Source organism: Streptomyces sp. NRRL S-31 (genome assembly GCF_000718775.1).
Lineage (GTDB): Bacteria > Actinomycetota > Actinomycetes > Streptomycetales > Streptomycetaceae > Streptomyces.
Genome location: NZ_JOCB01000065.1, coordinates 1 through 47,345 on the forward strand (window position 1 = coordinate 1; position 47,345 = coordinate 47,345).

Sequence of the window (47,345 nt, forward strand, 5' to 3'; positions counted from 1 at the left end):
GGGGTGCGGGAGGGGGTGGCTGCGGGGGCGTGGCGCGGGGGCGTGGTGGGTATGCCTGCGGCGCCTGTGCGGGGGCGTCGTGGTCGCTGTCGCGCCTTGGGCGGGTCGTGGGGCGGTGCCGCGCCGGGCGGTGTCCGTCCTCGGGCCGGCGCCCTGTTTCCGGTGCGTTGCCGGAGTTGTCGCCGGCCGCTGCGGGCGGACACCGCCCGGCACGTCCCCTTCCCGCCGTACGCGAGTGCGGGACGTCGCCGGTTCCCGTCGGAGGGCGTGGGGGTCGTTCCCGGGTGCCGCCGGGTGCGGGGGTGTCCGTCTCCTGTTACGGCCGGTCGGGGTTTCGGGCGGGTTCGTTCAGCAGGGTGCGCATCGTTTCCGCCGCCCTGGGGGCCGCGTCGCCGCAGCAGTTGTTGAAGAGGAGGTGGATCTCGGCCGTGGTCGCCGCCAGGGCGCGGACTCGGGGCAGCCAGGCCGTGAGTTCCGGCTCGGTGTAGGTGTGGCGGAAGCGGTCCTCCTTGGTGCCGGTGCCCCAGTGGGGGCTGCGGCCGTGGAAGCGGACCAGTGCGAGGTCCGTGGTGGGCGGGGCGGTCGGCGGGTCCTGGACCGTGTCGACGGCCACCGCCGTGGCGTCCAGGTCCTTGAGGAAGGCGGTGGTGCGGGGGGCCCGGGCGGGGTGCCACCAGGCGGGGTCGCGGAACTCCACGGCGAACGGCCAGCCCCGGGCGCGTTCCCGGGCGGTGCGGACGAAGTGCTCGGCCTCCGGGCCGGGGGTGAGGGAGGGTGGGTACTGGAAGAGGAGGGTGCCCAGACGGCCGGAGTCGTGGAGGGGGGCCAGGGCTTCGGCGTAGCGGGTCCAGACCTCGGTGCGCAGGGCGTCGTCGCGGCGCGCGTCGCGCAGGTCCGCGGGGAGCGCCGCGGAGCGGGTGGGGTGGCCGGTGAGGAGGGAGAACGCCTTGACGTCGAAGCGGAAGCCGGGGGGCGTGCGTTCGGCCCAGAGGGTGGTGGTGCGGTGGCTGGGCAGGGCGTAGTACGGGGAGTCGGCTTCCACCACGGGGAAGCGCGTGGCGTAATGGCGCAGCCGTTTCTCGGGGTCCCGGTGGCCGGGCGGGTACCAGCCGCTCCTGAGGAGTGCCGGGTCGGTCCAGCCGCAGGTGCCGATGAGGATGTCCGCCATGGGGCCCCGGTACCCGGCGTTCACCCGGTCTTCACCCGTGGGGTTGGGCTTGGTGGGCTGCGGGAATGTTGGCGTGTGCATGCTCTGTCCGCACCGCCAGCCGTCCATCCACATCCGGAGGTTGATGTGTCCGGCAGTTCCGTGTACCGCCGTGCCCGTGCCGTCGTGGCGTCCGCGGCGGCCCTCGCCGCGGCCGCGGTCGGGCTGTGGACCGGGCTCGGCGAGGGCTCCGCGCACGCCGCGGGCGCCGTCCCCAGCCCGGACCACGTCGTCGTCGTGGTCTTCGAGAACCATGCCTACAGCCAGGTCATCGGCTCCTCCAGCGCGCCGTACATCAACTCGCTGAAGTCGGGGGGTGCCAACCTGACCCAGTCCTACGCCGAGACCCATCCGAGCCAGCCCAACTACTTCGCGCTGTTCTCCGGTTCGACGCAGGGCATCACCGACGACAGCTGCTACACCCCGGGCTTCTCGTCGGCGCCCAACCTCGCCTCCGAGCAGATCGCCGCCGGCCGCAGCTGGGCCAGCTACAACGAGACCCTGCCCAGCCAGGGCTCCACGACGTGCAGCAGCGGCACCTACGCGCGCAAGCACAACCCCTGGTTCGGGTTCGGCAACGTGCCGACGTCGAGCGCCAAGACGTTCGCGCAGTTCCCGTCCGACTACTCGACGCTGCCGCAGCTGTCGTTCGTGGTGCCGAACCTGTGCAGCGACATGCACGACTGCTCGGTGTCCAGCGGTGACACCTGGCTGAAGAACAACCTGGGCGCTTACGCGACCTGGGCCAAGACCCACAACAGCCTGCTCGTCGTCACCTTCGACGAGGACAACCGGCTCAGCGGCAACCGCATCCCGACCGTGTTCTACGGCCAGCCCGTCACCGCCGGGTCCAGCTCGGCGACCACGTACAACCACTACGACCTGCTGCGCACCCTGGAGGACACGCAGGGGCTGGGCACGCACGCGGGCAACGCGGCCTCCGCCAAGGACATCACCGGCATCTGGGCGTCCTGACGTGTACGTAGCGGACAGCCGTGCCAGTACGTCCGCTCATGGTGCCGTCCGGCCTTCCGCCGGGCGGCGCCGTGCGGCGCTCGCGCCGACCGTGCTCGCGCTGGGGACGGTCAGCCTGGTCACCGACGTCTCGTCGGAGATGGTGACGGCGGTGCTGCCGCTGTACCTGGTGACCGGGCTCGGCCTCTCCCCGCTGGGCTTCGGACTGCTGGACGGCGTCTACAACGGTTTCTCGGCCCTCGTCCGCCTCGTGGGCGGGCACTTCGCCGACCGGGGCGGCGGGCGGCACAAGTGGGTCGCCGGGCTCGGGTACGGCATCTCGGCCGTGTGCAAGCCACTGCTGCTGGTGGCCCACGCGCTGACGCCGATCGGGGTCGTGCTCGCCGCCGACCGGACCGGGAAGGGACTGTGGACGGCGCCGAGGGACGCGCTGATCTCGCTGTCCAGCACGCCCGAGACGCGCGGACGGGCCTTCGGGGTGCACCGGGCGATGGACACGGCCGGGGCGCTGCTCGGGCCGCTGGTGGCGTTCTGGATCCTGCGGGCCACCGTGGACGGCTACGACGCGGTGTTCACCGTCAGCTTCTGCGTCGCCGTGCTCGGCCTGCTGGTGCTGGTCCTCTTCGTGCCGGGCGGGCGGGGCGGGGCGGTCCCGGCCGAACGGCCGACGCTGCGGGCGGCCCTCGCCCTGCTGCGCCGCCGCGAGCTGCGCCGGATCACCGTCTGCGCGCTGCTGCTGGGCCTCGCCACGGTCAGCGACTCCTTCGTCTACCTGCTGCTCCAGCGCCGCCTCGGGGTCCCCGACCGCTGGTTCGCGCTGCTGCCCCTGGGCACGGCCGCCGCGTTCCTGCTGCTGGCGGTGGTGTTCGGCCGGCTCGCGGACCGGGTGGGCCGCTGGGCGGTGTTCCTGGGCGGGCACGGCGCCCTGCTCGTGGTGTACGCGCTGCTGCTCACCTCCTGGCGCGGATCGGGGCTGCCGTACCTGGTGCTCGCCCTGCACGGCGCCTTCTACGCGGCCACCGACGGGGTGCTGATGGCGACGGCCTCGGACAGCGTGCCGGAGGCGCTGCGCTCGTCGGGGCTGGCCGTCGTACAGACCGGGCAGGCGCTGACCCGGTTCGCCTGCTCGCTGCTGTTCGGCGCGGCCTGGACGGTGTGGGGCGACCGGGCGGCGCTGGCCGCGGCGGCGGTCGCGCTGGCCGTGTGCGCCGCGTCCTCCCTCACCCTGCGCCCGAAGGGGACGGTGACCGCATGACCGTACGCAACCGCGTCCTGATCCTGGCCGCGGCCGTCGCCGTGCTGGCGGCGGTCGGGCTGGCGTCCGTGCTGCACGCCTCCGCGCGGGCGGAGCGCCGGGACCGCACCCAGGCGGGCGGGCCGCCGGTCGCCTCCGGCACGGTGACGCTGACCGGGCCGGGGCGGCTGGTGTTCCGGAACATGGCGTGGGGGCCGCACCGGGACGAGCTGACGGCCGTCCCGGCGGACGACCCGGACGGGCCGCGCACCGCCGCCGGCCTCAAGTGCCTGCGGTTCCACGCCGCCTCGGGCACCGGGGTGTGCCTCCAGGCCGTCCACGGGCCGGTCTCGGACACCTACCGCGCGCTGGTCCTCGACGCGCGCCTGCGGATTCTCGACCGCTACGACGTGCCGGGCATCCCGTCGCGGGCGCGGGTCTCCCCCACCGGGCACTTCGCCGCCTGGACGGCGTTCGTGGGCGGCGACTCGTACGCCGGGACGGACTTCTCCACCCGCACGGCCGTGGTGGACACCCGCAGCGGGAAGCTGATCCCGTCGCTGGAGGACTTCCGGATCGTCAAGGACGGACGGCCCTACCGGGCGGCGGACGTCAACTTCTGGGGGGTGACGTTCGCGGCGGACGACCGCGCCTTCTACGCCACGCTGGCGACCCGGGGGCACACCTACCTGGTCCGGGGCGACCTGCGGGCCCGTACGGTCACCACCCTGCACACCGACGTCGAGTGCCCCTCGCTGTCGCCGGACGGCACCCGGGTCGCCTACAAGAAGCGGGTCGAGGGACTGCCGAAGGACGCGCCCTGGCGCCTGTACGTCCTCGACCTGCGGACGATGCGGGAGACCCCGCTCGCCGAGTCGCGGAGCGTGGACGACCAGCCGGTGTGGGAGGACGCGCGCACGGTCGTGTACGCGCTGCCCGGGGACTACGGCGCCGATCTGTACCAGGTGCCGGCGGACGGCTCGGGACGACCACATCGGATCAGCCCGGCCGCGGTGTCGCCCGCGTACCTCGGCTAGGGGGCGACCGGCTCCGTCGTCCCGGCGGGCACGCACCGCCAGGCCAGGGCGGCGGCGGCCAGGTAGGCGGCGGCGCCGACGGCCAGGGCGGCGCGCGGGCCGGTGCCGCCGGCCAGCAGGCTGCCGCCGAGGGCCACGCCGGTGGCGCTGCCGATCTGGCGGGCGGTGTTGAACAGCGCGGAGGCCGCGCCCGCGTAGGACGGGGGTACGGCGCCCATCACCGTGGCGGTCGAGCCGGTCAGGGCGAAGGACGTGCCGAAGCCGGCGGCCGCCATCGGGGCCACCAGCAGCGCGTAGGCCGGGTCGGTTCCGGCCGCGGCCCAGCCGCCGAGGCCGAGGGCGCCCAGCAGCATGCCGGAGACCACCAGCGGACGGTGACCGGTGCGGCGGGACAGCCGGCCGGACAGCACGGAGGCGAACATGGTCACCGCGACCGCCGGGAACAGCGCAAGCCCGGTGCGCAGGGCGCTGTAGCCGCGCTCGTGCTGGAAGTACAGGCTGGCGGTGAACACCATGCCGTAGAAGCCGAAGTTGAACAGCAGCCCCACGGCGGTGGCTCCGCCCAGCTCCCGGGAGCGCAGCAGCCGCGGCGGCAGCGCGGGCGTCCGGGCGAACCGCTCGCGCAGGACGAAGGCGGCCCCGGCCGCGAGGGCGAGGGCGAGCCCGGTGAGCACGGCGGGGTCGGACCAGCCGCGCCGGCCGGCCTCGTTCAGCGCGGCGGTCAGCAGGGCGACCGCCGCGACCACGGCGGCCTGCGCCGGCCGGTCCAGGGCGCGGTCGGTACGGCGGGGCGAGGGCGCGACGTACCGCGGTGTCAGCGCCAGGCAGGCCGCGCCGACCGGCAGATTGACGAGGAAGACCCAGCGCCACCCCAGGGTGGACACCAGCAGCCCGCCCAGCAGCGGCCCGGCGGAGGCGGCGATGCCCGCCATCGCCCCCCACAGCCCGAAGGCGCGCGAGCGCGCCGCCGGCTCCGGATATGCCTCCTGGAGCAAGGCGAGCGAGCCCGGCACGATCAGGGCCGCGCCGAAGCCTTCGGCCATCCGGGCCGCCACGAGGAAGGCGGCGCCCGGCGCGGCGGCGCACGCGGCAGAGGCGAGGGTGAACACGGTGACACCCGCGCAGAAGACCCGTCGGTTGCCCAGCCGGTCGCCCAGCGCGCCGCCCGTCATCAGGAACCCGGCGAGGACCAGGGTGTAGCCGTCGGTGATCCACTGGATGCCGGTGAGCGAGGCCGCCAGGTCCCGGCCCACCACGGGCACGGCCACGTTGATGATCGTGACGTCCAGGATGACCATGAAGTACCCGGCGCACACGACCGGCAGGGGCGCGAGGGACACGGAGCCGACTCCGTCCTGGTCGAGACCGACGGAGCAGCAGGTTAACGGCCCGGAACCACGGCCTGGCGGAGCGGCGGCACGCGCCGGGGCCGGCGGTTGCCGACCGCCGGCCCCGGCGTCCGCGGCGGACGGCCCTCGGTTACAGCACCGGCAGGTTCTTCCGCAGTTCGAAGGCCGTGACCTCCGAGCGGTACTCCTCCCACTCCTGGCGCTTGTTGCGGAGGAAGAAGTCGAAGACGTGTTCGCCGAGGGTGTCGGCGACCAGGTCGCTGTTCTCCATGAGGGTCAGGGCCTCGCCGAGGTTCTGCGGGAGGGGTTCGATGCCCATCGCGCGGCGCTCGGCGTTGGAGAGGGCCCAGACGTCGTCCTCGGCGCCGGGGGGCAGTTCGTAGCCCTCCTCGATGCCCTTGAGGCCGGCGGCGAGGAGGACGGCGTAGGTGAGGTACGGGTTGGCGCCGGAGTCGATGGAGCGGACCTCCACGCGCGCGGAGCCGGTCTTGCCGGGCTTGTACATCGGGACGCGAACCAGGGCGCTGCGGTTGTTGTGGCCCCAGCAGATGTACGAGGGGGCCTCGCCGCCGGCGCCGGCCGTGCGCTCGGAGCCGCCCCAGATGCGCTTGTAGGAGTTCACCCACTGGTTGGTGACGGCGGAGATCTCCGCGGCGTGCTTGAGCAGGCCCGCGATGAAGGAGCGGCCGACCTTGGAGAGCTGGTACTCCGCGCCGGACTCGTAGAAGGCGTTGCGGTCGCCCTCGAAGAGGGAGAGGTGGGTGTGCATGCCGGAGCCGGGGTGCTCGGAGAAGGGCTTCGGCATGAACGTCGCCTGGACGCCCTGTTCCAGCGCCACCTGCTTCATGACCAGGCGGAAGGTCATGATGTTGTCGGCCGTGGAGAGCGCGTCGGCGTAGCGCAGGTCGATCTCCTGCTGCCCGGGTGCGCCCTCGTGGTGGGAGAACTCCACCGAGATGCCCATCGACTCCAGCATGGTGATCGCCTGGCGGCGGAAGTCCATGCCGACGTTGGTCGGGGTGTGGTCGAAGTAGCCGGAGTTGTCGGCGGGGGTGGGGCGGGAGCCGTCGAGCGGGCGGTCCTTCAGCAGGAAGAACTCGATCTCCGGGTGGGTGTAGAAGGTGAAACCCAGGTCGGAGGTGCGGGCGAGGGTGCGCTTGAGGACGTAGCGCGGGTCGGCGAAGGACGGGGAGCCGTCCGGCATGAGGATGTCGCAGAACATGCGGGCAGTGCCGGGGGTCTCCGCGCGCCACGGCAGGACCTGGAAGGTGCCGGGGTCCGGCTTGGCGATCATGTCGGACTCGTAGACGCGGGCGAAGCCCTCGATGGCGGAGCCGTCGAAGCCGATGCCCTCGTCGAAGGCCTGTTCCAGCTCGGCGGGGGCCACGGCGACGGACTTGAGGAAGCCCAGCACGTCCGTGAACCACAGGCGTACGAACCGGATGTCACGCTCCTCCAACGTCCGGAGCACGAACTCCTGCTGCTTGTCCATCTTCCGCTTCCCCATCCTTGCTGGTCAGGCCGCCTGTCCCCCACACCGCGGGAGGCGGTCGGGCACCTGAGCATCCCACCACAACACCATTTCACGCGCGTTGCGGACCTTGATCGCCCGAGCATCCGCGTCCTGAACGCCTCCCGCACGGCGGGTGTACTGCGCTCCCGCCCATCTTGCCCGTTCGCACCGGTATCCGTAATGGCCGGTCCGCCCGGACCGTGAGCGACACCACTCCCGTTTAATTTGCATCCTCAATGCATATTTTCCTACCGTGACGATCAGCCGAGTTCCCCGAGGAGCCTTGATGCTGACCGAGCAGTCCGCAGCCACCGTCCGTGCCACCCTGCCCGCCGTCGGCGCGGCCATCGGGGAGATCACCGAGCGCTTCTACGCCCGGCTCTTCGACGCCCACCCCGAACTGCTGCGGAACCTGTTCAACCGCGGCAACCAGGCCGCCGGCACCCAGAAGCAGGCCCTGGCCGGCTCCATCGCCGCCTTCGCCACGCACCTGCTGGACCACCCGGAGCAGCGCCCCGACGCCATGCTCGGCCGGATCGCCCACAAGCACGCCTCCCTGGGTGTGACCCCCGAGCAGTACCGGGTCGTCCACGAGCACCTCTTCGCCGCGATCGCCGAGGTGCTCGGCGAGGCCGTGACGCCCGAGGTCGCCGCCGCCTGGGACGAGGTCTACTGGCTGATGGCGAACGCGCTCGTCGCGATCGAGCGGCGGCTGTACCAGGAGAGCGGCGGCCTCGGCCCGCGCGCGTGGGAGGTCGTCGAGCGGGTCGAGGAGACCGCGGACGTCGTCACCTTCCGGGTGCGGCCGGCGGACGGCTCCCCGGTGGCCGGCTTCCGCGCCGGGCAGTACGTCTCCGTCGGCGTCACCCTGCCCGACGGAGCCCGGCAGATACGCCAGTACAGCCTGTCCGGCGCGCCGGGCGGGAACGTGCGCCAGTTCAGCGTGAAGCGCGTGCACGGCGGCACCACGCCCGACGGCGAGGTCTCCCACCACCTGCACGCGCGCGTACGTCCCGGTGACGTGCTGGAGCTGTCCGAGCCGTTCGGCGACCTCGTCCTGGACGCCGCCCCGGGCGCCCCGGTGCTGCTCGCCTCGGCGGGCATCGGTGTCACGCCGATGATCGCGATGCTGGCCGACCTCGCCGCCACCGGCCACGGCGGCCCGGTCACCGTCGTGCACGGCGACCGCTCCCCCGCCGAGCACGCCCTGCGCGCCGACCACGAGACGTACGCCGGGAAGCTGCCCGGCGCCGCCGTGCACTTCTTCTACGAGCGGGACGCCGGACCGGACCACCGCACCGGCCTGGTCGACCTGGCGGACATCGCCGTACGGCCCGGCACGCGCGCGTACCTGTGCGGCCCGCTGCCCTTCATGCGCGCGGTCCGCGCCCAGCTGATCGGCAAGGGCGTGGCCCCGGCCGACATCCACTACGAGGTCTTCGGCCCCGACCTGTGGCTGGCGCGGGGCCGGTGAGGCACCGGCCGTCAGGGCCCCGTCCGGTCGTCCGGGCGGGGCCCCGCCGTGTGCCGGGCCCGGCTCAGTCCCGCGCCGCCGGGCCCCGGCCGATGCCGAGGAGCAGGGGGCCGGTCGGGGCGGTGACCAGCTCGTCGATGGTGAGGGGGTCCAGCGCGGCGTAGAAGGCCTCCTGGGCCCCGCGCAGGGCGCCGCGCAGGCGGCAGCCGGAGCGCAGCGGGCAGGGGGCGGTCGCGCTCGCGGTGCCGTCGCAGTCGACCACCTCGCCGTCGCCCTCGAAGGTGCGGACCACCGCGCCGACCGACGCCGTACGGCCCCGCTCCGTCAGCGCCAGACCGCCGCCCCGGCCGCGGCGGGCGTCGACCAGGCCCAGGTGCTGGAGTTCGGCGACGACCTTCGCCGCGTGCGTGTAGGGCACGTCCATGTCGGTGGCGACCTGGCGGGTCGTGGGGGTGGCGTCGGCGGTCACCGCCAGTCGCATCAGCACGCGCAGGGCCAGGTCGGTGGAGCGCAGCAGCCGCATGACACGAGCGTAGGTAATACGCATCGCCGCTTCAAATTATCCGGGCGCCGTGCCCCGTCTACGGCGGCGGGCGCCTTCCGCACTACGATCGGCACGCCCCACCATCCACGCTCGTTCCTCTCCAGAAGGACACGTCTCATGGGTTCCGGCAACAACAGCAGCACCGCGGCGCGCAAGGCGCGCATAGACGAGATGCGGCGCGCCGAGCGTGCCCGGGAGCGCCGCAACCGGATCCTCGTCGTCGCCGGCGCCGTGGTGGTCGTCGCGGCGCTCGCCGTCGGCGGTGTGGTCCTCGTGAACGCGCGGGGGGACGGCAAGGACTCCACCGCGAGCGGTGACGGCAAGGGCTCCGGCGACTCCGGGCACTTCACCGCCGGCGAGGACGGGGTGAAGACCTGGTCCGGCAAGCTGGCCCGGACGCACGTGACGACCAAGGTGTCGTACCCGATGCACCCGCCGGTCGGCGGCAACCACAACCCGGTCTGGCTGAACTGCAACGGCGAGGTCTACACCAAGGCGGTGCCGGAGGAGAACGCCGTGCACTCGCTGGAGCACGGCGCGGTCTGGGTGACGTACACCGGCAAGGCGCAGAAGGCGGACGTCGACGCGCTCGCCGCGAAGGTGCGGAAGACGCCGTACTCGCTGATGAGCCCGTACGAGAACCAGGACGCCCCGCTGCTGCTGTCGGCCTGGGGCCACCAGGTGGCGGTGAGGAGCGCGCAGGACCCGGAAGTGGACAAGTTCTTCGAGACCTATGTGCAGGGGCAGCAGACGCCCGAGCCGGGTGCCTCGTGCACCGGCGGGGTCATGAAGTGAGCCGGCGTCACGTCGGCTGGGTCGCCGGGACCGCGGCGGCGGTGCTCGTCGCGGCCGGCGCGATCACCTACGCGGTCGCCCAGGACTCCGGCGGGACGGGCCCGCGGACGCCGGGCGCGGAGTCGGCCGACGCCGGTTTCGCGCGGGACATGTCGGTCCATCACCAGCAGGCCGTCGAGATGTCGTACATCGTGCGGGACCGCACGAAGAACGAGGAGGTGCGGCGGCTCGCGTACGACATCGCGCAGACCCAGGCCAACCAGCGCGGGATGATGCTGGGCTGGCTGGACCTGTGGGGACTGCCGAAGGTGTCGGCCGAGGCGCCGATGACCTGGATGGGCATGGGCGACATGCCGCCGGGCAAGGACGGCGCGCTGATGCCGGGCATGGCGACCGACACCGAGCTGAGGAAGCTTCAGGCGCTGAACGGCAAGCAGGCGGAGATCCTCTACCTCCGGCTGATGACGGCCCATCACCAGGGCGGCATCCACATGGCGGAGGGCTGTGTCGCCAAGTGCTCCGTCGGCGTGGAGAAGCGGCTGGCCCAGGGCATGGTCGACGCGCAGCAGTCGGAGATCGAGCTGATGGCCGGGATGCTCAAGGAGCGGGGCGCGCAAGCCCGTCCGTAACACCGCCGTAAGGACAAAGGGCCCGAATCGCCCTCGATGACGGGTCCTTGAGCTTCTCTTGACCCCCGCGTTCCCCTGGCATGAACGGTTCATCGCAAGAGTGACCCCCATCGTGTGATCCATTCGCCGGCCGAACCGCCGCGGGCCGGCGCGCGCATCGCATGACGCACCAGCCACTACATGCATGCGAACCGCATCGCAGGGGGTTCTATGAGATCCAACCGTGCCACCGTGCGCGCCGGCGTGAGCATGGCGGCGACGCTGCCCATGATCGTCGGCGCGCTGGCGCTGGGCATACCCGCGGCACACGCCGCCGGCGGCCCCGCCCGTGACGTACTGAAGGGCAGCAAGCCGCTGTGGGCCACGGCCAAGGCGGACAGGGGCGCGACTTCGGACAGCGCCCGGGTCAAGGCCCGCGTCTACCTGGCCGGCCGGGACGCGGCCGGCCTCGCCGCCTACGCGAAGGCGGTGTCCGATCCCGGCTCGCCACTGTACGGCGAGTACCTGAGCGCCAAGAAGGCGCAGGCCCGCTTCGGCGCCACCAAGGCCCAGGTCGCCGCCGTCAGGTCCTGGCTGAAGTCGGCCGGTCTGACCGTCACCGCGGTCACCCCGCGCTACGTCGCCGTCTCCGGTGACGTGGCCGCCGCCGAGCGCGCGTTCGGCACCCAGCTGCACAACTTCGCCAAGGGCTCGAAGACTTACCGCGCGCCGGCGCGGACGGCCTCCGTCCCGGCCGCCCTCGACGGCGCCGTGCTGACCGTCACCGGTCTGGACAACGCCCCGCACAAGGCGCACCACGACGACCAGCTGCCGCCGCCGGACGCGGTGTTCCGGAACTCCGGGCCGTTCTCCTCGTACTACGGCTCGAACACCGCCACCACGCTGCCCGACGCGTACGGCGGGAAGATCCCGTACGCGGTCAGGGGCTACAACGGCGGGCAGCTGCGCGCGGCCTACGGCGCCGGCACGTACACCGGCAAGGGCGTCCGCATCGCGATCACGGACGCCTACGCCTCTCCGACCATCGCCCTCGACGCGGCCGCGTACGCGAGGAAGAACGGTGACGCGGCCTGGAAGAGCGGCCAGCTGCACCAGGTGCTGCCGAAGAACTACACCAAGACCGAGGAGTGCGGCGCGGCCGGCTGGTACGGCGAGGAGACCCTCGACGTCGAGGCCGCGCACGCGGTGGCCCCGGCCGCCGACATCACCTACGTCGGCGCGGCCTCCTGCTACGACGACGACCTGCTGGACTCGCTCGGCAGAATCGTCGACAACCACCTGGCCGACATCGTCTCCAACTCCTGGGGCGACATCGAGGCCAACCAGACGCCGGACCTCGCCGCCGCCTACGACCAGGTCTTCCAGCTGGGCGCGGTGCAGGGCATCGGCTTCTACTTCTCCTCCGGCGACGACGGCGACCAGGTCGCGGCCTCCGGCACCAAGCAGGTCGACACCCCGGCCAACTCGGCGTGGGTGACCGCGGTCGGCGGCACCTCGCTGGCCGTCGGCAAGGACGAGAAGTACCTGTGGGAGACCGGCTGGGGCACCCGGAAGGCCTCGCTGTCGGCCGACGGCAAGAGCTGGGAGAACTTCCCCGGCACGTTCACCTCGGGCGCGGGCGGCGGCACCAGCAGGACGGTTCCGCAGCCGTACTACCAGAAGGGCATCGTCCCGAAATCCCTGGCCACGGCCAACAACGCCGCCGGCAACCGCGTCGTGCCGGACATCGCGGCCATCGCCGACCCGAACACCGGCTTCCTCGTCGGACAGACCCAGACCTTCCCCGACGGCTCCGAGCGGTACAGCGAGTACCGCATCGGCGGCACCTCGCTGGCCGCCCCGGTGATCGCGGCGGTCCAGGCCCTGGCCCAGGAGGCGCGCGGCGGCAAGCCGCTCGGCTTCGCCAACCCGGCGATCTACGCCAAGTACGGGAAGAAGGGCGTCTTCCACGACGTCACGGACGACCCGACGGGCTCCGGCCTCGCGGTCGCCCGCGTCGACTTCGCCAACGGCTACGACGCGGCGGACGGTCTGCTCACCTCGGCCCGCGTCCTCGGCGAGGACAGCTCGCTGTCCGCGGTCAAGGGCTACGACGACGTGACGGGCGTCGGCTCACCGGCGAACGGATACGTGCAGTCGTTCCGGCGGTGACGCTCCGCTGAGTGGCAGGGGGTGTGGGGTCCTGGTGGCCTCACACCCCCTGCGCGTCGCGCGCTACGCGATCGGCAGCCCCAGGGAATGGAGCGTGCCCGGCGGCACATCGGCACCGTCGAGCGCGTCGGCGAGACGCAGGGCGCGGTCCGCGATGACGAGGTCACGGGGCTGTTCGGGCACGACGTGACCAGTGCGCGCCAGCCAGGCGGCGATACCGCGCCAGGAGTAGAACTCCGTACCGCCGGCCGCGCTTTCCGGCTCCGGGAACCCGTCCGGCCTCCCCCGCCCTCCGATCGGCCCGAGCAGTTCCCGTCCGCAGCGCTGGGCGGCTTCGGCCAACGTCACGGTGTCGTCGTACCGCACACCGACCGCCCGCAGGCCCGGGATGAGCCGGACGTCGCGCGCCACCTGTGCCACGGCGTCCAGGAGTGTCGGGGCTTCCACATCGCACGACAGCTCCCGCAGCGTGGCCGGGTCCGGAAGGCGCGCGTACTCCGCGGGGTTCTCGGGGCCCAGTGTGTAGGACACCGAGCCGTCGGCGAAGGCATCGCAGTGGTCGAAAGCATCGGCCTGCTCGGCGTTCAGGGGCTGATTGACCAGAAGGGTGAAGCTCCACTCGGGCACGGTGGCGGTTCCTGGATGGTCACGGTGTCTTCAGGGAGGCGATGAAGGGGGTCCAGGCGGTGGGGGTGAGGAGGAGCGCGGGGCCGTCGGGGACCTTGGAGTCGCGTACGGGGACTACGCCGGGGATGTTGTCGGCGACTTCTACGCAGTGTCCGCCGTCGCCGTTGCTGTAGCTGGACTTGCGCCAGAGGGCGGCGCCGGGGAAGTCGGTGGCCACTTCTACGCAGTTGCCGCCGTCGCCGTTGCTGTGGCTGCTCTTGACCCAGAGTGCTTCACTCAAGTCGATCCCCTTGCTTGCCATTTCGGTAATCCTCTGCCGCGGCCTTGATCATGGCGAGGGACGTGTCTGGTGACAGCGCAACGGCCCTGAGCCGATCGTATGCCTTGCGGTACTGCTTCACGAGGGCCGGATCGTCGATGGTGTCACCGCTGTAGGACGCCTCGGTGTAGACCAGCGGTGGTGCGTCCGGGAAGTCCATGACCATGATGGACGCGGCCATGAGCGGATACGCGCCGCTGTTCCGCGGAACGATCTGCGGAGTGATCCGGTGCCGGTCCGCCAGCTCCGCGATGTGGTCGAGCTGCGCCGTCATGTCCTGTACCGCCAGGAACGGTTCGGTGATCAGCGACTCGTGCAGGATCGCCCAGTACTCCGGAGTCTCGTGATCGTCCTCGAAGAGGCGGGCGCGGGCGAGTCGGGCCGTCACCTTCTCCTCGACCCACTCGCCGGAGGCCGCCGGGTGGGCCGACCGGACCAGCGCACGCGCATAGGGCGCCGTCTGGAGCAGCCCGGGAAACGTGACGGGGCTCCATTCCTCGATGGACTCCGCGTGCCGCTCCGCTTCGAGGACCTTCTCGAAGTACGCGGCATGCGGCCCCCGCCTCGCCCTCCGCACATCCTCGCACCGCCGCTCGAAGAACCCGTCCGTCCCCAGTACCCGGTCCGCGTGCCGGGCCAGGTCGAGCGGCATCCTCCTCTCCCCGCGCTCGATGTCGCTGAGGTAGGTCTTGCCGTAGAAGCTGCCTTCGAGGAACGCCTCCAGTGACAGGCCCGCCGCCTCCCGCTTCCAGCGCAACTCCTTGCCGTAGAAGGTCGGGACGCTCATCGAGCCGTCGATGTCCTTGCCCTTGGCCACCTGCTCACCGCCGTAACTCACCGTGCCGTTTTCGCTCTTCGCGCCGCGGACGCGAATCGGCTTTCACGGTAGCGAGCGGGGCGACACTCTGTGAGGTGTTCGTCACACATCACACAGAAGGCCGCACCCCCACATGCCCGACGACTCCCCCACCGCCCACGACGTCATCCGCTGCGTGGAGGAACTCCGCGCCGCCCTCGCCCTGCACGGCATCACGCTGCCCTCGCTCCGGGTCGATCTGCCGACCTTCGCGGGTACCTACGACCCGCCCGCCGGACTCGTCACGCTCGGCAACTGCAACACGGCCACGGCACACGCCCTCGCCACCGCGCTGCGGAAGGCGGCGGCCGGGTGCTGACCTCGCTGGAATTCCGGCTCCTCGCGACAGCGAAGGCCGCGCCGGAGCTGCGCCACCGCCTGCGCGACCACGGCCACGACGTCCGGCTGTGCGCGACGGAGCTGCTCACGAACGTCATCGACCACCTGGGCGAGGGCACCCCGGTGACCGTACGGGTGATCGGGACGGCTGCGGAGCACGGCCGTGTCCGCGTCGAGGTGACCGACCCCGCCCCCGACTCGCCGCCCGTCCTGCGGTCCGCCGCCGGGTGGGAGGAGTCGGGCCGGGGGCTGGCCCTCGTGGACGCGCTCGCCGAGCGGTGGGGGGTCGACGTGGGGCCGGACCGCAAGACGGTCTGGTGCGAGCTGGTGGGCGACGGGCGGGCGGACGGCCGCCCGGTCAGTGGTGCAGCGCGCCCGACGGCTCCGGCACGTGGGAGGTGACGACCCGCCCCACCGACGGCGTCTCCCGGCGGCGGTCGACCGCGTACGCCACGCTCGCCACGCCCAGGCCGATCACGGCCAGCGCCGCGCCGGTGACGGCGGGGGACGTCGTGCCGAAGCCGGCCGCCAGGGCCAGGCCGCCGATCCAGGCGCCGCCGGCGTTGGCCAGGTTGAAGGCCGCCTGGTTGGCGGAGGAGGCGAGGGAGGGGGCCGCCGCGGCCTTCTCCATCACCATCAGCTGGAGCGGGGAGCCGGTGACGAAGGCCGCCATGCCCAGCAGGGCCACCCCGAGGGCCGCGCTCCACTCGGCGCGCATCAGCAGCGGGAACAGCGCGAGCACGGCGGCCAGCGACGCCAGGCCGCCGAACAGGGTGCCCCGCAGCGAGTGGTCCGCGAGACGGCCGCCCAGCAGGTTGCCGGCCGTCGCGCCCACCCCGAAGAGGGCCAGGAGCAGGGTCACGTTCGTCTCGGCGAAGCCGGCCGCGTCCGTCAGCATCGGCGTGATGTAGCTGTACGCCGAGAAGAGCGCGCCGAAGCCGGCCACCGTGGTGCCGAGGGCCAGCCAGACCGGCAGGGACCGCAGGGCGGCCAGTTCGCCGCGCAGGCCGGCGGGCGGGGCGGAGTGGGCCCGCTCGCGGGGGATGAGCAGCGCCAGGGAGGCGATCGCGGCCAGGCCGATCGCGCTCACGCCGACGAAGGTCGCCCGCCAGCCGAGGTGCTGGCCCATGAGGGTGGCGGCGGGGACGCCGGCGATGTTGGCGACGGTCAGGCCGAGGAACATCAGGGAGACCGAGCGGGCCTTGCGCTCCGGCGGGACCATCGACGTGGCGACGACCGCGCCCACGCCGAAGAAGGCGCCGTGCGGCAGACCGCTGAGGAACCGGGCCGCCAGCAGGGAGCCGTTGCCGGGCGCGAGCGCGGAGAGCGCGTTGCCGACGACGAACAGGCCCATCAGGCCCATCAGGACCGTGCGCCGGGACATGCGCGCGGTGACGGCGGCGAGCAGCGGGGCGCCGATGACGACGCCGAGCGCGTACGCCGAGACCAGGTGCCCGGCGGCCGGGATCGAGATGTGCAGGTCGTCCGCGACGTCGGGGAGCAGGCCCATCATCACGAACTCGGTGGTACCGATGCCGAAGGCGCCCACGGCGAGGGCGAGCAGGGCCAGGGGCATGAAGGGACCTTTCGAGACGGAGCGAAGTGCCGTGCGGGTGGGAGACCCGCAGTATGTTCCTCGGCGGAACATACGCTCCCAGGTCCGGTATTCCAGCAGGTTACGAGCGTGTGTCCAGGTTCACACGGGCCGCCACCGGCAGATGGTCGCTGTCGGTGCGGGGCAGCGTCCAGGAGCTCTCCGGCTCCACGCCCTTGACCATGATCTGGTCGATGCGGGCCATCGGGAACGACGCCGGCCAGCTGAAGCCGAACCCGCTGCCCGCCGCGCCCTGCGTGGAGCGCAGCTGGGAGGTGACCGCGTTGAGCGCGCGGTCGTTCATCGTGCCGTTGAGATCGCCGAGCAGGACGACGCGCCCGACGGTCTCGTCGGCGATCGCCTCGCCGAGCGCGTCGGCGCTCTTGTCCCGCTGCCGCGCGGTGAACCCGGCCTCCAGCTTCACCCGGACCGAGGGCAGGTGCGCGACGTAGACCGCGACCGGGCCCTCGGGCGTGGTGACCGTGGCGCGCATCGCCCGCTTCCAGCCGAGCTTGATGTCGACCGCCTTGACGCCGGTCATCGGGTACTTGCTCCACAGCCCGACCGTGCCGACCACCGCGTGGTGCCGGTAGGTCGGCGCGAGCGCCTTCTCGTAGACGGGGACGGAGGAGGCGGGCAGCTCCTCCAGGGCCAGCAGGTCGGCGCCCGAGGCGGCGACGTCGCGGGCGGTCGCGGCCGGGTCGGGGTTGTCGGCGTTGACGTTGTGGGTGGCGACCATGAGGTCGCCGCCGCCCGCCTCCCGGTCGGTCAGCAGTCCGCCGAAGAGGTTCAGCCAGACGATCGCCGGCAGCAGCACGGCGATGAGCGCGGTCGCGGACCTGCGCACCACGCCGAGCACCAGCAGCACCGGGACGGCCAGCCCCAGCCAGGGCAGGAACGTCTCGGTGAGGCTGCCGAGATTGCCCACCACGTTGGGGATGTGCGCGTGCACCAGCATCACCAGGGCGAGCAGCAGGGAGAGCGCGGCGAGGACGGCGCCCCGGCGCCAGATGCGGTGATCGCCCCGCCAGCCGGCGAACAGGCCGCGCGCCAGGCGCCGGAGCCGGGACCCCGGTCGCTCGGGCCCCGAGCCGCCGTCCGCCGTCTCCGTCATGTACGCCTGCTGCGCCATACCGTCTGCCTCACTGCCTGCCGTGCACACCGTTCATCCCGACACTAGGGGATGATCGGCTCCGTTCCCGCCGTCCCATGACGGGCCGTACGGAAGACGAGGACGAGCGGGCCGGTGGCGCGAGTTCCGGTCGCCCCCACCGTGGGCGGATCTGTGACGAAACGCTCACACGAGTGCTACGAGGCTGTGGAACTGACGGGGCGTAGGCCGGCCAGGACCATGTCGACGATCTGCTCGGCCAGCCCCTCGGGCAGTTCCGCTTCGGGGCGCAGCACGGCGCGGACCAGGAGCGGCCCGACGAACAGGTCGTTCGCCAGCTCCACGTCCACGTCCGCGCGCAGTTCGCCGTCGCGCTGGCCCCGGCGCAGCACGTCCAGGACCTGCCGGCGCCGGGGCGCTATGACGTTCTCGTGGTACGCGGTCCAGATCCTGGGGCTGGTCTTCATCTGGGTGTGCGCGTTGTGCAGCAGGGCCGAGGAGCGGCTGGCCAGTGCCCGCTGCCGCAGGTTCTCCAGCAGGGCGAGGAGGTCGTCGCGCATGGAGGTGCCGGGCAGCTCGGGCTCGGGGGGCTCGGCCGCGCGGACCACGTCGACGAGGAGTTCCTCCTTGCCGCTCCACCGGCGGTAGATGGCGGCCTTGCCGACCCCGGCGGTGCGGGCGATGCGCTCGATGGACAGCTCGGCCAAGGGCACGCCGTCCTCCAGGAGCCGCATCACTCCCTCCAGGATGGCGCGTTCCACCGCCTCGCTGCGCGGGCGGCCCCGCGCGGGTGTGTCCGGTCGCGGCCGGCTGCCGGCAAGGCTCACGTCGTTCCGTCCTCTCGCTGTGCCGCGGTGATTGTCCCGCGGCCGCCTCCTTCCCCCGTGAGCGGTGTCCGCCGGCCCTCAGTCCGCGGCCTCGATCAGTTCCGGTTCCCGCTCGCCCCGCCGCCCGGCCGGCGGTCTGCCCGGCAGGAACAGGGCGGTCACCACGGCGCCGGCGAGCGCGACACCCGTACCGCACAGGGCGGTGACGTGCATGGCGTGCAGGAACGCGTCGTGGGCGGGGCCGACCAGGGCCTCGCCCCGCGGGCCGAGCTTCTCGGCGACGCCCAGGGTGGCCTCGATGGACTCGGCGGCGGTGTCGCGCAGGCCGGGCGGCAGCACGCCGAGACTGCCCTCGACGCGGTCGCGGTAGGAGGTGGCGAGGACCGAGCCGAGGACGGCGATGCCGAGGGCGCCGCCGACCTGGCGGAAGGTGTTGCTGAGCGCGGAGGCGGAGCCGGCCTTCTCGCGCGGCAGGGCCTGCATGATCACCACCGAGGTCGGCGTCATGATGTGCGCCATGCCGGTGCCCATGAGGAAGAAGTCGGCCTCCAGCAGCCAGATCGGGGTGTCGGCCTCGAAGCCGGCGAACGCGGCCAGGGTCACCGCGATCAGCAGGAGACCGGTGGTGGTGGTCGCCCGGTTGCCGAACCGGTCGACCAGCAGCCGGGCGCGCGGCGCGAAGACCAGCTGGGCGAGGGCGAGCGGCAGCATCAGCAGGCCGGACTCCAGCGGCGAGTAGCCGCGCACGCTCTGGGTGTAGAAGACGCCGAAGAAGGTGACGCCCATCAGCGCGAAGAAGACCAGCGCGATGGCGCTCATGGCGGCCGAGAAGACCTTGTTCCGGAAGTAGGTGACGTCCAGTGACGGATGGTCGCTGCGCGCCTCGAAGACGACGAAGCCGGCCAGCACGACGACCCCGGCGAGGCTGGTCGCCAGCACCTTGGCGTCGGTGAAGTCGGCCAGTTCGCCGCCCTTGATGATGCCGTAGACCAGCAGCACGAGGCCGACGACGGACAGGACGACGCCGATGGGGTCGAGGCGGCCGGGCCGGGGGTCGCGGGAGTCGGGCACCAGCCACGCCATCAGCGCCAGCGCGACGATCACGATGGGCACGTTGACGAGGAAGACCGAGCCCCACCAGAAGTGGTCGAGGAGCGCGCCGCCGGTGATCGGGCCGATGGCGATGGCGAGGCCGACGCCGCCGGCCCAGATGCCGATGGCCTTGGGCTGTTCCTCGCGCTCGAAGACGTTCATGAGGACGGCGAGGGTGGCGGGCATCACGAAGGCCGCACCGAGGGCCATCAGCGCCCGGTAGGCGATCAGCTGGCCCGGCGAGCCGGACTCGGCGGCGAGGGCCGAGCCGATGCCGAACACGGCGATGCCGGCGAGCAGCACCTTCTTGCGCCCGAGCCGGTCGCCGACGAGTCCGGCGGTGAACAGCAGACCGGCGAAGACGAGGGTGTAGGAGTTGATCGCCCACTCGATCTCGCTCTGGGTGGCGCCGAGGCCGGTCGGCGCAGGGGTCGCGATCGTCTTGATGGCCACGTTCAGGATCGAGTTGTCGAGTACCACGATGAGCAGGCTCAGCATCAGGACGCCGAGGATCGCCCAGCGGCGGCGGTGGACCGCCTCCGGTATTCGGGCGGCGGGAACGGGACGTGTCATGTGTTCGAGGCTAGGAACATTCCGATACGGAACGGTCCCGTATCTTATTTCTTTGCCAAGGGCTTACGTGGGCCGGGATCACTGGGCCCCCCTCTGGTTCCTTCCGGCACGAGGTGCCACCATGGAGGCGATCCGGGGACGCCGTCAGGGCGCCTCGAGATGACTGAAGGAGCCGTTGCCATGACGCAGCTTTCGGCTGCCCGGAACACGCCTGCCGACGGCGGCAAGGCGCTGTACGGCGGGAAGGGCACCCGCCGCATCACCGTCCGCGACATCGCCCTCGCCAAGGAGCGGGGCGAGAACTGGCCCATGCTCACCGCCTACGACGCGATGACCGCGTCGGTCTTCGACGAGGCCGGCATCCCGGTGATCCTGGTCGGCGACTCGGCGGGCAACTGCCACCTCGGGTACGAGACCACCGTGCCCGTCACCCTGGACGAGATGACCATGCTGTCGGCCGCCGTGGTGCGCGGCACGCAGCGCGCCCTCATCGTCGGCGACCTCCCGTTCGGCTCCTACCAGGAGGGTCCGGTGCAGGCGCTGCGCTCGGCGACCCGGCTGGTGAAGGAGGCCGGGGTCGGCGCGGTCAAGCTGGAGGGCGGCGAGCGCTCGCACGAGCAGATCCGGCTGCTGGTGGAGGCCGGCATCCCGGTGATGGCCCACATCGGGCTGACCCCGCAGTCCGTCAACGCGATGGGCTACCGGGTGCAGGGCCGCGGCGAGGAGGCGGCGCAGCAGCTGCTGCGGGACGCGAAGGCGGTGCAGGACGCGGGCGCGTTCGCGGTGGTGCTGGAGCTGGTCCCGGCCGAGCTGGCGGCCGAGGTGACGCGGGTGCTGCACATCCCGACGGTCGGCATCGGCGCCGGGCCGCAGACCGACGCCCAGGTGCTGGTGTGGACCGACATGCTGGGGCTGACGTCCGGCCGCGTGCCGAAGTTCGTCAAGCAGTACGCGGACCTGCGCGCGGTCATGACCGGCGCGGCGAAGGCGTTCGCCGAGGACGTCGTCGGCGGCGCGTTCCCGGCGGAGGAGCACTCCGTCCACTGAGCCACCGCCGCACCACGGACAGCCCGCCGATCCTCCCCCGTCGGCGGGCTGTCCGCTTTTCCCGGCGGTCGGCCCGCCGGAGCCGGCCACGCCGACCCCGCACAGCCAGGCTCTGGCCACAACTCGTGTTCCCCTCGGGGCAGTTGACACCGCGCCGTGTAACGGAGTGGCGTCGATAACCCGCCGGGGCCTGACCCGCCTCCGGGTCGGTGGTGCACTGGTCGGCGTGGGACGTCTCACATCCGGGGGAAGCGACGATGACCGAGACCCAGACCCAGACCTTCTGCTCCGAGTGCTCCGCCGCCACCGTGCCGGGAGCGGCCTTCTGCGGCACGTGCGGGGCCGCCCTGGCGACCGCCGGCCACGCGGACGCGCCGGACGGCCTCGCCGGCCCCCGCTGGGACGGCGGCCGGGACCTCACCCGGTACATGTGCGCGGCCGTCTTCCTGGACCGCCGGTACGCCGACTCCCTCATCCGGGACGTCGCCGCGGAGCCGCACCTGAGCGTGGCCCCGGCCCCCGGGTGCGACGTACCGGTGGTGCTGCGCCACGCCTACGAGGCCAACGCCCGGCGGCACGCCAGGGACCTGGTCCTGGCGGTCGAGTTCCTGGTGCTGGTCATCGGGCTGCTGGTGCTGGGCAGCGGCCTGACCGTGCTCCTGATGCTCCTGCTGGGCTGGCTGACCACGCTGGTGTTCGCGCTCTCCACCCAGTACGGCGAACGCCTCCAGCGGCTGCGGCCGGACCGCTTCGACCCGGAGCAGGCGCCCCCGCCGCCCAACGAGTCCGTCGCCCGGCGGCTGCGCCAGATCGACGAGTACGCGCACGGCAACCTCTCCGTCTACAGCGGTTTCTCGCCCTTCACCGGTTACGGCCAGCAGCTGGCCTCGTGGTCGCTGACCTTCGACGTGACCGCGTCGGGGCGGCCCGGCGTGACACCGCGAAACTTCGACGTCGCCGACCTGTACGCCCACGTCGCCCGGCGGGTCGGCGAACTGTCGCTGCCCTGCCTGGAGATGCAGGAGCGGGTCTTCGTGGAGGGAACGGCGCTGCTGGGCGACACCCGCTTCCTGCCCGACCCCCTCGGCCGCCCCGTCGCCCGGATCGGCGCCGACCAGCTGGACGCGCTGAAGCGGGCCCCGGAGGAGACGGCCCGCGCCTATCTCGTCACGCACTCCTCGGGCTGGGGCGGCGAGCTGGTGACGTCGATGTTCCTGCGGCTCGTGCGCTCGGACTCCAACCTGTTCGTGGAGGCCCTGCCCACCGTGCTCTGCCCGCTGCTGGACCGCTACCGCACCATCGACGACCTCATGCTCCGCCCCTCGCCGCGCGAGTTCCTCACGATGGTGCTCCAGACCCTCGCCAGCACCCCCTTCGTGCTGTTCGCCTCGCCGGCGCGCGCGGTCACCGGCTTCTTCCCGGACTTCGGCATGCGCGGGCGGCTGCGCAAGCAGCACCGGCAGATCACCCGGCTGGGGATGTTCGACTACGGGGCACGCCACAGCGTGCGGCAGCTGGCCTCCGCCACGGACCACCGGCGGTACTTCCAGAAGGTCGACTCCGGCATGGTCCTCAAGACCGTGGAGCGCCGCATCCTGGTCGCCCTCGTGGAGTTCGCCCTGGAACACGACATCGACGCGGGTGATCTGATCAAGCGTCAGGAGACCATCATCAACAACGGCATCATCGCCGCCGCGGGGGCGACGGTCGAGTCCAGCTCGGTCGCCTCGGGCGACCGGTCCCGTATCTCGACCATCCTCAAGAAGATCCCGCTGCCCAACACGGACTGACAGCGGCGGTACGACGCCACGAACGGGGAGCGACATGCACGGACACAGCAACGACGGCGTCATCGCCACGGGGAACGCCCAGGTCAGGAACGCGGTGGTGGCGAGCGGCAGCAACGCCCGCGTCGACTTCCGCGTCACGGAGGGGGAAGGGGCCCGGGCCGCCGACGGCCGACCGCCGACCCCGCAGGAGATCAGCGCGCTGCTGGCCCGGTTCGTCGAGGAACTGCGCCGGTCGGACCACCCGGAACGGGACGACCTGGCGGAGTTCGCCGAGGACGCGCGCGAGGAGCTGGCCGCGCCGGAACCCCGTGCGGGGAAGCTGCGCCGGGTCGCGAAGGCGCTCGTGGAGGCCGTACCCGGCTTCACCGCGCTGGCCTCGCTCGCGGTGACCATCGAAGAAGCCGTGCGCGGCCTGTAGGCGGAGGCGGGCCATGCACTTCTGTGTCCACTGCGGCGCACGCGTCGAGGACGCGGCGCAACCGCTCTGCCCGCGCTGCGGGGCGCCGCTCGCCGCCGGGGAGCGGCGGCCCGGCACCACCGGTCCGGGCGGCTACTTACGCGTGGGCGCCACCCGGCTGCCGGGCTGGCTGCCCTGGGCCCTGGGAGCCGTCCTGGTGGCCGGCGGGGTGACGCTCGCGGTGGCGGTCGCCGACCGCCCCGACAGCTCCTCGGCGGGCGGCTTCCCGGCGGGCCTGGTGACCCCCGGCCAGTCGTACGACGGCGCTGGCCTCTCCCCCTCCCCCTACGACCCCGGATACGAGACCCCGCCGACCCACCCCGCCGACGACTACTCCTCCCCCGCCGGCCAGCCGTCCGACGACAGCGGCGGCGACACCCCCGAGCCCTCGGACACCGGCGACGGCAGCACGGTCGTCACTAGGTACTACGACCACATCAACGCCGGCGACTACACGGCGGCCTGGAACATGGGCGGCTCCACCCTCTACCCGGGCTCGTACGCGGACTGGGTGGCAGGCTTCGCCACCACGGCGCACGTCGACGTCACCGCCTCCGACGACGGCTCCGGCACGGTGAGCGTCGACATCAGGGCGACCCAGGACGACGGCACCGTCAGCGTGTTCAAGGGCACCTACGCCGTCTCCGGCGGAAAGATCACCGGCGCCGACATCCGGCAGGTCTCCTAGGGCCTCTCCGGCAGCCCCCGCCGGAGCCGGGCGGCGGCTGTCGGCGGTCTGTCGGTGGTCTGTCGGTGGTCTGTCGGTGGTCTGTCGGTCGCGGCTGGCACCGTTTCCGGCATGACGCGAATCGACGACGACCCCGCCGGCGGACGTTCCGCCGTGACCGTACGGGGGCTGGTCAAGCACTACGGCGAGACCAAGGCGCTGGACGGTGTCGACCTGGACGTGCGCGAGGGCACCGTGATGGGTGTCCTCGGGCCGAACGGCGCCGGCAAGACCACCCTCGTACGCATCCTGTCCACCCTGATCACCCCGGACGCCGGCCGGGCCACCGTGGCCGGCTACGACGTCGTACGGCAGCCCCGGCAGCTGCGCCGGGTCATCGGCCTGACCGGGCAGTACGCCTCGGTGGACGAGAAGATCCCGGGCTGGGAGAACCTGTACCTGATCGGCCGGCTGCTGGACCTGTCCCGCAAGGACGCCCGGGCCCGCGCCGACGAGCTGCTGGAGCGGTTCTCGCTGACGGAGGCCGCCCGGCGCCCGGCGGGCACGTACTCCGGCGGTATGCGCCGCCGGCTGGACCTGGCCGCCTCGATGATCGGCCGGCCGGCCGTGCTGTACCTGGACGAGCCGACCACCGGCCTCGACCCCCGCACCCGCAACGAGGTGTGGGACGAGGTGAAGGCGATGGTCGGCGACGGCGTCACCGTGCTGCTCACCACCCAGTACATGGAGGAGGCCGAACAGCTCGCCTCCGAGCTGACCGTGGTGGACCGCGGCCGGGTCATCGCCAAGGGCGGCATCGAGGAGCTGAAGGCCCGCGTCGGCGGGCGCACGCTGCGAGTGCGCCCGGTCGACCCGCTCCAGCTGCCCCCGCTCGCCACGATGCTGGACGAGCTGGGCATCACCGGGCTCGCGGCCACCACCGTGGACACCGAGACCGGCACCCTGCTGGTGCCGATCCTCAGCGACGAGCAGCTGACCGCCGTGGTCGGCGCGGTCACCGCGCGCGGCATCACCCTCTCCTCCATCACCACCGAACTGCCCAGCCTGGACGAGGTCTTCCTGTCCCTCACCGGCCACCGCGCCGGTGCCCCGCAGGACGCCACGCCCGCCGACGACCGCCAGGAGGTCGCCGTATGAGTTCCGCCGCCCTCTCCCCGGCCGCCGCGCAGGCCGACACGCCGATCCCGCTCCGCGCCCACCTGCGGCACACCGGCGCGCTGATCCGCCGCAACCTGCTGTGGATCCGGCAGGACCCGGAGTCGATGTTCGACGCCATCCTGTTCCCGGTCGTCTTCACCCTGCTGTTCGTGTACGTCTTCGGCGGCTCCATCGGCCAGTCCCTGGGCGGCGGACAGGACCGGTACGTCCAGTACGTGATCCCCGGTCTGCTCGCCATGATGGGCATGAACATGGCCCAGGGCGTGGGCACCGGTTTCAACCAGGACTTCAACTCCGGTGTGATGGACCGGTTCCGCTCGCTGCCCATCGGGCGCGGCTCCGTCCTCTTCGCGAAGATCGCGGTGGAGCTGCTGCGGATGCTGTTCGCCACCGGGGTGCTGCTGGTGGTCGCCCTGCTCGTGGGGTACGACGTGCGGAGCTGGAGCGGTCTGCTGGCCTCCGTGGCACTGTCCGCGGTGTTCGGTTCGGCGCTGATGTGGGTGTTCCTGACCCTCGGCGTGGTGATGAAGAGCGCCCAGTCGGTGCAGGCGATGGGCTTCCTGGCGCTGATGCCGCTCCAGTTCGGCTCGTCGATCTTCGCGCCGACCGCGTCGATGCCGGGCTGGCTCCAGGCGTTCACCGACTACAACCCGCTCTCCGCGCTGGCCGACTGCGCGCGCGGACTGATGCAGGGCGGACCGGTCGCGCACCCGCTGTGGGTGACGCTGATCTGGTCGGTGGGGCTGACCGCGGTGATGGCCCCGGTGGCCGTCCACAAGTTCCGCACCAAGAGCTGACGTCCGGCGCCGGTCAGAACAGGGCGGTGGCCTCCGCGAGGGAGAGGCCACCGCCCTCGGCGTACGCGGCCCGGTAGGCCGGTCCGTCGAGCTTCTCCCTGATCCGGGCCTCGGCCATGGCGTGGCTCCGCCGTTCCACGCCGGAGACGACATGGCCGGACGGCAGCAGCGCCCGGGAGGCGGCCAGGCAGCGGGCGGCGTCGGCGGCGCGGCCGTCGTCACCGGCGAGGGCCATCGCGGCGACACCGAGGCAGGCGGCGGGCAGGTGCGGGGTGACGGCCCGGGACAGCGGGTCGGCGGAGAGGGCCAGCGCCCGGCGCACCCCGGCCAGGGCCCGCTCGGTCCGCTCGTCCACGGCGTCCAGCCATGCCTCCTGGCACAGCAGCATGGCGTCGAAGACGACGAAGCGCGCGATCGGCAGTTCCTCGCGCAGCAGCCGCACCTCCTCGCGCGCCTCGGCGGTGCGGCCGGTCAGGCCCAGCCAGCCGGCGAGGAAGAGCCGGGCCATCGGCATGGCCTCGTGCAGGGCGCTGTCCTGGCTGTCGATGACGTCCCGGAGCATCCGCTCGCCGTGCTCGGTCTCGCCCGCCTCCACCAGCACGCTGCCGAGGCGGGAGCGGAGCACGGCGACCTGGGCGCGGGCGCCGAGGCGTTCGGCGTGCTCGATGGCGGCCCGGTAGTCGGCGGCGGCCTCGCCGTAGGCGCCCTCGCGCTCGCGGGCCTCGCCGCGGGCGGAGAGCGCCTCGGTGACGCCCCAGCCGTCGCCGAGGCGGCGGAAGATCTCCAGGGACTCGTCGGCGTCCCGGGCGGCGTCACCGGCCCAGACGGCGCGGTTGGCGCGGAAGTTGGCGCGCAGCTGGAGCACGCCCGCCAGCTCCCACTCGAAGCCGGGGGTGTCCCGGCAGGTGCGTACGCAGGCGTCGACGATGGTGGGCAGCCGGTCGGCGTCGCCGGTCAGCAGCACGGCGAAGAACCACAGCAGGCCCGGCGCCCGGCAGGTCTGCGGGATGCCGGGCTCGTAGACCCGGGTCACCGCGCGCAGCTTCTCCTGCGCCTCGGGCGTCTGCCAGGCGTCGATCTCGGTGTCCATGCAGGCCAGGTGGGCCAGGTGGACGCCGCGCCGGGCCTCGGTCAGGGTCTCGCCGGTGTACGGGGGCGGGGCGTCGGTGCAGCGCCGCCACACCGGGGCGGCACGGCGGACCGGGGCGGCGAACGGGTCGGGGCCGAGCGTCATGACCTCCTGGCACCAGGTGCGGGTCTCGACGCGCTGGTCGCGCATCTGCCAGAACCAGAGCAGGGAGTGGACCAGGCACAGCCCCTCCTGTTCGTCGCCGAGGGCGACGGCGTGCCGGAGGGCGGTGCGCAGGTTCTCGTACTCCAGCTGGAACCGGTCGATGGCGGCGCGCTGTCCGGGGCCGCGCAACAGCGGGTCGGTGGTGCGGGCGAGTTCCCGGTAGTACGTCAGGTGGGCGCGCTCGGTCTCGGTGCGGCGCCCGGTCTCGGCGAGCCGTTCGGCGGCGTACTCGGCGACGGTCTCCAGCAGCCGGTAGCGCATCCCGCCGTCGTCGGCGGGGGCGGCCACCACCAGGGACTTGTCGACCAGGGAGCCGACGGCGTCCAGCGCGGCCGGTCCGCACACGGCCTCGGCGGCGGCCAGGTCGCAGCCGCCGGCGAAGACCGACAGCCGGGCGAGGACGTCCCGTTCGGCCGCGTCCAGCAGGTCCCAGGACCAGTCCACGACGGCCCTGAGGGTCTGCTGGCGGGGCAGTACGGTCCGGCTGCCGGAGGTGAGCAGCCGGAAGCGGTCGTCGAGCCGGTCGGCGATCTGCCGGGGGGTCAGCATCCGCAGCCGGGCCGCGGCCAGCTCGATGGCGAGCGGCAGGCCGTCCAGGCGGCGGCAGATCTCGGCGCACGCCTCGGGGTCGTCGTCGGTCCGGAAGCCGGGGCGGGCCGCCGCGCCCCGGTCGGCGAGCAGCCGCAGCGCGACCGGCTCGGGCAGCGGTTCCACCGGCCGCACCAGCTCCCCCGGTACGCCGAGGGGTTCGCGGCTGGTGGCGAGGACGGTCAGCTCGGGGCAGCGGGCCAGCAGGGTCTCGGTGAGCCGGGCGGCGGCGTCGACGACGTGCTCGCAGTTGTCGAGGACGAGCAGCATCCGGCGCCGGGCGCAGTGCTCCACGAGCCGTTCCAGGGGGTCGTCGTGCCGGTCGGCGACCGCGCGCATGCTGTCCACGCCGGCGCCGTGCAGCACGGTCTCGCGGGCGCCGATCGCGGTGAGCACGGCCTGCGGCACCGCTTCGGGGTCGTCCACGGGGGCCAGTTCGGCGAGCCACACGCCGTCCCGGACGGTGGGCCGCAGCACCGCCGCGGCCTCCTGGGACAGCCGGGTCTTGCCGGCGCCGCCGGGCCCGAGCAGGGTGACCAGGCGGGCCCCGGCGAGGTCGGCGCCGATGGTCCGCAGGTCGGATTCGCGGCCGACGAAGGAGGTGAGCCGGGCGGGCAGGTTGCCCGGGCGGGCCGCCGGCCGGAGGTCGTCCGGTTCCTCGCGCAGCAGCTCGGCGTGGAGGGCGCGCAGTTCCGGTCCGGGGTCGGAGCCGAGCCGGTCCGCGAGCAGCCGCCGCACCTCCTCGAAGGCGGCGAGCGCCTGGGCGGGGCGGCCGGCGTCGCGCAGGGCGCGCAGTCGCAGCGCCTGGAGCGGCTCGTCCAGCGGGTGGTCGTCGCACAGGGCGGTCAGTTCGGGCAGCGACCGCCCGGCCTGGCCGAGGGCGAGGGCGGCGGTGTGCCGGGCGCGCAGGGCGTCGAGGCGGCGGGTCTCCCAGCGGGCGGCCTCGGCGGTGCGGTCGGGCAGGTCGGCGAGGGCGGGCCCGTGCCACAGGGCGAGGGCGTCGTCGAGGACGGCGGCGGCCTTGGCCGGGTCGCCGTCGGCGAGGGCGGCGAGGCCGTCGCCGGTGAGCCGGTCGAAGCGGGTGAGGTCGACGTCGTCGGGGGCGGCGGTGAGCCGGTAGCCGCCGTCGGCGGAGGCGACGGCGGAGGCGCCGAGGGCCCGCCGGAGCCGGCCGACAAGCGCCTGGAGCGCGCCGGTGGCGTCGGCGGGCGGGTCGGCGCCCCACACCTCGTCCACCAGCACGGCCGCGGGTACGGTGCGGCCGGCGCGGAGGGCGAGCACGCTCAGCAGGGCGCGCAGCCGCGCCCCGCCGACCGGGACGGCGGTGCCGTCGGGGCGGATGGCCTGGGTGGTGCCGAGCAGCCGATAACGCACGGGGTCCATTGTGTCCGGAGCGGTCAGGAACGGTCTTTGGCGGTCGGAGTCAGGTCGGGAGGCAGGCCGGGGTCGGGTCGGGTGCCGGGTGGCGAGGGCCCGGCCCGCCGGCCCGCGGGGAGCACCCGCGGCGGTGCCCTTCCCCCACCCTCCAGGAACCGGGCGGGCACCGCGAGACGTTTTCCCCGCGTGTCCGCGGCCGGTACGGTCGCAGTCCCCGATCATTTCCGGCCGTACAGGAGTCCGCCCATGACCACCGCCACCACCCGCCACGGCGACCGGCAGGTCAGTCCCGTGTTCGTCGGCATCCTGGCCGTGACGGCGGTGACCGGCTGGGCCACCTGGACCGGGTTCGCCGCGCAGCCGGGCGTGGCGGTGTTCCTGTTCGTGACCGCGGCCTGGATCGTCTCCCTGTGCCTGCACGAGTACGCGCACGCGCGCACCGCCCTGCACGGCGGGGACATCACGGTCGGCGCGAAGGGCTACCTCACGCTGAACCCGCTGAAGTACACACACGCGCTGCTGAGCATCGTGCTGCCGGTGCTGTTCGTGATCATGGGCGGGATCGGCCTGCCCGGCGGCGCGGTGTTCATCGAGCGGAACCGGATCCGGGGCCGCTGGCGGCACAGCCTGATCTCGGCGGCGGGCCCGCTGACGAACGTGCTGTTCGCCGCGGTGTGCACGGCCCCCTTCTGGCTGCACGCCCTGGACGGCGTGCCCGCGGACTTCCGGTACGCGCTGGCCTTCCTGGCGCTGCTCCAGGTGACGGCGGCGATCCTGAACTTCCTGCCGGTGCCGGGCCTGGACGGCTACGGCGTCATCGAGCCGTGGCTGTCTTACCAGGTGAAGCGGCAGGTGGAGCCGTTCGCCCCGTTCGGTCTGCTGTTCGTGTTCGCGCTGCTGTGGCTGCCGTCGGTGAACAGCGCGTTCTTCGACGTGGTCGACGCGGTCATGCGCGCGCTGAACGTGGACGCCTTCTCCCAGTACTGCGGCGAGGCGGGGTACCGCTTCTGGGAGGACGGCCCGGAGATCTGCTCGCTCAGCTCGTGACGGACGTGTCCCGCGCGGCGGCGGTCCGGCCGCGCTTGACGTAGTACCAGGTCATGTTGGACGACAGACCGGCCAGCAGCACCCAGACGATCCCCAGCCAGCTGCCCTGGACGAAGGAGACGACCGCCGCGGCCACGGCGAGCACGCAGACGACGAGGGTGTAGAGGGCGAGTCGCCGGGTCGGGCTGGGCGGGGGCACGGGGGGCATGACGGGGGGCTCCTGTCGGGGACACTGTTCGGGCACTGCTTCGCCGACCAGTGTCCCCCATGGCTCCGCGCGGCTCACACGTCGGTGACCCGCAGCCCGGCGTGCGCCTTGTAGCGGCGGTTGACGGAGATCAGGTTCGCGACGAGCGACTCGACCTGGTGGGCGTTGCGCAGCCGGCCCGCGAAGACACCCCGCATGCCGGGGATGCGGCCGGCCAGCGCCTGCACGATCTCCACGTCGGCGCGCTCCTCGCCGAGCACCATGACGTCGGTGTCGATCCGCTCGGTCTCCGGGTCCTGGAGCAGGACGGCCGACAGGTGGTGGAAGGCGGCGGTGACCCGGGAGTCCGGCAGCAGGGCGGCGGCCTGTTCGGCGGCGCTGCCCTCCTCGGGCTTCAGGGCGTAGGCGCCCTTCTTGTCGAAGCCGAGCGGGTTGACGCAGTCCACGACGAGCTTCCCGGCCAGTTCCTCGCGCAGGCCCGCGAGGGTGTCGCCATGGCCGTCCCACGGCACGGCGACGATCACGATGTCGCTGCGGCGCGCGGCCTCGGCGTTGTCGGCGCCCTCGACACCGTGCCCCAGCTCGTCGGCGGCGGCCCGGGCGCGGTCGGCGGAGCGGGAGCCGAGGATCACCTTCTGGCCGGCCCGGGCCAGCCGGTGGGCGAGGCCCTTGCCCTGCGGTCCGGTGCCGCCGAGCACGCCGACGACGTACCCGGAGACGTCGGGCAGGTCCCAGGGGTCCTTGGCGGGGGCCTTCTGTGCGCTGTCGGTAGAGGTCATGGGCCGACTCTACGTCCGCGCCGGCCGGGGTACCGGATCAGGTCAGCCGCCGCAGCGGCACCCGGCGGAAGGTGATCGTCTCGTACGGGCCGAAGTCGCCCGTCTCGTACAGCAGCCCGACCGTGTGCGGGTCGACGCGGACCAGGTCGGAGTAGGCGGCGGGCAGGCCGTCGACGGTGTACGCCGGGCGCCAGGTGGTGCCGCCGTCGGCGGAGACCCGGAGGGTCATCAGGGCGCGGGCGGCGGGGTCGGCCGGGCCGGAGAACAGCAGCAGGTCGGGGTCGCGGAGCTGGAGCACGCTGCCCTCGCAGACCGGTGCGGCCAGCCCGGCCTGCGGGCGGAAGGGCTTGACGAGGGTCTTCCCGCCGTCCCTTGAGTGGGCGTCGGCGCGGTTGCCGGGGGAGGGCGAGTCGTTGCGGGTGTTGAGGTAGACGCGGCCGTCGGGGAGTTCGGCGGCGGTGGTCTCGTTGACGTTGACGTAGCCGTCGGTGTTCTCGTCGAGGTAGCCGAGGTACCAGGTCGTGCCGCGGTCGTCGCTGAGCAGGCAGTGCCCGGCGTTGTACCTGGCCTCGGCGCCGGTGTCGGTGCCGGTGGGCGGCAGGGTGTGGTTGGCCGGGATCAGGACGCGGCCGGAGGAGAGCTGGAGGGCGTGGCCGGGGGTGGTGGCGTACCACCGCCAGCCGGGCTTCTTCACCTGCGGGGTGATCTCCCGCGGCGCGGACCAGGTGCGGCCGTCGTCGTCGCTGTGCCGCACCCATACGCGGCGGCCGTCGGCCTCCCCGACCCGGCCGCGCAGGATGGCGGCCTCGGTGGCCGAGGCGGCGGCGCGGACGTGGACGAGCAGCACGCGGCCGGTGTCCAGGACGACGGGGGCGGGGTTGCCGGCGAGGCCGGGCCCGTTGCTCGCGGCGACCTGGAGCGGGCCCCAGGTGCGGCCGCCGTCCGTGGACCGCTTCAGCACGATGTCGATGTGCCCGTGGTCGGCGGCGGAGTCGGCGCGGCCCTCGCAGAAGGCGAGCAGGGTGCCGGAGCGGGTGGCGACGACGGCGGGTATGCGGAAGCTCGCGTAGCCCTCGCGGCCCGCGCGGAAGGGGACGGTCGTCTCGGTCATCGGGCGGCTCCTCGGTCGGGGTGGTCGGGGCCCTTCCCCGGGCCGGGCGAATTCCCGGTGAACTCCGCGTCACGAGTCGCGTGTTGCGGCAGGATGCGGCCATGGACGCCGTACGGGTCGCGTTGCTGCGGGAAGTGCTCGCCGGGACGGAGTGGCTGGGGGCCACCCGGAGGTTCGCGGGGGTGCTGCGCGGCTCGGTGGTGGCGCACGGCGGCGGACTGCTGCTGGTGGGCACGCCGGAGTACGAGCCGTGGCACCTGGCGGCGCACCTGGTGGACGAGGCCGCCTGGTCGGGCACGCCGGAGCTGGCGCCGACGCTGGTACGGCAGCACCCGCGGCCCGGTGATCCCGCGCACCTGGCGGTCGGGCCGGGCCGGATCGCGGCGGCGCGGCGCGGTGAGACCCTGCTGGTGGTGGCGCCCGGGGAGCCCGCGCCGCTGCTGGAGCGGGTGCACGACGCCCGGCGGGCCGGGGTGACGGTGCTGGCGCTGGGCGCGGACGGCGGCGAGCTGGCCGCGATGGCGCACGACGCGCTGGCCGTGCCGGCGGGGGCGGAGCTGGACCTGGACACCGTGCAGCACCTGGTGAGCGCGGCGGCCGGGGAGAACGCGGGGGTTCCCGCACGGGGCCGGCACGGCTTCCGCGACCGGGTGTCCAGGCTGCTGGAAGTCCTGACGGCACCGCCGCCGGCCTCGTGGTGAGCCGCCGCACGCCGACCCGCCTGATCCGGCCCCGCCGGATCGCAGGGGGAAGGGGTCAGTCCTCGTCGGCGGGGGTGCCGCCGGACGACGCGTCGTGCCAGCGCGGGTCGTTCTCCCACTGGAGGTTGCGCTCGGCGGCGGTCTCCATGGCGTGCCGGGCCTCCTCCGGGGACGCGTACGGCCCGAAGCGGTCCTTGCCCGGGCAGTCCGGGCCCTCCTCGACCTTCTTGTGCTCCAGGCAGTAGAACCACTCGCCCGCCTTGCCGGCGGTGCGCTTCTTGAACAGGGCCATCGACAGCTCCTCTCGCCACCGACATGTTCCCCCATGTCCGCTGGTTAGACTCGCTGGCATGTCTGGCCAGTCGCTGCTCGTACCAGGGGAGCTGTCCCCCACCCGTCCGGTTCCCGGAAACATCCGCCGCCCCGAGTACGTCGGCAAGCCCGCGCCGGCGCCGTACACCGGGCCGGAGGTGCAGACCCCCGAGACCATCGAGGCGATGCGGACCGCGGGCCGTATCGCCGCGCGGGCGATGGCGGAGGCCGCGAAGATCATCGCGCCCGGGGTCACCACGGACGAGCTGGACAAGGTCGCGCACACGTACATGTGCGACCACGGCGCCTACCCGTCCACGCTCGGCTACCGCGGTTTCCCGAAGTCGCTGTGCACCTCCGTCAACGAGGTCATCTGCCACGGCATCCCGGACTCGACGGTCCTCAGGGACGGCGACATCGTCAACCTGGACGTGACGGCGTACATCGGCGGGGTGCACGGCGACAACAACGCCACCTACCTGGTGGGCGACGTGGACGAGGAGTCGCGGCTGCTGGTGGAGCGGACCCGGGAGTCCCTCGACCGCGCGATCAGGGCGGTGAAGCCGGGCCGGCAGATCAACGTCATCGGCCGGGTCATCGAGTCGTACGCCAAGCGCTTCGGGTACGGCGTGGTGCGGGACTTCACCGGCCACGGCATCAGCACCTCGTTCCACTCCGGGCTGATCGTCCCGCACTACGACAGCCCGCACGCGACGACGGTGATGCGGCCCGGCATGACCTTCACGATCGAGCCGATGCTGACGCTGGGCACCCACGAGTACGACATGTGGGACGACGGGTGGACGGTCGTGACGAAGGACCGCAAGCGGACCGCGCAGTTCGAGCACACGCTGGTGGTGACGGAGACGGGCGCGGACATCCTGACCCTGCCCTGACCCGCCCCGGCCGCCGCCGGCCCGCCCGAGCCCGCTCCCTGACGGGGGCGGGCTCCCTCTTGTAGGCTTTTACCGACAGACTGTCGGCAAAAGGGGGCGGCCCATGGCGGCCCATGGACTCCTTCTCGACGCTCATCCGCACCGCGTCGCGCGAACAGCACACGGCGGCGGAGACCTCGGCGTTCATGGGCGACCTGCTCGGCGGCCGGGTCATCCGGGACACGGCGGAGCGGACGTGGGGCTTCGCGAGGAAGGGTGACGGGGTCCGGTTCTACGTCTTCGAGGGCATCGCGAACCCGGCCGCGTTCAAGCGGGGTTACCGGCGGCTGCTGGACGCGATACCGGTGGACGACCTGGAGAGGCAGCGGGTCGTGGCCGAGTGCCGGGCCGCGTTCGCGCTGAACGCGGCCGTCTTCCGCGCGCTGGGCGAGGAGTTCCCGCTGTCGGCGTGAGCGCCGCCCGCCGGGGGGCTCAGCGCTCCAGGTGGACGCGGCCCCCGACCTCCACCCAGCCGTGCGGCTGCGGTGCGGTGAGGATCTGCGAGCCCCGGCCCTGGGCGATGTTCAGGGCGCGGCCCAGCCGGTCGGTGAGCAGCAGCGCCCCCGTGCCCGTGGCCTCGTCCTCCTCGGGGCCGTCGGCACGGCCGGGGAAGGCGCGGGCCCGGACCCGTCCGCCCGCCTCGTCCTCCCAGGCCCAGGCGTACAGCCTCTCCCCGGCCCCGTCCGCGGGGACCTGCGCCCCGCCCGGCCCACCGGGCGGCGGCACCTCCAGCGCGTCCACCTCGGCCGCGCTCGCGTACCGGCGCAGGGTGTGCGGCGGCGCCCACTCCGCGCGGGCCTCGATCCAGCTGAACTCGCCGTCCAGCCGGACCCCGACGACACCGGCGGGCGTGACCAGTTCGGGCACGTCGAGCAGCCAGGCCGCACCCACGCAGGGACGGCCGGCGAAGGGCAGACGCCGGGCGGGCGTGTAGATGTCGATCACTCCGCGCTCGGGGTCGTCCACGAACACGGTCTCGCCGAAGCCGAGTTCGGCCGCCAGCGCCTGCCGGTCGGCGCGCGCGGGCAGCACCGAGCCGTCGCGGACGACGCCCAGCTCGCAGCCGTAGCCGCCGTCCGGCCCGCAGAAGACGCGGAGTACGTCATAGTCGGTCACCGGGGCATTGAAACACCGCCGCCCGCCCCGGCGCCCGCCGGACCGGGTGGCCGCCGGGCAGGGGTCGCGCCCGCCGTTTTGACCTCCGCTTTGCCGACCTGTTGCATCGACTTTGAGCCATCGCGTTCAGGCCGTGTCCGTGTTCGCGCCGTGAGAGCAGAATCACCGACGGCGAGGGTGTCGGTGAGGTAAGCCTCATGTAAGTTAGGGCAGCCTCACCAGATCAGATCCGCCTGGAGCCTGTATGCGAGCCGTCCGACCGACCGTCATCGCCGCCGCGACCGCGGCCGCTCTGACCGCCCTCTCGGCCTGCACCGCGAAGAGCGATGCCAAGGGCGGTGACGCCATCCAGGTCACGGCTGCGGACTCCACCTGCGAGACCTCCGCGAGGTCGGTGCCGGCCGGCCAGGTCACGCTGAAGATCGAGAACAAGGGCGCGAAGGCGACCGAGGTCGAGATCCTGTTCCCGGACGACCGGATCGTCTCCGAGAAGGAGAACATCGGACCGGGCACCAAGTACACGCTCACCGCCGAGGTGAAGGCCGGGTCGTACGAGATCGCCTGCCGGCCCGGCATGAAGGGCCACGGCGTCCGGCAGAAGCTGACCGTGACCGGTGGCGGCGCCACCGCCAAGCGCGACCCCCGGCTGGACAAGGCGGTCGCCGACTACCGCCGGTACGCCCAGGACCAGGCCGACGAGACGCTGCCGAAGGCCGAGGCGTTCGCCGAGGCCGTCCAGGCCGGCGACCTGGACGCGGCCAGGAAGGCGTACGCCCTCTCCCGCCTCGGCTGGGAGCGCACCGAGCCGGTCGCCGAGTCCTTCGGCGACATCGACCCGAAGGTCGACGTCCGCGAGGACGGCCTGGAGGACGGTCAGAAGTGGACCGGCTGGCACCGGCTGGAGAAGGCGCTCTGGCACGACAAGAAGATCGGCGCCGAGGAGAAGGCCCTCGCCGGGCAGCTGGTGACGGACCTCAAGGACTGGCAGAACCGGGTCGGCAAGGCCGAGATCACCCCGACCTCCATGGCCAACGGCGCCAAGGAACTGCTGGACGAGGTCGCCAAGGGCAAGGTCACCGGCGAGGAGGACCGCTACGCCCACACCGACCTGGTCGACTTCAAGGGCAACGTCGAGGGCGCCCGCAAGGCGTACGAGCTGCTGGAGCCGGTCGCCGCGAAGAACGACCCGGCGCTGGCGAAGGAACTGGACAAGCAGTTCACGGCGCTGGACACGCTGCTGGACAAGTACCGCACGGACAAGACGTCGTACGACTTCGTCTCCTACGACAAGGTGACCGGGGAACAGCGCAAGGAGCTGTCGGACGCGGTGAACGCGCTCGCCGAACCGCTGTCCAAGCTCGCCGCCACGGTCGTGAAGTAAGCGAGGGACAGGGCGATGACCGAGACCCAGGGCAGCAGTCCGTCGCGCCGGGCACTGATCGGCTGGGGCGGAGCCGGGCTCGCGCTCGGAGCCGCCGCGGCCGGCGGGGCCGTGGCGGTGGCCAGGGCGGGCGACGGCACGGACCCGGCGGACGACGGGACGGGCGGCGCGGTGCCGTTCCACGGCGCCCACCAGGCCGGCATCGCCACCCCCGTGCAGGACCGGCTGCACTTCGCCGCGTTCGACGTGAAGACCGAGGACCGCGACGAGTTCGTCCGGATGCTGAAGGACTGGACGGCGGCGGCCCGCCGGATGACCGCGGGCCGGACGGTCGGCGAGGGCGCGTACGGCGGGCTCGCCGAGGCCCCGCCGGACGACACCGGTGAGGCGCTCGGGCTCAAGCCGTCCCGGCTGACGCTGACCATCGGGTTCGGGCCGTCGCTGTTCGACCGGTTCGGACTGCGCGACAGGCGGCCGGAGGCCCTGGTCGACCTGCCGAAGTTCCCCGGCGACAACCTCGACCGCGCCCGCACCGGCGGCGACCTGTGCATCCAGGCCTGCGCCGACGACCCGCAGGTCGCCGTGCACGCCATCCGCAACCTCGCCCGGATCGGCTTCGGCAAGGTGGCCGTGCGCTGGTCCCAGCTGGGCTTCGGCAAGACCTCCTCGACCACCCCGGACGCGCACACCCCGCGCAACCTCTTCGGCTTCAAGGACGGCACCCGCAACATCGCGGGCACCGAGACCGCCCGGCTGAAGGAGCACGTGTGGGTCGGCGACGGGGACGAGGGCGCGGGCGCGGCCTGGATGACCGGCGGGTCGTACCTGGTCGCCCGGCGCATCCGGATGAACATCGAGACCTGGGACCGCACCTCGCTCCAGGAGCAGGAGGACGTCTTCGGCCGGGACAAGCGCGAGGGCGCCCCGGTCGGCAAGGCCAAGGAGCACGACGAGCCGTTCCTGAAGGCGATGAAGCCGGACGCGCACGTACGGCTGGCGCACCCGGACGCCAACGGCGGGATCACCATCCTGCGCCGCGGCTACTCCTTCACGGACGGCACCGACGGCCTCGGCCGGCTCGACGCGGGCCTGTTCTTCCTCGCCTACCAGCGGGACGTGCGCAAGGGCTTCATCCCGCTCCAGCGCAAGCTGTCGGCGCACGACGCGCTCAACGAGTACATCCAGCACGTGGGTTCGGCGGTCTTCGCGGTGCCACCGGGCGTCCGGGACTCCGGCGACTGGTGGGGCCGCACACTGCTGACGAAGGAGGCGTAGCCCGTGTTCTCCAACTACCTGATCGGTCTGCGCGAGGGGCTTGAGGCCTCGCTCGTCGTCTGCATCCTGATCGCCTACCTGGTCAAGACCGGCCGCAGGGACGCCCTGAAGCCGATCTGGACCGGCATCGGCGTGGCCATCGCCATCGCCATGGGCTTCGGCTGCGCCCTGGAGTTCGGCTCCCAGGAGCTGACGTTCCAGGCGCAGGAGGCGCTCGGCGGCTCCCTGTCGATCATCGCCGTGGGCCTGGTGACCTGGATGGTGTTCTGGATGCGGCGCACCGCCCGGCACCTGAAGTCGGAGCTGCACGGCAAGCTGGACGCGGCCCTCGCCCTGGGCACGGGCGCGCTGGTCGCCACCGCGTTCCTCGCCGTCGGCCGGGAGGGCCTGGAGACCGCGCTGTTCGTGTGGGCGTCGGTGCACGCGGCGCAGGACGGCACCCCGCGCCCGCTGATCGGGGTCGCCCTCGGTCTCGCCACGGCCGTCCTGCTCGGCTGGCTGTTCTACCGGGGCGCGCTGAAGATCAACCTGGCGAAGTTCTTCACCTGGACCGGCGGCATGCTGGTCGTGGTCGCGGCGGGCGTGCTGGCGTACGGCTTCCACGACCTCCAGGAGGCCGGCTGGGTCCCGGGCCTCACCGACCTGGCCTTCGACATCAGCGGTGTCATCCCGCCGGACAGCTGGTACGGCACCCTGCTGAAGGGCGTGTTCAACTTCCAGCCGGATCCGACGGTCGTCCAGATCACGGTGTGGGCGCTGTATCTGGTCCCGGTGCTCGGGCTGTTCCTCTCCCCGGTAGGGTTCGCCTCCGGGAAGGGGAAGGTGAAGGAGCCCGATGACCAGGGAACGCAGCCGTCGCCGGCTTCGCAGGCGTGACCGGAACGCACTCATAGCGGCCTCGCTGACCGCTTTGTCGCTGACGGCGAGCGGATGCGTCGTGGTGCACGGGGAGCGCGAGGTGCTGCCCGCCGCCACCCGCGCCGAGGCCGTCAAGGCGCTCACCGCGTTCACGGACGCGTACAACAAGGCCGACAAGGCCTACGACAGCTCCGTGGACGCGCCCTACGTCACCGGTGCCCTCGCCGACATCGACTCCGCCCGGCTGAGGGCCGGGCACGTCAACAGCCCGTCCGGCAATGCCCGCCACACCCCGCTGACGCTGACGGACGTGAAGATCACGATCGTCGAGAAGGCCGGCTGGCCGCGCTGGTTCGTCGCCGACGCCCGGGGCAACAAGGCTGGCGACTACCGCTGGGTGCTGGTCTTCACCCGCGGCGACCTCGGCGAGCGCTGGCGGGTCGCCTATCTGACGCTGATGGCGCCCGGCACCGTACCGGAGTTCGAAACGGACCGGGACGGCCGGGCCGCGGCCGTGCCGGCCGGCAGCACCCGACTGGCCGTCCGCCCGGACGAGTTGAGCAAGACGTACGCGGCCTACCTGAAGAACGGCGGCAAGACCTTCGCGGACGGCCGCAACACCAGCGGGCTGCGCGCCGACCGCGCGCGGGCCGCCGAGAAGCCCGGCCTGGTCCGGCAGTACATCGACGAGCCGCTCACCCACGGCGACTACGCGCCGCTGGCGCTGCGCACGGCGGACGGCGGGGCCCTGGTGTTCTTCAGCACCCACCACTACGAGAAGCAGACCGCCTACAAGGGCGCCACCGTGCCGGTCACCAACCAGGACGTGCGGGCCCTGATCAAGGGCGACGTGAAGCAGAACCTGACGCTGGAGTCGGTCGCCAACCAGGCCGTGCTCGACCCGGCCGGCAGCGGCCCGGTGCGGATGCTCGGGCGGGTGCAGGGGCTGACGTCCGCGCAGGGCGGGTGAGGGCCGGCGGGCCGGTCAGCGGCCCAGCGGCCAGGCCGCGCCCTGCGGGCCGGCGTCGGCGCCCGCGTGCCGGGCACAGGCGTCGGTGAGCGCCTCCAGCAGGGTCAGCGGGTCGGGCAGCGGATGCTCGGGGCCGCGCACCCAGCTCACCCCCCGGTCATCGCCGGGCAGCCGGGCGGGCGGTACGAGGACGTAGGAGCCCCGGCAGTGCCAGCGCAGCCCCGGGTGCTCGTCCATCGTCTCGGGGTGGCAGTCCAGCTCGCAGGGCCACCACTCGTCCTCGTCCTCCGGGGTGCCCCGGGTGAGGGTGAAGAAGAGCATCCGGCCGTCGTCGCTCTCGGCGACCGGTCCGACCTCGACGCCGGAGCCGAGCAGCCGGTCCAGCGCCTCCCGGCCGGCCGCCAGCGGCACGTCCAGCACGTCGTGCACCATGCCGGTGGCGGTGACGAAGTTCGCCTGCGGCTGGTGCCGGGCCCAGCGCTCGATCTGGGCGCGGTCGGTGGTGGACTGCGTCTGCCAGGCGAACGACACCGGGTGCCGGGCCGGGGTGGGACAGCCGACGCGGTCGCAGGAACAGCGGTAGCCGGGCGCGGGGTGCGCGGCGGGGGCGAGCGGCAGGCCCGCGCCGGCGGCGGCGAGCAGCAGGGACTCACGGCCGCCGGCGTCGTCGGCGGCCTCCTTCGGACGGCGTCCGCGCAGCCACTGGGAGAGTCTGCCCTGCCGGCCGGACCGGTCGCCGAACGTCCCGCTCATCTATCCCCTCGCCCTCGCTGGTGTGCGGACAGCATGCCCCATCGTCCCATCTTCTCCCGATCCGGGGGGTCGCCCGGCGGGAGAAGGGCCGTCACGGGCGGGCGGGCGGCACCGGGCGGGGCGCGATGCCGTACAGCGCGTAGTCGACGAGGGTGTCCGTGTAGGCGTACGAGATCGGCCCGGTGTGCTGGAGCCACCGCTGCGCCAGCGGCGAGACGAACAGTTCCAGCGCGATCCGGGGGTCGACGTCGTCCCGTACCGCCCCGGCCCGCTGCGCGGCGCGCAACCGGTCGACGTACAGCTGCAACTGCGGCTCCAGCAGTCCGGTGACGAACTCGCGGCCGAGCTGCTCGTTGACGACGCCCTCCGCGGCCAGCGCCCGCGCCGGCACCTCGAAGCGCGGGTCGAGCAGCTCGTCCACCGTGGCCCGCAGCACCGCCTTGAGGTCGGCGGCCAGGTCGCCGGTGTCCGGGATGGCGTCCGGCTCCTGCCCCGCCGCCCGGGCCGCCTCTCCGGCGAGGTCCAGGAACGCCTCCAGCAGGACGTCCGCCTTGGAGGACCACCACCGGTAGATGGTCTGCTTGCCGACCCCGGCCCGGGCGGCGATGGCCTCGACGGTGGTCCTGGGGTAGCCGACCTCCCCGACCAGGGTGAGGGCGGCGGCGTGGATCGCCCGGCGGGATCTGTCGCTGCGGCGGGTGGCGTCGGGGGCGGGCTTGTCGACCATGGGGTCGAAAGTAACAAGCGGCGGGGGCGGGCTACGACGGGGAGCCGTACGGCGGCCAGGCGTCGCCCCAGTCGGCGTCCCGGGCCGCCTTGTACAGGTCGCCGTGGCGCTTGGTGACCGTCGTGCGGCCCAGCCGCTCCTCGGCCTCGCACAGGTCGAGGAGGACCTGGCCCTTGCGGATCTGCGGGCGCCGGACCACCCGGGCGGGGGCCGGCGCGGCGGGCAGCCGGGTGGCGGCGACGTAGGAGAACTTCTCGTCCTCGTACGCCAGCGAGCCGCCCTTGACCTGGCGGTGCAGGGAGGAGCGGCCGACCCGGGCGGAGAAGTGGCACCAGTCGGTGCCGGGGACGATGGGGCAGGCGGCGCTGTGCGGGCAGGGGGCGGCGATGCGGAAGCCGGCCCGGATCAGCCGGTCGCGGGCCTCGATGATCCGCTCGTAGCCGGCCGGGGTGCCGGCCTCCACGATGACGACGGCCCGGGCGGCGCCGGCGGCGGCGTCGACGAGGGCGGCCCGGTCCGGCTCCGACAGCTCGTTGAGCACGTACGACACCGTGACCAGGTCGGTGGGGTCCAGGGTGAGGCCGGCACCGATCCGGGCGCGCTGCCAGCGGGTGTCCTTCAGGGCGGGGTGGGCGGCGGCGAGCCGCCGGCCGAGGGCGAGGGCGGGCTCGGCCCAGTCCAGCACGGTGACGGGGCGTTCGCCGGGCCAGGTGGCCGGGACGGCCCAGGTGGCGGCGCCGGTGCCGCCGCCGACGTCGACGTGGCCGGCGGGCGTCCAGCCGGGGACGGCGGCGGCGAACGCCGCCAGCGCGGAGCGGACCGCCTCGAAGGTGGCCGGCATCCGGTAGGCGGCGTAGGCGGCGACGTCGGCGCGGTCGCGGAGGATCGGCGCGTGGGTCGGGGTGTCGCCGCGGTAGTTGGCGATCAGCCGCTCCACGGCGGCGGCCACCTCCGTGGGGGGCAGTCCGTCGAGCAGCTCGGCCAGTGCGGTGCGGAGGGCGGCGGCCGGGGAGGCGGGGTCGTTCACCTGCCGATTCTACGGCGCACGGGGCAGGCACCGACGCGCCGGGCTGCCGGGGGCGGGGACACGGGGTGCCTGGGGTTTCGGGGTGCCCGGGGTTTCGGGGTGCCCGGGTGGCCGGGGTGCCCGGGGTTTCGGGGTGCCCGGGTGGCCGGGGTTCCGGGTGGCCGGGGTGCCGGGGGCGCGGGGTGCCCGGGGTGCCCCAGGTGCCGGGGTGCGCGTGGGGTGGCAGGGCCACTGGGCAGCGGGGCGTCGGGCTGCCGGGGGCGCGGGATTCCGGGGGGCCCGGAGGTTCCTCGGAGGTTTCCCCAGGGGTGCCCGGGGTTCCTGCGGGGCGGGGCCTCAGGGCCGCAGGCCACGGGCGACGGGGCACCGGGGGCGGGTGCTCAAGACGCCCGCCGGGCGGCAGAGCGGCGGGGCCACAGAGTGGCGGGACGCAGGGTGCCCAGGGGTGCCCGCAGGGCGACGGGGCATCTCAGGGCCGCAGGTCGCAGGGCGCAGGGCGCAGGGCGACAGCCTGCCGGGGGCGCGGGGTCCCCGGGGTTCCCGGGGTTCCCGGGGTGCCCGGGGTGCCCGGGGTTCCTGCGGGCCGGGGCCTCAGGGCCGCAGGGCACGGGCGACGGGGCACCGGGGGCGCGGGTGCTCAAGGCGCCCGCCGGGCGGCGGGGCGGCGGGGCGGCGGGGCCACAGAGTGGCGGGACGCAGGGTGCCCAGGGGTGCCCGCCGCGAGGGCGCGCCGGGCTGCCAGGGGCGCGGGATTCCCGGGGGGCTCCCGGAGGTCCCCTGGGGGTTCCCCCAGCGGTGCCCGGCATTCCTGCGCGGCTGGGCCTCAGGCACAGGCGACGGGGCGCGGGGCCGCAGCGCAGTGGGGCGCCAAGCTGCCGGGGCGCGGGATTACCCGGGGGTTCGTGCGGGACGGCGGGGCCGCAGGCCACAGGCGGCGGAGCGCAGGGTGCCCGGGGTGACCGCGGGGTGGCGGGGGGCGTCGCCCTCGCCGGGGGCGACGCCGGGGAACGTGCCGGTGACGGCCGGTGTGGCCCGCCGCGCCGTGGCCCGTCGGGGCCGGTCCGGCCCGGTGCGCTCAGCTCTCGTCCTCCCCCGACCCCGCGCGGGCGGTGCCCCGGGCCGGCCAGGGGCGGCACAGGCCCACGAAGCAGGCCGCCGCGATCAGCGCCGCGGCCAGCTGGACCACGGCCATGGGGACGGCGGTGTGCTCCCCGGCCACGCCGACGAGCGGGGTGGCGATGGCGCCGACGAGGAAGGAGGAGGTGCCGAGCAGGGCCGAGGCGGAGCCGGCGGCGTGCCGGGTGCGCAGCAGGGCGAGGGACTGGGCGTTGGGCAGGGTCAGGCCCATGGCGGACATCAGCACGAACAGGGCGGCGGCGACGGGGGCGAGGCCCACCTCGCCGAAGACGCCCGCGGACAGCAGCAGCAGGGCGGTCGCCGCGAGGACGATCGCCGTCAGGCCGACCGCGAGGACCTTGTCCAGGCTGACCCGGCCCACCAGGACCTTGCCGTTGACCTGACCCGCGATCATCAGGCCGACCGAGTTGACGCCGAACAGCAGGCTGAAGGTCTGCGGCGAGGCGCCGTAGATCTCCTGGATCACGAACGGCGAGGCCGATATGTAGGCGAACAGCGCGGCGAAGGCGAAGCCGCCGGCCAGCGTGTAGCCGGTGAAGGGCAGGTCGGCGAGGAGGCCGCGCATGGCGCGCAGGGCCGGCCCGACCCCGCCGCGGTTCCGTTCGGCGGCCGGCAGGGTCTCGGGCAGCCGCCGCCAGACGACGACGGCGAGCACCGCGCCGACGACCGCGAGCACCACGAACACGCCCCGCCAGTCAGTCACCCGGAGGATCTGACCGCCGATCAGCGGGGCCGCGATCGGGGCGACTCCGGAGATGAGCATGAGAGTGGAGAAGAAGCGGGCCATGGCCACCCCGTCGTACAGGTCGCGTACGACGGCCCGGGCGATGACGATGCCGGCCGCCCCGGCGAGGCCCTGGGCCAGCCGGAAGGCGACCAGGGTCTCGACGTTCGGCGCGACGGCGCACAGGGCGGTGGCCAGGACGTAGACGGCGAGACCGGCCAGCAGCGGGCGGCGACGGCCCCAGCGGTCGCTCATCGGGCCCACCACCAGCTGGCCGAGCGCCATGCCGGCCAGGCAGGCGGTGAGGGTGAGCTGGACGGTGGCGGCGGTGGCGTGCAGCGAGCGGGTGACCTCCGGCAGGGACGGGAGGTACATGTCCATCGCGAGCGGGGGTGTGGCGGCGAGACCACCGAGGACGAGGGTGACGAGCAGGCCGGTACGGCGGGTGGCGGCCGGCCCCGGGGCGGTGGCGGTCCCCCTCCGCTCCGTCCCCGGTGTCGGTGCCGCCGTGTGCTCGGGCATGTGCCCCTCCCTCTCGTTTCGGACCGGCACCTATGCTCTCAGCTCGTACAGAGTGCCGGGGTACACATGAGCGAGGGCGGGGCGGGGATGGCGGAGCAGGGCGTGCGGTGGGGAATCCTGGCGACCGGCGGGATCGCGGCGGCGTTCGCGGCGGACCTGGTGGATCTGCCGGACGCGGAGATCGTGGCGGTGGCCTCGCGCCGGCGGGAGTCGGCGGAGGCGTTCGGGGAGCGGTTCGGGGCCCGACGGGCGTACGGCGACTGGGCGTCGCTGGCCGCGGACCCGGAGGTGGACGTGGTGTACGTGGCCACTCCGCACGTCGCGCACCGGGCGGCGGCCGGGCTGTGCCTGGAGGCGGGGCGGAACGTGCTGTGCGAGAAGCCGTTCACGCTGAACCTGCGGGAGGCGGAGGAACTCGTCGCGCTGGCGCGGGAGCACGACCGCTTCCTGATGGAGGCGATGTGGATGTACTGCAATCCGCTGGTGCGGCGGCTGAAGGCGCTGGTCGACGACGGGGCGATCGGCGAAGTGCGCACGGTGCAGGCGGACTTCGGGATCGCCGGGCCGTTCCCCGCCCAGCACCGGCTGCGGGACCCGGCGCTGGGCGGCGGCGCGCTGCTGGACCTGGGGGTGTACCCGGTGTCGTTCGCGCAGTTGCTGCTGGGCGAGCCGGACGGGGTCGCCGCGAGCGCGGTGCTCTCGCCGGAGGGCGTCGACCTCCAGACGGGGGCGGTGCTGTCCTGGGAGAGCGGCGCGCTGGCCGCGGTGCACTGCTCGATCGTCGGCGGTACGCCGGTCACCGCGTCGGTGACCGGCACCCGCGGCCGGATCGACGTGCCGTCCGGCTTCTTCCACCCCGACCGGTTCGTGCTGCACCGCGACGGCCGGGAGGCCGAGGAGTTCGCCGCGGATCCGGCCGACGGGCCGCGCACCAGCCTGCGGCACGAGGCGAGGGAGGTCATGCGGGCGCTGCGCGCGGGCGAGAAGGAGTCGCCGCTGGTGCCGCTGGAGGGCACCCTGGCGGTGCAGCGCACGCTGGACGCGGTGCGGGAGCGGATCGGGGTGCGGTATCCCGGGGAGGCCGTCACGGTGACCGCGTAACCGTATGGCGGACACCTGATTCCGTATCGTGGATTCGACACCTACGCTGCGGTGTCATGACTGACAGGCAATCGAAGATCGCGGTGGTGACGGGCGCCGGTTCCGGCATCGGCCGGGCGGTCGCCGCCGAGCTGCTGCGCGCCGGCTGGTCCGTGGCGCTGGCCGGCCGGCGCGCCGAGCCGCTGACGGAGACGGCGGCCCTGGTGCCGGAGGCGGCCTCGCTCGCCGTCCCCACCGACGTGTCCCGGCCCGAGGACGTCGAAGCGCTGTTCTCGGCGGCCGTGGGGCGGTTCGGCCGGGTGGACCTGCTGTTCAACAACGCCGGGATCAACGGGCCCCGCGAGGTCCCCGTCGAGGAACTGCCGTACGACGCCTGGCGGGAGGTGGTGGACACCAACCTCAACGGGGCGTTCCTGTGCGCGCGGGCGGCCTACCGGCGGATGAAGGAGCAGGACCCGCAGGGCGGCCGGATCATCAACAACGGTTCCATCTCGGCCCACACGCCCCGTCCGCACTCGGTCGCCTACACCACGACCAAGCACGCGCTGACCGGCCTGACCAAGTCGCTGTCCCTGGACGGGCGGCCGTACCGCATCGCGGTCGGCCAGCTCGACATCGGCAACGCGGCGACCGACATGACGGAGCGGATGCGGGCCGGCGCACTCCAGGCGAACGGGGAGGTCACCCCGGAACCGGTGATGGACGTGGCCGACGTGGCGCGCACGGTCCGGCACATGGCGGAGCTGCCGCTGGAGGCGAACGTGCAGTTCGCGACGGTGCTGGCGACCACGATGCCGTACATCGGACGAGGCTGAGCCGCACTTTTCCCGGGGGGCAAACGGAATTCGAACATCCGCGGTATTGCGGCCCGTAGTGGAATCATGCTCAACTTTCCTCCACCAGAGCTTCACAGTTGGGGTACGGAAGTTCCGCGGCCATTCCGAGGGGGGAGGCGGCGGCCGTTCCACCGGACCGGAGCAAGGGGGGTGCACCTCGCGGCGACCGCGGGGCGCACGCCGGTCCCTGGAACGGCCGCCGCACCGACGTCCGCCGGCCGCGCCCGGTCAGCGGCCGTCCAGGCCCGCGGTGTCGGTGCCCGTGGCGTCCGGGGCAACGGCACCCCCCGGTGCCGGCCGGTTCCGGCGGCGGCGCAGGGTCCAGGCGCCCGCGCCCAGCAGCGCGAGCGCCCCGGCGGCGCCCCCCGCGAGGGGCCATGCCG

General features: G+C 73.4%; 46 protein-coding genes. 25 read left to right on the forward strand and 21 right to left on the reverse strand.

The window, feature by feature from the left end; translation table 11 throughout:
* Positions 1-316 precede the first annotated feature (316 nt).
* Entirely contained in the window at positions 317-1,168 is an 852-nt protein-coding gene (locus IF37_RS0124060) for a DUF72 domain-containing protein (RefSeq protein ID WP_030746138.1), read from the reverse strand.
* 126 nt (positions 1,169-1,294) lie between these two features.
* Between IF37_RS0124060 and IF37_RS0124065 the strand changes: the two genes are divergently transcribed.
* The 3 genes from IF37_RS0124065 to IF37_RS0124075 are packed head-to-tail and all read left to right on the forward strand — an operon-like array spanning position 1,295 to position 4,453.
* A complete protein-coding gene (locus tag IF37_RS0124065) occupies positions 1,295-2,182 on the forward strand; it encodes an alkaline phosphatase family protein (protein WP_030746141.1) in 888 nt (295 codons plus the stop codon).
* Between the two features lies 1 nt (position 2,183).
* Positions 2,184-3,437 carry an MFS transporter gene (locus tag IF37_RS0124070; protein ID WP_030746144.1) on the forward strand — a complete coding sequence of 418 codons (1,254 nt, stop codon included), beginning with the start codon at positions 2,184-2,186 and terminating at the stop codon, positions 3,435-3,437.
* Positions 3,434-4,453, forward strand: a complete 1,020-nt coding sequence (locus IF37_RS0124075; protein WP_030746147.1) for a hypothetical protein — start codon at positions 3,434-3,436, stop codon at positions 4,451-4,453. The genes IF37_RS0124070 and IF37_RS0124075 overlap by 4 nt, the downstream gene beginning before the upstream one ends.
* On the opposite strand, the gene IF37_RS0124080 is transcribed toward IF37_RS0124075, so the two are convergent.
* Complete coding sequence (locus IF37_RS0124080; RefSeq protein ID WP_030746150.1) at positions 4,450-5,793, reverse strand: MFS transporter; 1,344 nt, start codon at positions 5,791-5,793, stop codon at positions 4,450-4,452. The two genes, IF37_RS0124075 and IF37_RS0124080, sit on opposite strands and share 4 nt — an antisense overlap.
* 139 nt (positions 5,794-5,932) lie before the next feature.
* A complete protein-coding gene (gene glnA, locus IF37_RS0124085; RefSeq protein WP_030746152.1) occupies positions 5,933-7,294 on the reverse strand; it encodes a type I glutamate--ammonia ligase in 1,362 nt (453 codons plus the stop codon).
* A 307-nt stretch (positions 7,295-7,601) separates the two neighbouring features.
* On the opposite strand from glnA, the gene IF37_RS0124090 reads away from it, so the two are divergent.
* Positions 7,602-8,789: a globin domain-containing protein gene (locus tag IF37_RS0124090; protein WP_030746154.1), complete on the forward strand. Its 1,188-nt coding sequence runs from the start codon at positions 7,602-7,604 to the stop codon at positions 8,787-8,789.
* Positions 8,790-8,853: 64 nt separating this feature from the next.
* Here the strand turns inward: IF37_RS0124090 and IF37_RS0124095 are convergent, their stop codons facing one another.
* Positions 8,854-9,312 carry an Rrf2 family transcriptional regulator gene (locus tag IF37_RS0124095; RefSeq protein WP_030746156.1) on the reverse strand — a complete coding sequence of 153 codons (459 nt, stop codon included), beginning with the start codon at positions 9,310-9,312 and terminating at the stop codon, positions 8,854-8,856.
* Between the two features lie 138 nt (positions 9,313-9,450).
* On the opposite strand from IF37_RS0124095, the gene IF37_RS0124100 reads away from it, so the two are divergent.
* The 3 genes from IF37_RS0124100 (at position 9,451) to IF37_RS0124110 (ending at position 12,908) form a co-directional block, all read left to right on the forward strand.
* Entirely contained in the window at positions 9,451-10,128 is a 678-nt protein-coding gene (locus tag IF37_RS0124100) for a DUF3105 domain-containing protein (protein ID WP_030746159.1), read from the forward strand.
* Positions 10,125-10,757, forward strand: a complete 633-nt coding sequence (locus IF37_RS0124105; RefSeq protein WP_030746162.1) for a DUF305 domain-containing protein — start codon at positions 10,125-10,127, stop codon at positions 10,755-10,757. Before IF37_RS0124100 ends, IF37_RS0124105 begins: the two co-directional genes overlap by 4 nt.
* Positions 10,758-10,967: 210 nt before the next feature.
* A complete protein-coding gene (locus tag IF37_RS0124110) occupies positions 10,968-12,908 on the forward strand; it encodes a protease pro-enzyme activation domain-containing protein (protein WP_030746165.1) in 1,941 nt (646 codons plus the stop codon).
* 63 nt (positions 12,909-12,971) lie between these two features.
* Here IF37_RS0124110 and IF37_RS0124115 read toward each other — a convergent pair whose 3' ends face one another.
* From IF37_RS0124115 to IF37_RS0124125, 3 genes are read right to left on the reverse strand one after another with little or no spacing between them, the layout of a single operon-like run.
* A complete protein-coding gene (locus IF37_RS0124115; RefSeq protein ID WP_030746167.1) occupies positions 12,972-13,535 on the reverse strand; it encodes a hypothetical protein in 564 nt (187 codons plus the stop codon).
* A gap of 19 nt (positions 13,536-13,554) precedes the next feature.
* Positions 13,555-13,836, reverse strand: coding sequence for a DUF397 domain-containing protein (locus tag IF37_RS0124120; protein WP_030746171.1), 282 nt, complete (start codon positions 13,834-13,836; stop codon positions 13,555-13,557).
* Positions 13,808-14,641, reverse strand: a complete 834-nt coding sequence (locus tag IF37_RS0124125) for a helix-turn-helix transcriptional regulator (RefSeq protein WP_037856958.1) — start codon at positions 14,639-14,641, stop codon at positions 13,808-13,810. The genes IF37_RS0124120 and IF37_RS0124125 overlap by 29 nt, the downstream gene beginning before the upstream one ends.
* 163 nt (positions 14,642-14,804) lie before the next feature.
* On the opposite strand from IF37_RS0124125, the gene IF37_RS0124130 reads away from it, so the two are divergent.
* Together IF37_RS0124130 and IF37_RS0124135 are read left to right on the forward strand one after the other, a co-directional pair.
* Positions 14,805-15,029, forward strand: a complete 225-nt coding sequence (locus IF37_RS0124130; protein WP_030746175.1) for a hypothetical protein — start codon at positions 14,805-14,807, stop codon at positions 15,027-15,029.
* A complete protein-coding gene (locus tag IF37_RS0124135; protein WP_037856955.1) occupies positions 15,023-15,451 on the forward strand; it encodes an ATP-binding protein in 429 nt (142 codons plus the stop codon). The genes IF37_RS0124130 and IF37_RS0124135 overlap by 7 nt, the downstream gene beginning before the upstream one ends.
* Here IF37_RS0124135 and IF37_RS0124140 read toward each other — a convergent pair.
* From IF37_RS0124140 to IF37_RS0124155, 4 genes are all read right to left on the reverse strand, one after another.
* The gene (locus tag IF37_RS0124140; protein ID WP_030746179.1) at positions 15,408-16,625 is read right to left on the reverse strand and encodes an MFS transporter; all 1,218 of its coding nucleotides are present in this window, start codon (positions 16,623-16,625) and stop codon (positions 15,408-15,410) included. The two genes, IF37_RS0124135 and IF37_RS0124140, sit on opposite strands and share 44 nt — an antisense overlap.
* Before the next feature lie 100 nt (positions 16,626-16,725).
* Positions 16,726-17,775 carry an endonuclease/exonuclease/phosphatase family protein gene (locus tag IF37_RS0124145; protein WP_030746182.1) on the reverse strand — a complete coding sequence of 350 codons (1,050 nt, stop codon included), beginning with the start codon at positions 17,773-17,775 and terminating at the stop codon, positions 16,726-16,728.
* 176 nt (positions 17,776-17,951) lie between these two features.
* Positions 17,952-18,581, reverse strand: coding sequence for a TetR/AcrR family transcriptional regulator (locus IF37_RS0124150; RefSeq protein WP_030746185.1), 630 nt, complete (start codon positions 18,579-18,581; stop codon positions 17,952-17,954).
* Positions 18,582-18,659: 78 nt separating this feature from the next.
* Positions 18,660-20,246, reverse strand: a complete 1,587-nt coding sequence (locus tag IF37_RS0124155; RefSeq protein WP_030746188.1) for an MFS transporter — start codon at positions 20,244-20,246, stop codon at positions 18,660-18,662.
* Positions 20,247-20,426: 180 nt separating this feature from the next.
* Between IF37_RS0124155 and panB the strand changes: the two genes are divergently transcribed.
* The 6 genes from panB (at position 20,427) to IF37_RS0124185 (ending at position 26,183) form a co-directional block, all read left to right on the forward strand.
* A complete protein-coding gene (gene panB, locus IF37_RS0124160) occupies positions 20,427-21,293 on the forward strand; it encodes a 3-methyl-2-oxobutanoate hydroxymethyltransferase (protein WP_030746191.1) in 867 nt (288 codons plus the stop codon).
* Between the two features lie 257 nt (positions 21,294-21,550).
* The gene (locus IF37_RS0124165; RefSeq protein WP_030746194.1) at positions 21,551-23,083 is read left to right on the forward strand and encodes a zinc ribbon domain-containing protein; all 1,533 of its coding nucleotides are present in this window, start codon (positions 21,551-21,553) and stop codon (positions 23,081-23,083) included.
* A 34-nt stretch (positions 23,084-23,117) separates the two neighbouring features.
* The gene (locus IF37_RS0124170; RefSeq protein ID WP_030746197.1) at positions 23,118-23,501 is read left to right on the forward strand and encodes a hypothetical protein; all 384 of its coding nucleotides are present in this window, start codon (positions 23,118-23,120) and stop codon (positions 23,499-23,501) included.
* A 13-nt stretch (positions 23,502-23,514) separates the two neighbouring features.
* Complete coding sequence (locus tag IF37_RS40915; protein WP_052845333.1) at positions 23,515-24,228, forward strand: zinc-ribbon domain-containing protein; 714 nt, start codon at positions 23,515-23,517, stop codon at positions 24,226-24,228.
* Between the two features lie 111 nt (positions 24,229-24,339).
* The gene (locus tag IF37_RS0124180) at positions 24,340-25,365 is read left to right on the forward strand and encodes an ATP-binding cassette domain-containing protein (RefSeq protein ID WP_030746200.1); all 1,026 of its coding nucleotides are present in this window, start codon (positions 24,340-24,342) and stop codon (positions 25,363-25,365) included.
* Positions 25,362-26,183 carry an ABC transporter permease gene (locus tag IF37_RS0124185; RefSeq protein WP_030746203.1) on the forward strand — a complete coding sequence of 274 codons (822 nt, stop codon included), beginning with the start codon at positions 25,362-25,364 and terminating at the stop codon, positions 26,181-26,183. The genes IF37_RS0124180 and IF37_RS0124185 overlap by 4 nt, the downstream gene beginning before the upstream one ends.
* Positions 26,184-26,196: 13 nt before the next feature.
* On the opposite strand, the gene IF37_RS0124190 is transcribed toward IF37_RS0124185, so the two are convergent.
* Positions 26,197-29,448 carry a BTAD domain-containing putative transcriptional regulator gene (locus IF37_RS0124190; protein ID WP_030746206.1) on the reverse strand — a complete coding sequence of 1,084 codons (3,252 nt, stop codon included), beginning with the start codon at positions 29,446-29,448 and terminating at the stop codon, positions 26,197-26,199.
* Between the two features lie 240 nt (positions 29,449-29,688).
* On the opposite strand from IF37_RS0124190, the gene IF37_RS0124195 reads away from it, so the two are divergent.
* The gene (locus IF37_RS0124195; RefSeq protein ID WP_030746209.1) at positions 29,689-30,489 is read left to right on the forward strand and encodes a site-2 protease family protein; all 801 of its coding nucleotides are present in this window, start codon (positions 29,689-29,691) and stop codon (positions 30,487-30,489) included.
* On the opposite strand, the gene IF37_RS0124200 is transcribed toward IF37_RS0124195, so the two are convergent.
* From IF37_RS0124200 to IF37_RS0124210, 3 genes are all read right to left on the reverse strand, one after another.
* Complete coding sequence (locus tag IF37_RS0124200; protein WP_030746211.1) at positions 30,479-30,697, reverse strand: hypothetical protein; 219 nt, start codon at positions 30,695-30,697, stop codon at positions 30,479-30,481. The two genes, IF37_RS0124195 and IF37_RS0124200, sit on opposite strands and share 11 nt — an antisense overlap.
* Positions 30,698-30,771: 74 nt before the next feature.
* Positions 30,772-31,476, reverse strand: coding sequence for an NADPH-dependent F420 reductase (gene npdG, locus IF37_RS0124205; protein WP_030746215.1), 705 nt, complete (start codon positions 31,474-31,476; stop codon positions 30,772-30,774).
* A 37-nt stretch (positions 31,477-31,513) separates the two neighbouring features.
* Positions 31,514-32,587 carry an exo-alpha-sialidase gene (locus tag IF37_RS0124210; RefSeq protein WP_030746218.1) on the reverse strand — a complete coding sequence of 358 codons (1,074 nt, stop codon included), beginning with the start codon at positions 32,585-32,587 and terminating at the stop codon, positions 31,514-31,516.
* 101 nt (positions 32,588-32,688) lie between these two features.
* Here IF37_RS0124210 and IF37_RS0124215 point away from each other — a divergent pair, with 101 nt between their 5' ends.
* Positions 32,689-33,288 (forward strand): hypothetical protein, encoded by a 600-nt coding sequence (locus IF37_RS0124215; protein ID WP_030746221.1) that lies wholly within the window; start codon positions 32,689-32,691, stop codon positions 33,286-33,288.
* Between the two features lie 55 nt (positions 33,289-33,343).
* Here IF37_RS0124215 and IF37_RS0124220 read toward each other — a convergent pair whose 3' ends face one another.
* A complete protein-coding gene (locus tag IF37_RS0124220; RefSeq protein WP_030746224.1) occupies positions 33,344-33,580 on the reverse strand; it encodes a hypothetical protein in 237 nt (78 codons plus the stop codon).
* Positions 33,581-33,638: 58 nt separating this feature from the next.
* Here IF37_RS0124220 and map point away from each other — a divergent pair, with 58 nt between their 5' ends.
* Positions 33,639-34,496, forward strand: a complete 858-nt coding sequence (gene map, locus IF37_RS0124225; protein ID WP_030746226.1) for a type I methionyl aminopeptidase — start codon at positions 33,639-33,641, stop codon at positions 34,494-34,496.
* Positions 34,497-34,609: 113 nt separating this feature from the next.
* Positions 34,610-34,948, forward strand: a complete 339-nt coding sequence (locus tag IF37_RS0124230; protein WP_030746229.1) for a biliverdin-producing heme oxygenase — start codon at positions 34,610-34,612, stop codon at positions 34,946-34,948.
* A 19-nt stretch (positions 34,949-34,967) separates the two neighbouring features.
* Here IF37_RS0124230 and IF37_RS0124235 read toward each other — a convergent pair whose 3' ends face one another.
* Positions 34,968-35,651, reverse strand: a complete 684-nt coding sequence (locus IF37_RS0124235) for a PhzF family phenazine biosynthesis protein (protein ID WP_030746232.1) — start codon at positions 35,649-35,651, stop codon at positions 34,968-34,970.
* 244 nt (positions 35,652-35,895) lie between these two features.
* On the opposite strand from IF37_RS0124235, the gene efeO reads away from it, so the two are divergent.
* Genes efeO through IF37_RS0124255 form a run of 4 tightly spaced genes read left to right on the forward strand, consistent with a single transcriptional unit; the run spans position 35,896 to position 40,135 of the window.
* Positions 35,896-37,032 carry an iron uptake system protein EfeO gene (gene efeO, locus IF37_RS0124240; RefSeq protein WP_030746235.1) on the forward strand — a complete coding sequence of 379 codons (1,137 nt, stop codon included), beginning with the start codon at positions 35,896-35,898 and terminating at the stop codon, positions 37,030-37,032.
* Positions 37,033-37,047: 15 nt separating this feature from the next.
* The gene (gene efeB / locus IF37_RS0124245; RefSeq protein WP_030746238.1) at positions 37,048-38,307 is read left to right on the forward strand and encodes an iron uptake transporter deferrochelatase/peroxidase subunit; all 1,260 of its coding nucleotides are present in this window, start codon (positions 37,048-37,050) and stop codon (positions 38,305-38,307) included.
* A gap of 3 nt (positions 38,308-38,310) precedes the next feature.
* Positions 38,311-39,183 carry an iron uptake transporter permease EfeU gene (gene efeU / locus IF37_RS0124250; protein ID WP_030746241.1) on the forward strand — a complete coding sequence of 291 codons (873 nt, stop codon included), beginning with the start codon at positions 38,311-38,313 and terminating at the stop codon, positions 39,181-39,183.
* Positions 39,143-40,135: a hypothetical protein gene (locus IF37_RS0124255; protein ID WP_079165858.1), complete on the forward strand. Its 993-nt coding sequence runs from the start codon at positions 39,143-39,145 to the stop codon at positions 40,133-40,135. The genes efeU and IF37_RS0124255 overlap by 41 nt, the downstream gene beginning before the upstream one ends.
* Before the next feature lie 15 nt (positions 40,136-40,150).
* Here IF37_RS0124255 and IF37_RS0124260 read toward each other — a convergent pair whose 3' ends face one another.
* From IF37_RS0124260 to IF37_RS0124280, 4 genes are all read right to left on the reverse strand, one after another.
* Positions 40,151-40,888, reverse strand: a complete 738-nt coding sequence (locus tag IF37_RS0124260; RefSeq protein ID WP_030746247.1) for a bifunctional DNA primase/polymerase — start codon at positions 40,886-40,888, stop codon at positions 40,151-40,153.
* Between the two features lie 91 nt (positions 40,889-40,979).
* Positions 40,980-41,615 carry a TetR/AcrR family transcriptional regulator gene (locus IF37_RS0124265; RefSeq protein ID WP_030746250.1) on the reverse strand — a complete coding sequence of 212 codons (636 nt, stop codon included), beginning with the start codon at positions 41,613-41,615 and terminating at the stop codon, positions 40,980-40,982.
* Positions 41,616-41,646: 31 nt separating this feature from the next.
* Positions 41,647-42,642, reverse strand: a complete 996-nt coding sequence (locus IF37_RS0124270; protein WP_030746252.1) for a small ribosomal subunit Rsm22 family protein — start codon at positions 42,640-42,642, stop codon at positions 41,647-41,649.
* A 1,075-nt stretch (positions 42,643-43,717) separates the two neighbouring features.
* Entirely contained in the window at positions 43,718-45,025 is a 1,308-nt protein-coding gene (locus tag IF37_RS0124280; protein WP_030746255.1) for a multidrug effflux MFS transporter, read from the reverse strand.
* A gap of 87 nt (positions 45,026-45,112) precedes the next feature.
* Here IF37_RS0124280 and IF37_RS0124285 point away from each other — a divergent pair, with 87 nt between their 5' ends.
* Complete coding sequence (locus IF37_RS0124285; RefSeq protein ID WP_030746262.1) at positions 45,113-46,126, forward strand: Gfo/Idh/MocA family protein; 1,014 nt, start codon at positions 45,113-45,115, stop codon at positions 46,124-46,126.
* Between the two features lie 56 nt (positions 46,127-46,182).
* Positions 46,183-46,941 carry an SDR family oxidoreductase gene (locus IF37_RS0124290; RefSeq protein ID WP_030746258.1) on the forward strand — a complete coding sequence of 253 codons (759 nt, stop codon included), beginning with the start codon at positions 46,183-46,185 and terminating at the stop codon, positions 46,939-46,941.
* Positions 46,942-47,345 lie beyond the last annotated feature (404 nt).

What these genes read in the sequence shown, in the direction of transcription:
- IF37_RS0124220 (WP_030746224.1), bottom strand. Translation starts at nt 33,580, where the DNA reads ATGGCCCTGTTCAAGAAGCGCACCGCCGGCAAGGCGGGCGAGTGGTTC.
- IF37_RS0124265 (WP_030746250.1), bottom strand. Translation starts at nt 41,615, where the DNA reads ATGGTCGACAAGCCCGCCCCCGACGCCACCCGCCGCAGCGACAGATCC.
- IF37_RS0124095 (WP_030746156.1), bottom strand. Translation starts at nt 9,312, where the DNA reads ATGCGGCTGCTGCGCTCCACCGACCTGGCCCTGCGCGTGCTGATGCGA.
- IF37_RS0124285 (WP_030746262.1), top strand. Translation starts at nt 45,113, where the DNA reads ATGGCGGAGCAGGGCGTGCGGTGGGGAATCCTGGCGACCGGCGGGATC.
- IF37_RS0124255 (WP_079165858.1), top strand. Translation starts at nt 39,143, where the DNA reads ATGACCAGGGAACGCAGCCGTCGCCGGCTTCGCAGGCGTGACCGGAAC.
- IF37_RS0124260 (WP_030746247.1), bottom strand. Translation starts at nt 40,888, where the DNA reads ATGAGCGGGACGTTCGGCGACCGGTCCGGCCGGCAGGGCAGACTCTCC.
- IF37_RS0124210 (WP_030746218.1), bottom strand. Translation starts at nt 32,587, where the DNA reads ATGACCGAGACGACCGTCCCCTTCCGCGCGGGCCGCGAGGGCTACGCG.
- IF37_RS0124165 (WP_030746194.1), top strand. Translation starts at nt 21,551, where the DNA reads ATGACCGAGACCCAGACCCAGACCTTCTGCTCCGAGTGCTCCGCCGCC.
- IF37_RS0124075 (WP_030746147.1), top strand. Translation starts at nt 3,434, where the DNA reads ATGACCGTACGCAACCGCGTCCTGATCCTGGCCGCGGCCGTCGCCGTG.
- efeB (WP_030746238.1), top strand. Translation starts at nt 37,048, where the DNA reads ATGACCGAGACCCAGGGCAGCAGTCCGTCGCGCCGGGCACTGATCGGC.
- map (WP_030746226.1), top strand. Translation starts at nt 33,639, where the DNA reads ATGTCTGGCCAGTCGCTGCTCGTACCAGGGGAGCTGTCCCCCACCCGT.
- glnA (WP_030746152.1), bottom strand. Translation starts at nt 7,294, where the DNA reads ATGGACAAGCAGCAGGAGTTCGTGCTCCGGACGTTGGAGGAGCGTGAC.
- IF37_RS0124110 (WP_030746165.1), top strand. Translation starts at nt 10,968, where the DNA reads ATGAGATCCAACCGTGCCACCGTGCGCGCCGGCGTGAGCATGGCGGCG.
- IF37_RS0124145 (WP_030746182.1), bottom strand. Translation starts at nt 17,775, where the DNA reads ATGGCGCAGCAGGCGTACATGACGGAGACGGCGGACGGCGGCTCGGGG.
- IF37_RS0124155 (WP_030746188.1), bottom strand. Translation starts at nt 20,246, where the DNA reads ATGACACGTCCCGTTCCCGCCGCCCGAATACCGGAGGCGGTCCACCGC.
- IF37_RS0124290 (WP_030746258.1), top strand. Translation starts at nt 46,183, where the DNA reads ATGACTGACAGGCAATCGAAGATCGCGGTGGTGACGGGCGCCGGTTCC.
- IF37_RS40915 (WP_052845333.1), top strand. Translation starts at nt 23,515, where the DNA reads ATGCACTTCTGTGTCCACTGCGGCGCACGCGTCGAGGACGCGGCGCAA.
- IF37_RS0124120 (WP_030746171.1), bottom strand. Translation starts at nt 13,836, where the DNA reads ATGGCAAGCAAGGGGATCGACTTGAGTGAAGCACTCTGGGTCAAGAGC.
- IF37_RS0124200 (WP_030746211.1), bottom strand. Translation starts at nt 30,697, where the DNA reads ATGCCCCCCGTGCCCCCGCCCAGCCCGACCCGGCGACTCGCCCTCTAC.
- IF37_RS0124185 (WP_030746203.1), top strand. Translation starts at nt 25,362, where the DNA reads ATGAGTTCCGCCGCCCTCTCCCCGGCCGCCGCGCAGGCCGACACGCCG.
- IF37_RS0124230 (WP_030746229.1), top strand. Translation starts at nt 34,610, where the DNA reads ATGGACTCCTTCTCGACGCTCATCCGCACCGCGTCGCGCGAACAGCAC.
- panB (WP_030746191.1), top strand. Translation starts at nt 20,427, where the DNA reads ATGACGCAGCTTTCGGCTGCCCGGAACACGCCTGCCGACGGCGGCAAG.
- IF37_RS0124280 (WP_030746255.1), bottom strand. Translation starts at nt 45,025, where the DNA reads ATGCCCGAGCACACGGCGGCACCGACACCGGGGACGGAGCGGAGGGGG.
- IF37_RS0124090 (WP_030746154.1), top strand. Translation starts at nt 7,602, where the DNA reads ATGCTGACCGAGCAGTCCGCAGCCACCGTCCGTGCCACCCTGCCCGCC.
- IF37_RS0124195 (WP_030746209.1), top strand. Translation starts at nt 29,689, where the DNA reads ATGACCACCGCCACCACCCGCCACGGCGACCGGCAGGTCAGTCCCGTG.
- IF37_RS0124170 (WP_030746197.1), top strand. Translation starts at nt 23,118, where the DNA reads ATGCACGGACACAGCAACGACGGCGTCATCGCCACGGGGAACGCCCAG.
- IF37_RS0124180 (WP_030746200.1), top strand. Translation starts at nt 24,340, where the DNA reads ATGACGCGAATCGACGACGACCCCGCCGGCGGACGTTCCGCCGTGACC.
- IF37_RS0124140 (WP_030746179.1), bottom strand. Translation starts at nt 16,625, where the DNA reads ATGCCCCTGGCCCTGCTCGCCCTCGCCGTGGGCGCCTTCGGCATCGGT.
- IF37_RS0124215 (WP_030746221.1), top strand. Translation starts at nt 32,689, where the DNA reads ATGGACGCCGTACGGGTCGCGTTGCTGCGGGAAGTGCTCGCCGGGACG.
- IF37_RS0124130 (WP_030746175.1), top strand. Translation starts at nt 14,805, where the DNA reads ATGCCCGACGACTCCCCCACCGCCCACGACGTCATCCGCTGCGTGGAG.
- efeO (WP_030746235.1), top strand. Translation starts at nt 35,896, where the DNA reads ATGCGAGCCGTCCGACCGACCGTCATCGCCGCCGCGACCGCGGCCGCT.
- IF37_RS0124125 (WP_037856958.1), bottom strand. Translation starts at nt 14,641, where the DNA reads ATGAGCGTCCCGACCTTCTACGGCAAGGAGTTGCGCTGGAAGCGGGAG.
- IF37_RS0124100 (WP_030746159.1), top strand. Translation starts at nt 9,451, where the DNA reads ATGGGTTCCGGCAACAACAGCAGCACCGCGGCGCGCAAGGCGCGCATA.
- IF37_RS0124060 (WP_030746138.1), bottom strand. Translation starts at nt 1,168, where the DNA reads ATGGCGGACATCCTCATCGGCACCTGCGGCTGGACCGACCCGGCACTC.
- IF37_RS0124190 (WP_030746206.1), bottom strand. Translation starts at nt 29,448, where the DNA reads ATGGACCCCGTGCGTTATCGGCTGCTCGGCACCACCCAGGCCATCCGC.
- npdG (WP_030746215.1), bottom strand. Translation starts at nt 31,476, where the DNA reads ATGACCTCTACCGACAGCGCACAGAAGGCCCCCGCCAAGGACCCCTGG.